The following is a 56511-nucleotide window of genomic DNA, read 5'->3' on the forward strand; positions in this document are numbered from 1 at the left end:
GTGCGGAATAAAGTGTTAGCCTGTGAGCGGGTAGGGTTCGAGAGCACCCTTATCCGCTATGAGGATGATATTACGGAAGCCGAGCTGTTGGCTAGGGTAGAAGCACTCAACCAGGACACTCGCATCGACGGCTTTATTGTGCAGCTGCCTTTGCCGCGCCATATCTCTGCCGAGAAGGTTATTGAAGCCATTCGGCCTGAGAAAGATGTGGATGGTTTTCACCCCATGAACATTGGCCGCATGGTAGCCGGGCTGCCGGCGTTGCTGCCAGCCACGCCTTCCGGCATTGTGGAGCTGTTGCGCCGCTACGAGCTTCCTACTGATGGTAAACACTGTGTTATCATCGGGCGTAGTAATATAGTAGGTACGCCTGTTAGTATATTGCTGGCTAAGAACTTAGACCCTGGTAACTGTACAGTTACTTTATGCCACTCGCACACCCAGAACCTGGCCGAAATTTCCCGAACAGCTGATATTCTGGTGGCTGCTCTGGGCCGGCCGGAGTTTGTACGAGCGGATATGGTTAAGCCCGGTGCTGTGGTTATTGATGTAGGTACTACGCGTGTAGAGGATGCAACCAAGAAATCAGGCTATGCTCTGAAAGGGGATGTCTGCTTTGAAGAGGTGGCACCCCTGACCTCTTATATCACACCGGTACCCGGTGGCGTAGGACCCATGACCATTGCTATGCTGCTACAGAATACCCTAAAAGCTGCCAAAGGCGAGGTGTACGCCCGGTAGAATCCAATTTTTCCGGTATTTTTGTGTTTTAATTGCCGCCGGATTCAGTTACTTTTCAGGTCGGGCTGCCGTCACGGAACCAATGCCGCTAGGTGCTGGTTCCGTGGCGGAAACCGACCTTTTTTCGTTTTGTACGCGTGTCTACTTCTTTGCTTTCCTCCCTGCCCATTCTTTCTTCGCTAAGCCCTGCCGTAGCGGCCCTGCCGCTCATGGAACAGTTTTATACTATTCAGGGCGAAGGCTATAACGCCGGCCGTGCCGCGTATTTCCTGCGTCTGGGTGGCTGTGATGTGGGCTGCGTATGGTGCGATGTGAAAGAGTCCTGGGATGCTGATCAGCATCCGCGCGTAGCCATTGCCGATATGGTAGCTGCTGCCACGGCACATGCCGGCCGCAATGTGGTCATAACCGGTGGTGAGCCGCTGATGTATGATTTGTCGGCTTTGACCGCTGCTTTAAAAGATGCTGGCTGCCAGAACTGGCTCGAAACCTCCGGCGCATATCCACTTAGCGGCGTCTGGGATTGGGTGTGTGTCTCGCCCAAGAAGTTTAAAGCCCCGCTGCCGGAAGTAATAGCACAGGCACATGAACTGAAAGTGGTGGTCTTCAACAAGAGTGACTTTGCCTGGGCCGAGCAGCATGCAGCCCTGGCCGGACCGCAAACACGCCTGTATCTGCAGCCGGAATGGAGCAAAGCTGAAACCATGACCCCGCTCATTATTGAGTATGTAAAGGAACACCCGCAGTGGCAGATTTCGCTGCAAACGCACAAATACCTCGATATTCCGTAACCACCTGTTATGCGTTGTTTTTGTCTGCTAGTGATTTTGAGTCTGCTCTGCTGGGGTGGCGCTTTGCCGCTCAATGCTCAGACCAGGCTTTCCTCCACCAATACGAAAGCCCGCAACCTGTTTGAAAAAGCACAAAGCCAGGCCAAAAACCGGGACTTTGCCAAGGCCATTGAAACCTTAACGCAGCTAAACCAGAAATTTCCCTCTCTGGGTGAGCCTTACATTGTGAAGGCGTCTCTGCAAAAGGCATTGGGTGATAACCGCGGGGCGTTTGAATCCTACCGCGCCGGGTTACAGATACTGCCCTTCAGCCCCATTCATTCCCTGGATTATTTTGCCTTAGGCGAGCTGGCGCTCAGCTATGGTGAGTATGCGGTGGCCACAGAGAATTACAACCGCTTCCTAAAAACCGCCACTAAGGGGCAGCGCAACATTGCCAAAGCACAGCGCCAGCTGCAGAACTGTGAATTTGCCCAGGTAGCCATATCCAAGCCTGTGGGTACGGCTCCACAGCGGATGCCGGAGCCTCTCAATACCTTCCGGTTTCAGTACTTTCCTTCCCTGACGGCTGATAACCGGTTCCTTCTGTTTACGGGGCGGCCCACAGCCCAGAGCGACGAAGACCTGTACCTGAGCCAGCAAGGCGCCGATGGCCGTATGGGCCAGCCGGTATCCATTTCCACTGCCATTAACACAGAGTTGAACGAAGGCGCCGGCACCATTTCCGGCGACGGAAAAACCTTGGTGTTTGCTTCCTGCGACCGGCCCGGCTCCGTAGGCAACTGCGACCTGTATATATCCCGGCGTACGGGCAATGCCTGGAGTACGCCCCGTAACCTGGGCCGGGCGGTAAACTCCTCTGGCTGGGACTCACAGCCGGCGCTGTCAGCCGATGGCCGCACGCTGTATTTCACCTCAGACCGCCGCGGTGGACAAGGGTTGGAGGATATCTACGTCACCTCCCTGCAGACCAATGGCACCTGGAGCCCTGCCCGCAATCTGGGCGCGCCCGTTAATACGGCTGGCAAAGACATGGCCCCGTTCATTCATGCCAGTGGCAGCACGCTGTATTACGTCACCGACGGACTGATTGGTATGGGGGGGCTTGATATCTACAAATGCTCCCTGGAGAATGGAAAATGGTCGGTACCCATGAATTTGGGCTACCCATTGAACACCCACGAGAACGAAGCCTCCCTATATATTGCCTCCGATAACCTAAGGGGTTTCTGTTCGCGCACTCGGCCGGCTGAGGCCGGTGTAATGGAGCGCGACCGGGCCGTGGATCTGTTTTCATTTGAGGTACCTAAGGAGGTACGCTCCCGCGAGGCCAGTACTTATACCCAGGGGCGGGTATTTGACGCCACTACCAAAAAACCTCTGCAGGCCGATGTGCAGCTCTACGACGTGGCTACCAACCAAATGGTACAGTACGTTACTTCCGACCCCGTAAATGGCGACTATACCGTTGTATTGAATGAGGGGCGGCAATACGCTATGTATGCCGCCGCCGATGGCTACCTGATGAAGAGCCTGAGCTTCGACTATACTAATAAGCACACCTTTGACCCTCTAACGCTGGACATGTACCTCGAGCCGGTTAAATCCGGCCGAACCATGGTCCTGAACAACTTGTTTTTTGATACCAACGAGTATAAGCTGAAGCCCACGTCGCGCACCGAGCTTGACCGCCTGATTCAGTTTATGCGTCAGTACAAGGATGTGCAGGTAGTAATTGCCGGCCATACGGATGATGTAGGGGCTGAGGCAGATAATGAGAAACTTTCATTGAACCGGGCCCGCTCTGTATACAACTACCTCGTGGCTAATGGCATTCCAGCCAGCCGCCTGCGCTTTAAAGGATACGGAGAAAATAAGCCCCTGCTGGCAAATGATTCTGAGACAAACCGGCAGCAAAACCGCAGGATTGAGTTCGAGATTCTATAAAAGAGGTTAAAGTATTTCTTTTTGTAGCCCTGGTAGTTGTCCTATCAGGGTTTTTTATTGACTTAAATAAAGAATATTCAATTCTACTAATGCTTTTTAAGTGCGTTATTAATTACTTGATAATTAGTAAATTAATATGTAAACCAAAAAGTGATACAATAGTATAATTATAAAAAATCTTTTTATTATTAAATATTATATTATATTTGTTTCGGCTGGTTCCTATAGAATCTGCTAAAACCGGAGACTTGCTCTGGTTCCTTTCTTTCACGCGTCTTGTTCATTTCTCTCCTCACCGTTCAACCTTTCCCCTCATGAAAAACCTTTTGATGTTTGCCTGTCTGTTGATGGGCTCCCAGGCGTTTGCTGCCAGTAATAGTGCAGCCGCGCCAGATCATGGTGCTGCTATCAGTGCGCGGGCCACTGCCCTCACCCGCACCATGGCTCAAACGGTGCAGCTAGACGAAGGACAGTACCTGAAGATAAAGCAGCTAAACACGCGCATGCTTACGGCTGTTGATGATTTGAAGGCCCGTTACTCTGCTGACCCCGAACTACTGGACCAGCATATGGCAGAGGCCCAGTTTCGTTATGAGATGGAGCTAACCGCTCTGCTGCGCCCGCGTCAGATAGCCGTCTATCATCAAGCCAGAGAAAACATGACAGCCCTAAGCATTACCCGCTAAAAACTACAACCACCGTCATAAAAAAAGCCCGCGTGCTGCGGGCTTTTTTTATGTCCTATTAATAGCTATTCAGACGCAAGTGAAATTCTTGATGTACACATGCAAGTTGATTAAGTAATATATTTGAAAACTCGTCTTTATTCTTATTTTTATAAAAAATATAACTGATGAAAATATCGTTTTGATGCTTTCAGTCAGTTGTATTCATGAAAGAAGTTCCTATCACTTTTCAGGCAAGATCATGAAACAAAAGCTACTAAGCATATTGTGGGCTGTAGGAATGTGTGTTTACCTCAGCAATTGCGTGGCACCGTCCACCCGGTCAACCTTGCCTGACTTTGCCACTACGCTCACCCGGCAAATGGCCGATAAAGCCCGCATGACGGAAGGACAGTATGATAGGGTCAGAAAGCTTCACATACAGCAGCTAACCGAAATAAAGCGCTTGCGTAAGCATTTGGCGCATCAGCCTGCAGTGCTCAAGAACAGGCTCCTGGAGGTGCAAAGCCAATATGAGTGGGAACTGGCTACTATCCTGTCATCAGAGCAACTGGCCCAACTAGAGCCCTATCAGGACACACTCAGTGCGCAACTGGTGAAAAGCACCATCAGCCAAACTGATACCCGCTTATAAATTAAAAAGCCGGCCTGTAATCAGGCCGGCTTTTTAATGCTTGGGAAAAACAATACTAGCGTTGGTCGATAGCCACGTAGTTACGCTCCGTTTCGCCGGTATAGATCTGACGCGGACGGCCAATAGGCTCCTTGTTCTCGCGCATCTCTTTCCACTGGGCAATCCAGCCGGGCAGGCGGCCCAAAGCAAACATTACCGTGAACATCTCGGTAGGAATACCGATAGCCCGGTAGATGATGCCCGAGTAGAAGTCAACGTTTGGATACAGCTTACGCTCAATGAAGTACTGATCGGTGAGTGCCGCCTGTTCCAGTTCCTGAGCAATCTTCAACAGCGGGTCATCAATGCCAAGAGCAGCCAGCACTTCGTCGGCAGCTTTCTTGATGATTTTGGCGCGCGGGTCGAAGTTCTTGTACACGCGGTGGCCAAAGCCCATCAGACGGAACGAGTCGTTCTTGTCTTTCGCCTTCGCAATGAACTTGCTGGTGTCGCCACCGTCTTTCTGAATGGCCTGCAGCATTTCCAGTACTTCCTGGTTGGCACCGCCGTGCAGCGGGCCCCACAGGGCGTTGATACCCGCCGAAACCGAGCCGTAGAGGGAAGCGTTGGCTGAGCCTACCAGGCGCACGGTAGAGGTAGAGCAGTTCTGCTCGTGGTCGGCGTGCAGGATGAGCAGCTTGTTGAGGGCACTAACAATCCGGGGGTCGATTTCATACTTCTCCGTGGGGAAGCTGAACATCATGTACAGGAAGTTAGAGCAGTAGTCGAGGTCGTTGCGCGGATAGTTCAGCGGGTGACCCATGTTGTTCTTATACGTCCAGGCCGCAATGGTCGAAATCTTGGCCATGAGACGAATTACGTTCAGGTCAATTTCTTCCTTGCTTAGGTCCGGGGCCACGCTTTCTGGGTAGAAAGCCGTGAGCGCGCAGATCAGGCTGCTCAGAATAGCCATGGGGTGCGCTGCCGATGGGAAGCCATCGAAAATCTTGCGCACATCCTCATGCACCAAGGTGTGCTTGGTAATCTGGTGGCTGAAATCCTCCAACTCGGCCCGGGTAGGCAGCTTGCCGTAAATCAGCAGGTAAGCAACCTCAATAAAGCTCGACTGCTCAGCCAGTTGCTCAATAGGATAGCCACGGTAGCGCAGAATACCTTCTTCGCCATCGAGAAACGTAATGGCACTTTTAGTGGCGCCGGTATTTTTATAGCCCGAGTCAAGGGTCACGTAACCGGTCAGGTCACGCAGTTTGGCGATATCAATTGCCTTTTCGTGCTCGGTGCCTTCAATAACGGGGAAAGGGTAGGATTTCCCGTCGAGGATAATCTCAGCAGACTCTGCCATAAGCGTGAATTAGGGTGGATGCGGGGCGAAACTAAAGAATTACCGGCAAGCCGGAAAGCCCGGTGGTCAGTTGCACGTTATACTACAAACCAGCCCGGCGGTTGTTCGGCGAAGGTTGCAAAAATATTCGCTATGCCGACAATTCAGTAATTGTTGAGCTGTTTCTGTGAATATTTCCGCAAATAGGCTAATGGGTACTACGCTATTTGCCAATGCAAAACTGCGTGAAAATGCTGGTTAGCAGGTCATCAGAGGATATTTCGCCGGTGATTTCTCCTAACGATGCCAGCGCCCGGCGCAGGTCAGCAGCCAGCAACTCTGTGCCCTGGTTATTGGCAAGGCCTTGGAGTACTGCATCCAGAGAATCCAAAGAGGCTTCCAGGCTGCGCGCGTGCCGCAAATTGGTAACAATGGTAGCCGTGCCGGTACGGTCCAGACCGGCGCCGCGTACTTTGTCCAGCAAGGCGGACCGTAGCTCATCCAGGCCGGCACCGGTAGCCGCCGCTATCGGCAGCACGTAGGGCAGGTGAGCAAAAGCGGCTATAGCGTCTGGGGAAGCAATATCAGCTTTGTTGGCCACAGCCAGCACCGGTATCCGCTCTTCAGGATTCAGGGCCGCCAGCTCGGCCGTAAGCTCCTCGGGCGTAGTAGTAGCCAGATCAAACAGATAAATCAACAAAGCGGCTTTCTGCACGCGCTGTAAAGTGCGTTCTACCCCAATAGATTCTACCACATCGGTGGTTTCGCGCAGACCGGCTGTATCCACAAACCGGAAACGGATACCTTCTATGCTTACTTCATCTTCGATAAAGTCGCGCGTAGTGCCCGGCACGGCTGAAACGATGGCGCGCTCCTCATTCAGCAGCGCATTGAGTAGGGTAGACTTGCCAGCGTTGGGCTTGCCCGCAATAACAGTGGTGACGCCGTTCTTAATCACGTTGCCGAGCTCAAAGGAGCGCAGCAGCTGCCGGATAATGGTTTGCAGCTCCTGCAGCAGGCGCAACATGCCGGTGCGGTCAGCAAACTCCACGTCTTCTTCGCCAAAATCCAGCTCCAGCTCCAGCAGAGCAGCAAACTGTACCAAGCGGGCCCGTAGCGCTTTCAACTCCTGGGAAAATCCGCCGCGCATTTGCTGCATGGCCACCTGATGTGAGAGGGCGGAATCAGCGGCAATCAGGTCAGCTACGGCTTCGGCCTGGGCCAGATCGAAGGCCCCATTCAGAAAGGCGCGCTTGGTAAACTCACCGGCTTCAGCCAGGCGGGCGCCATTGCGGGTAAGCAGAGCCAGCAGCTCCTGTACAATGTAATCGGAGCCGTGGCAGCTGATTTCTACTACATCCTCGCGGGTGTAGGAGTGTGGCGCCTGGAACAGGGAAACTACTACTTCATCCAGAATGCGGCCTTGGTCGCGCACGGTGCCAAAGTGCAGGGTGTGGGAAGGTTGGGCAGCCAGATTCTTGCCCGCAAACACCTCATTGGTCAGGGCAACTGCCTGAGGCCCGGAAAGGCGCACCAGCGCAATAGCACCTGCACCGGGTGGCGTAGACAGCGCTACAATGGTATCAGAAAGCGAAGGAGGCAACAAGCTGGCCACGGCAAAGAAAATAGGAAATCAATAGGCAAAGGTAGCAAAGCCAAGGTGGCGGCGCCGGCAATAAACCCAGCTGCTGCCACTTAACCTGCCACGTACAAATTACGGCTCACCTCAGCAGAAAGTAGCTGGATTGACGTATTATTTATCTTGATTTGCAGTGAGTTATCAAAGTGTATTTTATCTATCACTTCAAGATAACAACCCAGGCGCAAACCAATTTTATCCAGGTATTGCAGGAAGGGTACGGTAGTGTTACCCACGGCTACAACAGTGCCATGCTCGCCGGTGCGCAGGTCGGCTACCAGGCGGTGGCGTGGGTGATGTACGGAGCCGTCTTCGGCGGGTATAGGGTCGCCATGCGGATCAGTTTGCGGGAAGCCCAGGTACTCATCGAGGCGACGAATGAGCAAGGGCGACTGCAGGTGTTCCATCTCCTCGGCTACATCATGAACCTCATCCCAGGTAAAGCCTAGCTTCTCTACCAGGAATACCTCCCAGAGCCGGTGCTTGCGAATGGTGAGCAATGCCAGGCGCCGCCCTTCTTCGGAAAGGGAAACACCCCGGTAGCGCTGGTAGTGCAGCAGTCCCTTTTCGCCCAGGCGCCGAAGCATGTCTGTGACTGAAGCAGGCCGCGTCTGTAAAGATTCAGCAATGCTATTGGTGCTGACATCGGTGCCCGGGGCTGCTTCTGACAGCTTATAAATGGCCTTCAGATAATTTTCCTCGGTGAAGCTTGGCAAGTTCTTAAATATAGGAGTGGCGCTCAGGCGTAGACAAAGGTCTAAAAAAAAGCGAGGCAGGCGAAAACCACCTGCCTCGTCTCTGCATAAATAAATGCTTTCTGTTTTTGCAGCTGCCGGCTACCAGCGAATCAGGGCCGAAGCCCAGGTGAAGCCGGAGCCGAATGCTGCCATGCAGACCAGGTCACCACGCTTGATGCGGCCTTCCTGCACGGCCTCGCTCAGAGCAATTGGTACTGAGGCCGCAGTGGTGTTGCCGTAGCGCTGCACGTTGCTATACACCTTGTCATCGGATAAGCCCATTTTCTGCTGCACGTACTGTGTAATACGCAGGTTAGCCTGGTGCGGAATCAGCATGTCAATGTCGGAGGGCTGATACCCGTTCTGATCAAGGGCTTCTTTAATCACCTGCGGAAAGCGGACCACAGCGTGCTTAAACACGTTTTGGCCGTTCATGTAGGGATACATCTCCTCCGGATTGCTTATGGAACGCTGCACGCGGTTCTCGAAGTTGGAGCCGGGCTCACGAACAATCAGCTCCTCCGCAAACTCGCCCTGTGCGTGCAAGTGCGTGCTTAGAATGCCACGGCCGTCCTCCGTAGTGGGGCGCAGAACCACTGCGCCGGCACCATCGCCAAAGATGACTGAAACGGCACGCCCACGAGTGGATTTATCCAGACCAGAGGAATGAATCTCAGAGCCTACCACCAGCACGGTATCATACATGCCAGTTTTAATAAATTGATCCGCAACGGAAAGGGCATACACAAAACCAGAGCACTGGTTGCGTACATCCAGGGCCGGAATGTTAGCTTTTATACCTAGTTCCCGCTGCATCAGCACCCCCGAGCCGGGAAAAACATAGTCGGGAGAGAGGGTAGCAAATACAATCAGCTGGACATCATCAGGAGTGAGGCCAGCCATTTCCAGGGCTTTGCGTGAGGCGTTAGCCCCCATATTGGCCGTAGTGTCTTTGCCCTCCTCAAACCAGCGGCGCTCCCGGATACCGGTGCGCTCCTGAATCCACTCATCCGTGGTTTCCATGATTTGGGTGATGTCGGCATTGGTCACAACCCGGTCAGGCACGTAATGGCCTACGCCGGCAATTTCAGAATGTCGGAGAGTGTTCATAAAAGGGGGAGGGATTTGCGGAGCAGGAAGGGCGAAGCAATGAAACGAAATGTAAAGAAAGAATTCCGCCTATCTGCCCCGTAAACGGGGCGCAAAGGTCGGTAGTTACTTTATATCATCCACTATCGATAACAATTTAGCACCTTCGGCGGCCCAAAAAGAATCCGCGGGTACGCCCCACGGATAAAACTCCTGACGCAGCAGCTGGTCGCCTACCTCCCGGGTTGCCACAGTATCCGTAAAATTGACGACCAGGCCGGCCTGATGCTGCTCCACCAAAGTCCGCCAAAGCTGATTATTCGGAATAAGTACGGGCAGGCCCATTGCCATATATTCAAATAGCTTGGTAGGAATGCATCGCCAGGAACTAGGGTGAGGCTGGTACGGCAGCAAACCTAAGTGGACGTTGCTAATAGCTGCTACAATCTGGGAATGTGGTACAGGCACCGCACCGCCCAGTAAGGTGACAGCACCATTCGCCGTGGTGATTTCAGTGGCCAACCGCTGTAGCAGGTCCGGTTGCTGGCAGTACCCTATAATGGTGAGGTGGGCCTGGGGCCAGAATGTGCGCAGGCTTTTGGTAAAGGCTACCGCCTCCAATACGCCGTTGAGTTCCGAGATAGTCCCGGAGTACAAGAGCTCCAGTGGTTGGCCGGGCAAGAACTTAACGGGAGTTACGCGTGGCAGAACGTTGGCTACCGGCTGATACTTGTTTTCCAGCACCGTGACATGTTCAGGGCGGGTAAAAGGCAGTTCCTCAGCATAGCTGCGCTCCGCCAGAATAAGCCGGGAAGCAGAGCGGGCGGCCAGGGTTTCTAGGCCTCGTACAAGGGCCGCCAGCAGCCCCCGTAGCCAGGAGGGGTATACGGACTGCGTGCGGATATTTAGAGCGTAATTTTCCCGGATATCATAGAAGAAGTGCCGGTTTGGCCGCAGTACTTTCCAAAGGAGAGTGAGAGGCAAGAGCTCCGGTGCATGCACAATGCAGAGGTCCGGTTGCAGCTTCCGCAGTAGTTTCCAATAAGTAGCCTGGGCTGTTAACCGGGCCCAACTCAGCCGGGTACCGGCCTGCAACACATGAGTATGCAGATTGGCCGGCGCATCTGCCGGAACTGGGGTAGCCCGACCTGCTATGTGCACCTGTAGGCCGGGGCGCTGTGCCAGCGTGTGGCCAAACTTTTCATACATGCGCGTGTCGTCCAGTGGCTTTAGCACGGACGCCAGTAAAATCGTGCGGATTCGGCTGGGCATAAATGAAACAGGCGAGAAGAGAAGGAAACGGCTGACGAAAGTTGCCCCAATATCAGCCGGTAAGATACAGGAAAACCACCTTGCCCATCGGGCAAGGTGGTTTTCAGATGACTTTACAAAGGTGCGACTACTTCACCGTGATGTTGCCGCGAATTTCGCCGCTGGGGTTGTCAGAGGTGTGGAAGTTCACGTAGAAGTGGCCCGCCATCAGCTCAGCTGCATCTGCTTCTGAGAGTGTAGCCGTGCCCGTGATAGGAGAGGCAATGCTGGAGAACGGCACCACTACCGGGCCATTGGCGCCCGGAGCTGCCGCATGAATGTGACCAGCGCTGGGTGTGATACCCTGGTAGGTAACGTTGTACGTCAGCTTGTGGGTGTTCTTGTCGTAGGTGCCGGTGAAGTTGCCGGAGCCGGGAGACGTGACAGCCGGCACTTCCTGCTGACCATTAATAGCGGCTTGCAGGTTAGAAGTGGTAGGAGTTGCGTTATCATCATCCTTTTTGCAGCCAGTAAAGGCAACGGTACCCATTAGAAGAACTGCAAAGAGAGAAGTGGAAAGCTTTTTCATAAGTTGTAATAGGAGGAGGAAAAGAAAAAAAGTGAAAGAATTACTTGCTGAATTTGTCTTGGGTGCGCAGGGTAAAGTTGCGGTTTACATTGAAGCCGAAATACAGGTCTCCCTTGAAGAAATTGCCCTGGGTGTTGGCCACAAAGAACTTTTCAATCATGCCCTGCGAGTTAGTTACGTGCAGCTGAAACACGTGCCCCCCGGTTTCAATATCAAAGCCCACAGCCAGGGAATTGCGTACCTCACTGGGCTTGGTAGCGGGCACCAGGTAGTAGTATTCCAGGTTTAGCGAAGTACGCTTCGTCAGCTTCTGCCGACCGCCAAAACCTACAGCGTATACATCATGCGGGTCCTGATCCGTAGCCACCAGGTTGCGGTGAATAAGCGTAGGCATGAGCTGCAGTGAAAGGGCAGGGCTAAACTTGCGCGCAATCAATCCTTGGTAGGAATAGGTCATACGACGGGCCAGCGTATGTTCAACCTGGTCGTTATAGCGTAGCGTGGTCAGTGCGGAGCTGGCAAACAGAGTCACCGAGACCGGCATGGCATGGGCGCCAGTGCTTTGGCGTAGGGCTTTGTATTTCACAAAGCTGTCCAGGGTTTTTTCCAGGGAGCTGCGCCCCACGCCAACTGTAAGCCTATCCGTAAAGCCGTACTCTAAGCCCAGCCGAATGGTGGCCTGGTCTAGCCCAAAAAAATTATAAGGACCACTGTTGAGAGTGCCAAAGCGGTGCGAAATCAGAAACACCATGGTGCCCTTTCCGGGTGTTTGAATAGTGTGCCCATTTATCAGCCGGGAGCTTTTAAAGGTGGCATCCACAACGGAGGAGGTCGTAGAGGGCGGCGTTTGCTGCTCCAGTTCATTCAGAATATCATCCTGAGCTTGGGCAGGAGTAGCCAGCAGGCCACCAACTAAAAGCAGAAGCGCGCCCAAGGTGCCGGGCAGGCGAAAGTAGAGTTCACGCATAGCGTAAAAAATTAAGGTTGTGCAAGTGTGACTGGGGATACCGGGTCGCAGGCCATCGACACACGCACGGTAACTATTTTGGCAATATGCTCGCGCACCAGCAGGGGCACGTCAATGCCATAATCGGCGGGCGCTACACTGAACAGGGTATGTACCAGCAGTCGACCGCTGGCTACTTCCAGCGAGCCGGTGGTCTGCACCCGGCGTGTAATGCCGTGCAGCGTAAGGTCGCCTTCTACCGATACCCGCTGGGGCCCGCCTTTGTGCAGCAGGTCTACATTCAGGTTGGTCACGCGTCCTTTGAAAGTGGCTTTGGGGAAGCGGTCCGACTCCATGTAGTTCTCATTAAAGTGCTCCTGCATCAGGGTGCGCTTGAACTCGAACGTGCGGATGGGAATGGCAAAAGCCACCTGGGCCGTTTGCATGTCCAGTAAAGCGGCCGCTTGGTCGGTTTTTGCTTCAATATCTTCCATGATGCTCACGGAAAAGAAGCTCACCGAGCCGGTGCGCGTGGAATAGCGTTGGGCGGAGGCCGAAGAAGAAACCCCCAAAAGCAACGCCATGCACAGCCAGGAATAGCAGTGTTTCATGGGTGCGATGAAATGAGGAAAAGTTAGTTCTGGGGGGCGCCCGCATCCACCCATTTTTGCAGCAGAGCAATGTCGCAGGCAGAGAGTTTGGCGCCGTCCTTCGGCATCTGGGCAAAACCTGGAGCATGGGTCACCACGCCCATCAGCTGGCCGGTGGAGGCGCGCTGGTGTAGCTCGGTGTAGTCTTCCAGATTAACGTTACCGGTGCGCAGGGCGGCACTATGGCAGCTCAGGCAGTTGCGTGCCAGCAAGGGCTGAATGTTCTGTGAGTACGTGACCAGGGCCGGCGTGTCACAGGCTGGCTGCGGGTCGCTAATCTCATCAGCCACATCATAGGCACAGCCGGAAAGCAAAAAGATAAAGAGAATAAAGGGGTAGCGGTTCATTGCAAAGGCAGGGAGTGTAGGGCGCAGCAACCAGGATAATATCCTGTTCGCGCTACATACGCCGTGATTTTGGGGTTTGGATTTAGGAAATGAAAAATTTTGTAATAAAATTTTATGATAGGATTTTTTGCATCCTCATTATGTAAAAGATGTTGCTACATGATTTTGTTTCAATATATAATTAAATACTGTTTATAGAAGAATATTTATTTTTTTTTCGGTTTTAAGGATAGTTACCAGATATGCGTGCTGATGTTCCCGGCATAGGGGAGAACCTCGTAGATTTGCATCCTATCCACCATGATTGTTTTTTGCATGACTGATCTGCAAGCCACCATAGAAGCGGCCTGGAACGACCGGAGCCTGCTGCAACAGGCTGCCACGACTGAAACTATTAACCACGTTATTGAAGAGCTGGACAAAGGCCGCCTGCGCGTAGCCCAGCCCTTAGGCGACGATTGGCAAGTGAATGACTGGGTGAAGAAGGCCGTTATTCTCTATTTCCCCATTCGTCAGATGGAAACCATCGAAGTCGGCCCTTTTGAGTTCCGCGACAAAATGCGCCTCAAAACCAACTACGAGCAGCAGGGCGTGCGCGTGGTACCGCCTGCGGTAGCCCGCTATGGTGCTTACCTGGCGCCCGGCGTTATCCTGATGCCCAGCTACGTGAATATTGGTGCCTGGGTAGGCGAGGGGACGATGGTGGATACCTGGGCCACCGTTGGTTCCTGCGCTCAGATTGGCGCCGGCGTACACCTGAGCGGTGGCGTAGGTATTGGCGGCGTACTGGAGCCCGTGCAGGCTGCTCCGGTTATCATTGAAGATGGCGCCTTCATTGGCTCGCGCAGCATTTTGGTAGAAGGCTGCCGCGTAGGTAAAGAAGCCGTTATCGGGGCCGGCGTAACCATTACCGGCAGCACCCGCATTATTGATGTTACCGGTTCAGAGCCAAAGCAATACCGTGGCTATGTGCCCGCCCGGTCCGTTGTCATTCCCGGCACCTTGCCTAAGCAGTTTGCGGCCGGTGAATACCACGTGCCCTGTGCCCTTATTATTGGGCAGCGCAAGCCCAGCACAGATTTGAAGACGTCCTTGAATGATGCTTTGCGTGAGCATGGCGTAGCAGTATAAGCTAGGCTTCACTTACTTCTAAAAATCAGAAAAGCCCCGTACAATACGGGGCTTTTCTGATTTTTAGAGGCGCTAAAATAGGCCGCTTACGCCTTGAGCTTCTCGCCAAAAACAGCTTTTACCTTATCTACTTTTGGTTTCACCACAAACTGGCAATAGGGCTGGGAGCCGTTCAGGTTGAAGTAGTTCTGATGATAGTCCTCGGCGGGGTAGAACACCTTCAGCGGCTCAATTTCCGTTACAATGGGGTTTTCAAATGCATGGGCTTCATTCAGCTTCTGCTTGTAGGCCTCGGCCAGGTGCTTCTGCTCCTCGTTGTGATAGTAGATGCCGGAGCGGTACTGCGTGCCAACATCATTGCCCTGGCGGTTAAGGGTAGTGGGGTCGTGGGTTTTCCAGAAGACTTCCAGTAACTCCTCAAAGCTGATTTGGGCTGGGTCGTAGGTGATTTGCGCCACCTCATTATGACCCGTAAGGCCACTGCATACTTCCTTATAAGTGGGGTTTGGAATACGGCCGCCGGTGTAGCCGGAAACCACCTTTTCCACGCCCTTCAGGTTTTGAAAAACGGCTTCTACGCACCAGAAGCACCCGGCACCAAATGTTGCTTGTTCCATTCTATGTATAACTGACTGAGGTTGATAAGCAGGCTGAACAGTAGGACTGGTAGCTGAATGCAGCAACAAGTAGACAGCCTTTATGACTTAAACAGCCAAACTATACCGGAAGGTTTGCTCCGCCGGCCTGCTGGCAAAGCAAAAGGCCCCGTATAAACGGGGCCTAGTGTTATTTGATATGGAAAAATAGCGGCTTGCCTTAGCTTTTCCTGAACCGCTCAGCCAACACCAACTCTTTGGTACCATGTGTCCAGGAGTAGAAGCCTTCGCCCGACTTCGCGCCCAGGCGGCCGGCCATTACCATGTTCACCAGCAGGGGGCAGGGAGCATATTTGGGGTTGCCTAGTCCTTCGTGTAGCACCCGCAGAATAGCCAGGCACACATCCAGGCCAATAAAGTCGGCGAGCTGCAGTGGGCCCATTGGGTGCGCCATACCCAGCTTCATCACCGTATCAATTTCTTCCACGCCCGCTACGCCTTCAAATAAGGTGTAGATAGCCTCATTGATCATCGGCATCAGAATGCGGTTGGCCACAAAGCCAGGATAGTCGTTTACCTCCGTGGGCGTTTTACCCAACTGCCGAGACAGGTCCATCACCTTTTCTGTCACTGCATCGGAAGTAGCATAACCCCGGATAACCTCCACCAGCTTCATTACCGGCACGGGGTTCATGAAATGCATGCCTATCACCTGCTCGGGGCGCTTGGTAACGGCGGCAATCTTGGTAATGGAAATAGACGAAGTGTTGGAAGCCAGAATTGCGCCTTGCGGGGCGTGCTGATCCAGGTCGCGGAAGATCTGCAGCTTCAGGTCCATGTTTTCTGTGGCAGCTTCCACTACCAGCTCTACGTTGCGCACGCCATCAGCCACCGAGGTATAAGTAGTGATGTTACCTAGTGTAGTGGTTTTATCGGCCTCGCTCAGGGAGCCTTTCGCAACCTGACGGTCCAGGTTTTTGGAAATTGTACCTAGGGCCCGGTCCAGTGCGGCCTGGTTGATATCAATTAGCGCAACTGAAAAACCGTGCTGTGCAAACACGTGGGCAATGCCATTGCCCATAGTGCCGGAGCCAATAACGGCAACATTCATCATGGAGTAGGGTGGATTTTGGGTGGGAATCCGAAAGGAGGTGGCCCTTTCGGGTGTGCAAAGCTAACCCGAAATCCTGCTCACCCAACTCCTGAATTAACGGCAGACGTACTTCAGGTTAAAAAATGATTAAAGCTGAAAACTGGGGTAAATGCCTGCTTTTTAGGTTGTTTAAGAGATATATAGAATTATTGCTGAATATTTTTCCAACACAATTATATCCTTTTACCCATAGCCCCGTACAAAACCGCATATCATCCTTAAAGCACATTTTCATCCGGAAAAAGTGCCTAATGATGGTGGTTCTCTCCCTTCCACTTCCAACCACATTTTAACATCATGGGAAATCTCCTGTATATCATCGCGGTGATTCTGATCATCATCTGGGCCCTTGGCTTCCTTGGCTTCAATAGCTTCGGCATGGGCAACCTGATTCACATTCTGCTGGTTATTGCCATTATTGCTATAGTGCTGCGTTTGATTCGTGGCGGCACGGTATAACCAAAACAACCGCTTATACCGGCTTATCTTCGGGTAAGCCACCAACAAAAAGGGCCGCTCTACTGAGCGGCCCTTTTTGTTGGTATTGTTGAACGTATTATTTCAGATCAAACAGGAAGCTGAAGCGAATAACCGGTTGGCCGTAGATGTCATCCAGCCCATCATTAAAGTTATACAGCACCGAAATGTCTCCGGCAGCGCGGTTGCCAAACTGCTGGCGGTAGCCAACGCCCAGGAGGGGCGTGCTGATAGTTTTCTTCGCTGTAAATAACTTAACCTGGGTACTGGAATTATCCTGGTATAGCTGCTCGGCCCGGGTTACTTCATACTCGCCGTGCAGGAAAAACTCACGGAATACAATGAATTGGGCAAAGGCTTTCACGCCTATGTTATGTAGCTGAACGCTATTTGGGTAGCCCTGCTGCACAGCATAATCCGGAAATGAGTAATTATTGAAGCTATAGCTAATACCAGGACCCACGGCCAGCCGCTCCGTAACCCGGTACCCAATGGCAGGAGCCAGACTTAGGCTGAACTGACTACCCTCATATGGGTTGCTGCTGAAACCCAAACCAAAGTTGGAGTATAAGAAATACTTGCTCTTAGGCGCTTCAGCCGCCTTGGGCTGCGGCGGAAGTTCTAACCCGGAAGGACTATCCTTACTAGGCTGGGGATACTGCTCCGTTGGGGCCGGAACGGGCACCTGATGCTGGGGCTGCGGTTGTTGCGGCTGCGGCGCAGGCTTAGGAGCCGCCGGTGGGGCCGTATTTAGCTGGGGCTTTACGGTACGGGTGCTATCTGTTTGCGCCTGAACCGTGGGAGCCGCCAGCAGCACAAAGCCGCCGCACAAAGCCGTAAGCAGAAGATGTTTCATAACCGGATAACGGGCTTAGGATACAAGTTGATACATGCGCTGGCGCTGCACCTTGATGTTTTCATCGGCCAGGTACTCTTCGTAATGCATGCGGCGGTCGATGATGCCATCCGGCGTCAGCTCAATAATACGATTGGCTACGGTTTCCACTACCTGTAAGTCGTGCGAGGCGAAAATCAGCGAGCCATTGAATTCCTGCAGGGAGTTGTTCAGAGCTGTGATGCTTTCCAGGTCCAGGTGGTTGGTAGGGTCGTCCATCACCAGCACGTTGCCGCCTTCCATCATCATCTTGGAAAGCATGCAGCGCACTTTCTCACCCCCGCTCAGCACATTAGATTTCTTCTGCGACTCTTCACCCGAGAACAGCATGCGGCCCAGGAAGCCCCGGATAAAGGACTCGTCCTTCTCCACGCTGTACTGGCGCAGCCAGTCTACCAGGTTCAGGTCGGTATCGAAGAACTTCTCGTTTTCCTTGGGGAAGTAGCTGGGCGTGATGGTGGTGCCCCACTTAAAGGTGCCGGTAGCGGGCTTGGTCTGCTCAAACAGGATGTCGAACAGGAGGGAAGCGGCCCGGTCGTCGCGGCTGATGATGGCCACTTTATCCTTCTTATCGAGGGAGAAAGAAACGTTGCGGAAAATCGTCTGCCCGTCTACCGAAGCACTCAGGTTTTCTACCGTGAGCAGCTGGTTGCCGGCTTCCCGCTCGGGCTTGAAGGCTATGTAAGGGTACTTGCGCGAGGAAGGCTTAATTTCTTCCAGGGTAAGCTTCTGCAGCAATTTCTGGCGCGAAGTAGCCTGCTTGGATTTGGAAGCGTTGGCCGAGAAGCGGCGCACAAATTCTTCCAGTTCCTTGCGCTTGTCTTCGGTCTTCTTATTGATGTCCTGGCGCTGACGCAAAGCCAGCTGCGACGACTCGTACCAGAACGAGTAGTTGCCAGGGTACATGGTGATTTTAGAGAAGTCCAGGTCGGCCATGTAGTTACACACGGCATCCAGGAAGTGGCGGTCGTGGCTAACCACGATAACCGTGTTCTGGAACGAATCCAGGAAGTTTTCCAGCCAGAGCACCGTTTCCGCATCCAGGCCGTTGGTTGGTTCGTCCAGCAGGAGTACATCGGGGTTGCCGAACAGGGCCTGTGCCAGCAGCACCCGCACTTTATCGGAAGTTCCCAGGTCGCTCATCAGGGTGTGGTGCTTGTCTTCACCAATACCCAGACCGGAGAGCAGCTCGGCGGCTTCGTATTCGGCATTCCAGCCTTCCAGGTCGGCAAACTCGCCTTCCAGCACAGCCGCCCGCTCGCCGTCGGCGTCGGAGAAGTCGGCTTTGGCGTAGAGAGCATCTTTTTCCTCCATCACCTTCCACAGGCGCGTGTGGCCCATAATGACGGTCTGGAGAACGGGGAAGGCATCGTAGGCAAACTGATTCTGCTTCAGCACCGACAAGCGCGCCCCTTTGGGCATATCTACGGAGCCTGTGTTCGGCTCAATCTCACCCGAGAGTATCTTCAGAAAAGTAGACTTGCCGGCGCCGTTTGCCCCAATGAGGCCATACACGTTGCCGGGCATGAACTTGATGGTAACATCCTCAAACAATACGCGCTTTCCATAGCGCAAGCTCACATTGGTGGTACTGATCATATAAAGGAAAAGACTAAAAGCAGAAAAATGGTCCGCTGCGCCTGGTGGGGCTAAACGGCCCGCAAAGGTACGAAAAATTGGCCGCAGCCGAGCTAACAAGCCCAGCTTCAGGTGCTAAGAAACACTGCTTTTGCATTTTTCGCTCCCTCTTATCAATAGTTTATTGCTGAGCCTTGCTTACTGAGAACCAGGGCTTAAAATTCTGACACAGCAACACAACAACCACACACAGAAAGTAGTATAGTAAAAAGCCTTTATAGCCAACGCTTCGTTGCCGGGAATAGGTGAGGTACCGGTGGCAGGCGGGTTTTCTTGACGTTTCCATCCGTTTTCACTTTCCTGTTATGAGCGACGTTCGTATTACACCGGAAAACAATGGTGTTCGGTATGGGCTGTACACGGCCGCTGCCATGTTGATTTACTTCCTCATAGCCACGCTGTTGGGATATGCGTCTCATATTGAGCTTAGCTACCTGAATGCGCTGATTCTGGCTGTTGGTATTTGCGCGGCCATTGCCCGGTTTAAGCGGGCCCGCGACGGACGGATTGCCTATCTGCAAGGCTTTGGAACAGGTATTCTTACGGCCATTGTAGCCTCAATAGCCTTTGGCTTCTGCTTTATTATTTACGTCATCATCAATCCAGGCCTAATGGAAGAACTGCGGGCCAGCGACTTATTTGGGTTTGATTTGTCGGTCACCATTGCCTTCCTGGCCATCATCCTGCAAGGCGCCATGTCCGGGGTCATTATTTCCTTGATTGCCATGCAGTATTTTAAGAGCCCTGACCACATGCCAATGGAAGGAGTAGAGTAAGCTTTTTCAGCTTTTGTTGAAAAACCGCTTCCGGCTTCGGAAGCGGTTTTTTTATGGATTTGGGTAGAAGTCACTGTTGAGAATATAATATGAATAAATTTTGTTTTAATTATCCTTTGTTTATATATTTAGCTATCTGTTCAGCCACATCTTTTGGAAGTTTCTCTATCAGCTAACTCCTTTAGCTGCTAACTGCCCTTTCTAATTCCCCGCATTTTTTACCACCGTTATGAAAACCCTATTGTGTTTGCTGGCGCTGCTATGGGGCGCTACCGGGCATGTTGCGGCCCAATCCAGCGACCGGCTCGCTGAGCTGCCGACACCAGCCAACAACCGCATGCTGCACTTGCGGGCAATTATCTTAACCCGGGATATGAGCCGTACGCTACAGCTAAATGACACCCAGTATGAGCGGTTGCGGGTAATCAATCAAACGCGCCTGGCCCGGCAGGATGAGATTTTGTGGCTTTACCAAGATGACCCCGAGCAGCGGCGCGCCCGACTCTCGGAACTAGACCTATATTATGAGCAGCAATGCCGCCGCATCCTTACCCCCGCTCAGCTAGATCAGTTTATACAGGTACAACAACCCACCCAACAGGAAACCGACCCGCATGAAAATGGCCTCGGTTAAAAATTTAAAAGGCTGCTCTAAATCAGAGCAGCCTTTTTTGGCTAAGCAGGGATGAAAAGGACTACTTATTCGGGACTGAAGGAATGATTACTTCGGACACCCGACCCAGCGGATCGAAACGCAGGGTAAGCTGTGCGCTATTGGTGGCCGGGTGATTGGGGGCACACTGCGCCCCGGGCTGCACATAATAAAAATACACCTTCTCCGTTTGGGTTGAAAGCTCTAACCGGTCGGGCCGGCCCAGCAGCTGTTCCACGGCAGCGGTACGTGCCCCATAAAGCTTTTCACGACCCTTTTCCAGTGCCGCTAATTGGGCGCTTCGCTGGTTCTGACAGGCAAAAGCATCGTTGCGCCAGACAGCATCATTAAAACCGGCAATAGCCGAGATTTCATGTCCGCAGCTGGTAAGCAGGAGGCTGCCCAGCATTACAAAAGCTGAAACATATCGAAAGGCCATAGGGAACCAAGAACAGTTTCCCCGACGTTGGGGAGCCATGTGGCGCTAAAATACTATTTTTGTATTCCCTGCGTTGTGTTATAACCCTGACTTCCGAAGTTCTGCCGTTTATGCGCTCCATGCCCACCGTTTTTGCCAGCCTGTTTTTTTCACTGCTTACACTTTCTGCTCCTACTGCGGTTACCGCAACCGAAAAGGCTGCTGAAAGGCCCTCCCTTGGCGAAAAAGGCACCCTTAGCGACGCCCGGCGCATGCTTTATCTGGCCGCTTTCGAGCAGGATATGGTACGTAGCTATGCAGCCGCAGGCTTAACTGTAACAGGCTTACAGCCCGCTGTATACCGCAAAGCTTTGTTGGGATATTACAATTTAAATCAGCGGAATCCTTCTGCTGCGCTGCGCCCAATTCTTACAATTATTGATTTCAGCCGCCCCAGCACCGAAAAGCGCTTGTGGGTGATTGATCTGAGCCGCAACCGCCTGCTACATCACACATTGGTGGCGCACGGCAAGAATACCGGCGAAAACATGGCTCGTAGCTTTTCCAATCGGCCGGGCTCCGAGATGAGCAGCGTAGGCTTTTTCATCACCGGACAAACCTATACCGGCAAGCATGGACTTTCCTTGAAACTGCGCGGAATGGATGCTGCTTACAACTCCAATGTAATGGAGCGGGCCGTGGTAGTGCACGGCGCTGATTATGTAAGTGAGCAGTTTGTGCGGCAACATGGCCGCCTGGGCCGCAGCCAGGGCTGCCCGGCTTTACCAGCCGGCCAGTCATCAGCCATAATTCAGAATATTAAACGGGGAACTGTGGTATACGCCCACGCACCGGAGCAGGTATCCTATAGCTCCAACTGGCTCACCATTGACTCTGCCCTTTCCTTTTATGCCCAACAAAAAGGGCTGGCATCCGGCAATTAACGCTTAAGCCCTGTACCCCATACTAAAAAAGCTCCTGGCACATATGCCAGGAGCTTTTTTAGTATGGGGTACTTGTAAGTATGCTAGGCTCGGTCTCCGGTAGCTTTTACCAGGTTGATGCCAGCAAAGAAGAAGATCAGGCCAATTACAAAAGGAACGATGGAATTAAGCTTACCGAGGGATACTCCGGCAATCTGCAGGAAACCCAGTGCGCCGTAAATAATGCCCACAATTCCCAGAATTGTGAGAATAGCGCCAAATGTGCGTTTCTGGTTCATATGCTGTTGCGTGGTTATTTGAGAGAAGGAGTGAGAGAAAGTGCTCAGAGCAATAGGAGCACCAGGGTTTGCTTGATACGAAAGCAATAAAATTTTGGCTATATGAAAACCCTGAAAATGCACTGGAAGCCCGGGCAACCCTGTTGCAGGCTTCGCGTTACACAGGGCATAGCCGCATTCTATTCTTATGCGGCATCAACCTTTTACGACACTCACCACCATCCATTATGAGAGGAAGCTTTCGATATCTGATAGCCCTGGTAATTGCGGGGTTCTCATTTATTACCTACTACTGCAACCGACAAACCAACCCCGTAACGGGCGAGGAGCAGCATGTGAACCTGAGTACCGAAGATGAAATTGCGCTGGGTCTAAAGGCCGCGCCGGAAATGGCCCAGCAATATGGTGGGCTGCACCCTGATAAGCAGGCCCAGGAGGCGGTCAGCCGCATTGGGCAGGCAGTAGTGCAAGGGTCGCCGGCCTCCCGCTCGCCTTACAAGTTCAACTTTTACTTACTGGCCGATGAGCAAACCATTAATGCTTTTGCGCTGCCAGGCGGGCAGATTTTCCTGACGGCCGGACTGCTCAAAAATCTGAAGACCGAAGGACAGGTAGCTGGTGTGCTAGCGCACGAAGTGGGCCACGTTATTCAGCGCCATTCGGCTGAGCAGCTGGCTAAAACCCAACTAACCCAGGGACTGGCCGGTGCTGCCGGTATTGCAGCCTATGACCCCGACCGCCCCGGCGGCTCTATTGCCAATGCCGCCATTGCCGCGGCTATTGCCAAAGTAGTTTCCCTTCGCTTTAGCCGGGAAGACGAGCTGGAGGCCGACCGGGTAGGCGTAGACTACGTCAGCGACGCCGGCTATGACCCCCGCGCCATGCTGCAGGTAATGCAAGTGCTGGAACAAGCCGGTGGCGGCGGCAGCGGCCCTGAGTTCATGCAAACGCACCCTAACCCCGGCAACCGCGAACAGGAAATTCAACAGGAAATTCAGGAGCACTTTCCCAGTGGTATACCTGCTGGCCTGAAGCCCTAAAAACACCCCTCAAACCACAGCGGCCGACCTTCTGGGTTGGCCGTTTTGGTTTGAGGGTATAAGCTGCTTTAGTACTTTTCTTCCTATACTTTTTAGTTAATTTCCCGTGCTATTCAAGTCCGTACTGTTTGTGCTCAACCCCATTTCCGGGGATATTGAAAAGGAGGGACTCGAGCAGAGAATTACGACCTACTGTACGGAACATGGCCGTGCCGCCAGTTTCTTCCATACCACTGGCCAGAACGACCTGCTCTTGCTACGCCAATATCTGCAGCAGCACCAGCCGGAAGCGGTATTTGCAGCCGGGGGCGATGGTACCGTAAGCCTGGTAGCTGAAGCCCTGACTGGTACTGAAACCCCGCTGGGAATTCTGCCCCTGGGTTCGGGAAACGGCCTTTCTAAGGACTTGCAGATTCCGCAAGACCCAAATGAGGCTTTACGTCTGATTTGGGAGCATGAAGTGCGCGTAATAGATACGCTGAGCGTGGGAGGGCATTTCTCGGCTCATCTGGCGGACCTGGGATTTAATGCGCTGGTAGTGGAGCGTTTTGCCAGCGGCGAAACCCGTGGTCCCGGTGCCTACGTGCGCATTGCTATGCAGGAATATCTTAGCTATGAGCCTGCAGAATTTCGAATAGAAACCGACCTGGAATCATTTGAAGGGCCGGCTTTTATGCTGACTGTGGCCAATGCCAATACCTTCGGCAGTAATGTGGTTATTAACCCCGACAGCCGCATGGATGATGGGCAGTTTGAAATATGTGTGATTGAACCCTTCCCAGCGGCCGCAGCCCCGGGCATTCTCTACCGCCTCTATACCGATGGGTTTGATGACTCCGTATACACCAAGCGCCTGCCTTGCCGCTGGGCGAAGGTGTGGATGCCCGGGCAAACGGAGGTGCTGGTACAGATTGATGGCGAGCCGCTTAACCTGCCTACCCCCGTGGAAATAAATATTATTCCGCGGAGCCTACACGTACTGACACCGGTGTTGGGGGCGTCATCTTAGGCACAGTCCTGGCAGCTACCAACTGCCAGCGGAAGGGCTCTGGTGCTGCAGCCGGGCCGGTTAAGGAAATACCCGGCTCCAGCGTACGAAGCCACACTTCACCGTTGGCATAATACTCCAACGCAAAAAAGCCTTTTTGCTCGTGCGTAAAGGCCGCCTGCCCACCAGCCTGTACAAAGGCCGTTTTGCTGCCTGAGCCACTAACCAGATAGTGGCTTCCGTCCCGCTTGAAATACTGCAGATTGTGGTCGTGGCCGGCGGCGTATACCAGGTTGGGAAACTGCTTTAAGACACGCAGTAAGCGCCGGCGCATATGCCGGTAACGGGGATGCGCCATGTCTTCTTCGGCGCCTATTAAGGTACGGTAGAGTGGGAATAAGGAGCCCAGGATGGGAAGGGGAATGTAGGCTTTCTTATGAATGGCCGTAAGTGGGAACATATGCTGGCGGGTGGTAAAATTACCGCCGTGCATGGCATTGGAATACAAAGGGTGATGTCCGGCTACCAGGATGCGTTGCTGCTGGTTGTCTCGTAGAATCTGTAGGAGTTGCTGAAAGGGAGTGCGTCCGTCATCAGGCGGGCATCCATCCAACTCGCCCTGCGGGCGCCGGCCGTGCTGCACCCACCATTGCGTGTTTAAAACGACTAGTAGTAGCCCCGGGGCTAATTGGAGGGTAACCGGCCCCGGGCACCCGCGAGGTGGTAAATACTGCGCCTGTGGCAGCCAATGGGCTACTAACTCTTCCTGCCTTAGTAAATACTCATAGCCATCAGGGCGGCCTTTGTTCCAGTCGTGGTTGCCGCTGAGATACACCACCTGGCCAGTATAGTTCTGAAATACTTCCAACTGGCTTGCCAGGCGGCGCTCTGCCGCCGCCCGACCCGGTGTTTGTTGGGGCGGGATACCGGTAGGATAAACGTTGTCGCCGAGGACGACTACGGCGCTGGCTGTGCCGGCGGTTTGTACCCAGTTCCGGAGCAGTTGCAATACAGGGTCGGTGCCATCGGTAGCCACGGCGCCTAAGTCCCCAACCAGGGCCACGCGGTAAACTGGCTCCACCGTAGGCAGCTGCTGCTCCTGCCATTGGCGGAATTCTGCGCCTACATAGGGCCGTCGGCGAAACCGGCGCTCCATGCGGAAGCGCAGTAACAGCCATACCAGCAGCAGCGTGAGAATAGCCAGAAAAACATAAGCAGCAACGGAGGGCACGGCAGGTTGGAGTAATTTCTATGGCTATACGCAGCCCACCGGCCCAAAGGCCGGGAGTGGGTATAGCAGTTTAAAAATTTGGGGGCGTCAGATTCTTGAAATGCCCATTGAGCTTTACCCGCTCCTTCAGCCGTTCGGTTTCCAGCACAATGGGCACAATCTGTTCCAGATGTTCCAGCAGCATCTCTTGCCGCTCATGCTCACTGGTAGCGCTCAGGAGCTGATATTCCTGCTCAGTACTGAAGCCTACATGGTGCCCGATATCATAGGTGCGATACGCGGAGGGTAGATCCAAAAACATCCGGTGTAGACCCAAGGCATGGTATAGTTGCTTGATGTAAGCAGTGATGCGCTTCTTCAGGAATGCATCGGGTTCAGGGTCATCTACCAGGTCTTCCACTTTGCCGGCGGCGTAGAGCTTACCCGGAGCCTGCCGGTAAAATTCCCGCACACGAAACAGGCCCAGCGCCTGGGTACGGATATCCATTTCCCCATTGGGATATACTTTCTCTACATCCAGTAGCCGCATTTCAGTGCCTAGTTCCTGCACCTCGGTTCCCAGATACGGCGGGATACCGAACGTGAGGTTTTCCTGCAGGCAGTCGTGCACCAACTCCCGGTAACGGGGCTCGAAGATGTGCAGGTTGAGCTTTTCACCCGGAAAAACGACCAGGTTCAGCGGAAAAAGCGGGAGCAGGCGAGGCATAGAGAAACGGCAGAGAGCAGAAACAGGAAAGTACGAAAAGCTGCAGTGGGTCCGGTAAATGCGTTAATTTCGCCGCTGGGGTACTTTGTGTGCCGGAGAATAGTAAACCGACGGATCTTGACTGAGTTTTCAAAAAAATGGCGGCAAGCCGTGCGCATCGGCTTACAGGTGGTGGCTTCTGTACTGCTGACAACGGTGGTATGGGTACTTCTTTACCGGTGGGTGGCGCCTCCTGCCACCTGGCTGATGCTGGAGCGCCGGGCACACCGCCCCGAGGGAAGCTACCAAGGTCTGGTAGATGAGCGGAATATCCGCTATTCGTTTGTTTCTATGGAGGAAGTGTCGCCACAGGTGCCGCTGGCCCTGGTAGCAGCTGAGGATCAGCGCTTTTTGCAGCATCATGGCTTTGATGTGGATGCCATTGCCAAAGCCGCCAAGCGCAACCGGGGAAACGGTACGCGCCTGGTGGGCGGCAGCACCATCAGCCAGCAGGTTGCCAAAAATGTATTTCTGTGGAATGGCCGCAGTTACCTGCGCAAAGGGGCCGAAGCGTACTTCACGGTGCTGATAGAGTTGCTCTGGAACAAGCGCCGCATTCTGGAAATGTACCTGAACGTAGCTGAAATGGGCGACTGCACTTTTGGGGTAGAAGCAGCTGCGCAGCGCTATTTTCATAAACCGGCGGCCAGTTTGAGTAAAGCGGAAGCAGCCCTGCTGGCGGGGATTCTTCCTAACCCTTTGCGTTTTCGGGCCAGCAGCCCCGGCCCGGCTGCCCGGGCTAAGCAATACCGTGTGATGCGCAATATGACTCGCTTGGGTGGGACACGATTTGTGCAGCAGGTGCTGGAGGAGTAACGGGGAATTTATAGGCAGACTATGATTAGTTTGTTTGCCTTTGCGCGAAAGTGCCCAACTCCTTTTAATACTTCTCCTACACTGTGAATTGCAGCTTGATTTCCAGCGTTAACGATTGCCCCCAGAATCTGCTCAGATGAAGAACCGATTACTCGTATTTGCCTTAAGTGCCCTGCTTACCTCCGCTTGCGCCGTCAGCCGCCCTGCCGCCATGCGTCAGGATATTGGCAGGGTGCTGAGCACCCAAACTGCCGCCTGGAACCGTGGGGACGTAGCCGGCTTTATGCAGGGCTACTGGCAGTCTGACTCCCTGGTTTTCATCGGTAAAAAAGGGCTAACCTATGGCTGGCAGCCCACGCTGGACAACTACCGCCGCAGCTACCCCGATGCGGCTGCTATGGGCCAACTGACTTTTTCGAACCTACATATCCAGCCCCTTAGCAGCACTGCCGCCCAGGTCATCGGCAAATGGCACTTGGCCCGCCCCAATCTGGGTGACCTGGAAGGCCATTTTCTATTGGTGATGCGCCGCCTGAATGGTCATTGGGTAATCGTAGCCGACCATTCCAGTTAGCCCTTTTCCACAGTAGGTGCCGGTTTGGTACCGCCTTGTTCCTGGGCTTCGGTTGGGTCTTCGGAAGTAGCCTGGTCCTTTTCCTTCTCCTCCTGAACTGCTGCAATAGTTTCCGTGAAGATGAGGCCGGCGCTGGCGGCATGCTTGGCGGCCTGTACGGTATCCTTAACCAGCAGCATTTCCACCTTATCGCCCCGCAATTCCTCCGATACTTTCTCAACCAGGGCCGCCCGGTCAGGGCGTTGCACGTCTCGGATGTAAATGGCCAGAATACGGCCCGGATACCGGCGTACTACTTCCCGGTAAATATTGGCATCCTCCTGCCCACTGTCGCCCACCAGCACAAAGGGCAGGGTAGGATAGGTTAGCAGCAGGTTTTCAATCTCCCGCAGCTTATGGCCGTGGTGCGTAGATGCCTCTCCGGGCTGTTTGCCTGCCAGGGCCATATCGCGCAGCAAGATGGGGCCGGCCGGAATTTCATTGAGCTCCAGAAAGTCTTCCAAGAGGTCGTATAAGTTCCAGGGGCTGCTGCTTACGTAGAAAAACGGGTTGTTGCGCTTACCATTGCGCCCTAGTTGCAGGGCGCGATAAAACTCTGCTACGCCCTCAAACGGCATGCGCGAGCGGGCATTGCGCAGCAACACAATGCGCGCCATGCGTAGTAGATCGGTAGCGGAGGTCTGAATTACGGTATCATCCAGGTCGCTGATAATGCCATATTCAGCGTCGGGTGGGGGGATGAGGACGCGGGCAGTGGCGCTAAGGCCGGCTACCGGCGCAGAGATGCGCGCAGGTGGGGCCATCAGCCGAACATCCACCGGGTACCATAAATAATTTTCCGGCTCCCGCAGGCTTTTAGGTGCCAGGTTAAGCGAGAAATACCCTTCCTCATCGGTTACAATGGTGTGCGAAGTACCGTCGCCGGGCTCAATACTGAGTTGGGCACCGGGAATTTCGGTGCTTTCAAAACGCTGATACATATTCACCAGGTTCTGCCACCGCGAGTCCGTATCGGCTGGTTCTGCCAAAGACTTATCTGCCAGCAATCTGCCTTTCACATAGAGTCGCTCCTTAGTGCCGTAGCTGCGGTAGGGCACCAACTGTAACGGGTCCAGCAGGCCCAGCCGAATGCGCGCCGTCAAAGCCAGGTCGTCGATGTGTTCTGCCAGGTTGCCAATGCGGTTAAAGAAAGAAGCCATTCGATGAATATTCAGGAGAAACGATACAGGGGATACGCGGAGTTATAAAGGCGGGGTTGCAAAAAAAAGACTGGCGGGCTGCGTCATGCAGTCCGCCAGTCTTTTACAGTTTGGCTAAAGAGAAGTCAGGCAGTCTTACAGGATGCGTTTCAACTCTTCAAAGTTATTGTTGTCTACGGTGCGGCCTTTGCAGTTCAGCTCATTGGCTTTGGCTTCAATAGCTTCAATGCGGCTGCCGGGGTCGGGGTGGGTGCTCAGGAACTCAGGCTGGCTGGCCGTGCCTTCGGCCTGCGCCTTAATGAAGAAACCAGCAGCACCGTCGCAGGCATAAGTGGTTTTGTTGAGGTACACGACAGAGTATTCATCCGCTTCCCGCTCGTAGTCGCGGCTGAATTTGAGCTGACCCAGGCCGGCGGCAATTTCAGCCAGCTGATTTGGGTTCTCGCCCAGCACCAGGCTCAGCAGCACCGAAATGCCATACTGTTGTTGCAGCGCCTTGGAGGTGTGGCGGCGGTCGGCGTGGGCAATTTCGTGACCCAACACACCCGCCAGCTGGCTTTCATTGTCCAGAAACTTAATCAGACCGGTATACACATAAATGTGGCCGCCAGGCGTAGCAAAGGCATTCTGGATGTTGTCATCTTTAATGATTTTGACATCCCAGGGAAACTCGTTGCGGTAGGTCAGTCCACCTGAGTTCAGTACCCGGTTTACTACGCCATCCAGCAGCTGGTAGGCACGCTGGTTTTTGGTGTCAGTACGCAATAGCAGCTGGCCTTTTGCCGCATAGGTGGAGTCCGTTTCGTGAGCTACTTTCTCGCCCAGCGCCTTATCATCTTCCACGGAGAAAAACAGCCGGTCGCCGTTGGCATCCTTGGTGCAGGACGAGGCGCCCATAGAAAACACCAGGGCCAGCAACAAGTAAGGGGTACGCAATATTCTAAGCATGATACAATAGGAAAAAGGAGAAACAAAGGAGCAATTGGGGGCGCAGATGAAAAAACGGTGCCAGAAACAACGGCCTTCGATACGGCCTGGTATAGCATCCTGTTGCCAAAAACATCTTTTTATGGACTCCGGCGGCGCATTAGGCTGATTCTCCGGGTGCTAAATTTTATATCCAAGCAATGCAGTAGCTGCATTCCAGCGCTTTTCAGAAAACAATAGCAGCCCAAAACCAGGGCTACTTCAGCATGCCGTTACTTTTCACCTGTGCCTGCGTACAGCCTAGGCCGTGTCTGTATTTTGCGCGACCGGTTTTACCCTGTGCTTATGCCTATTACTGCTCAGCCCCGGCTGAAAATCAGAAAGAAATTCCTCACTGCCGAGGAAGAAGCCCACGTACTCTATAAAAACCCGGCTCGGCAGGCCGAATTAGCCGGGCTGCGCTACTATAACGATACACACCCCGGCCTTACCCGCCGTAGCACCCGGGCAGGCAACTTTACCTACCACGATGCGAAGGGAAGCAAGATTACCGACGAGAAAACCCTGGCCCGCATCCACGGCTTCGTAATCCCTCCGGCCTGGACCGATGTTTGGATAGCGCCCACCGCTACTGCCCACCTGCAGGTAACTGGGCGCGATGCCAAAGGCCGCAAGCAGTATATCTATCATCCAGCCTGGGACCAGGCCCGTAGCTTCACGAAGTTTAGCCGGTTGCAGGCTTTTGGCGAGAAGCTTGCCGAACTACGCCACCAGTTGCAGAAAGACCTGGCCCGGCCGCAGCTGGATAAGCGCAAGGTGGTTGCCCTGGTGCTGTCACTCATGGATCAGTCTTTTATCAGAATAGGCAGTCGCGAGTATGCCCGCAAAAACAAAAGCTATGGCTTAACCACTCTGCGTGACCGGCACGTGCAGGTGGCCGGCGCCGATGTGCGCTTTCAATTTGTGGGTAAAAAAGGAGTTGCGCACGATGTGCTGATACACGACCGGAAGCTGGCCCGCCTGGTGCAGAAGTGCAAGGAAATTCCCGGCCAACACCTGTTTCAATATTATGATGGCGAAGGCAACCACGTAGAAATTGAGTCCGGCGATGTGAATGATTATTTAAAGGAGGTAACCGGCCTGAGCCTCTCTGCCAAGGACTTCCGCACCTGGGGCGGTACCGTTAAAATGGTGGAGTGCCTGGAAGCCGTGCTAAACGAGCATCCGGAGTTTCCTAAGCCCAAAACCCTGAAGCATGCCGTGAAAGAAGTTGCTGTGAACCTGGGTAACACGCCCACAGTTTGCTCTAAATACTACATTCACCCGCAGGTGGTAGAGCTGTTTAATACTGATAAGCTACTGGATTACCTGCGTCGCCATGATGCTGACCCTGCCCAAAACGACTTGCTGACGCCCACTGAGCACATGATTCTGGACATGCTGCAGGCACTAGGCCCACCCGCTCCCGAAGCTAAGTAAGACGTATAGAAAGGAGGGAGGCTGTTGCTTAAGAGCCTTCCCGATCATAGGCGTGCATTTTTACGCCTTTGGTGGTCTTGTCCCGGGTGCTGGGGCCTTTAATTAGCTCATTATCCCGGTTGGTATCGTAATAAAAGGTTTTATTCCCCAAACCCCGCACCCTGGACTTATCGATAACTACATCAGGTTTAGGTCCACCATAAATATCTACCCGAATGCCTTGGCGTACATCACCGCTGAGTTCAAAAATATCCTGTCCACCCAGGCCGTGCAGTGTCAGGCGGCGGGTTTCATCGGTGCGGAAAGTGCGCTGGTAGCAAAGGCTGTCGGCGCGGTATTTATCGTCTTTCTCCGTAATGCGGTACATGCTCACGCGGGTGGTAGAATCCGTCAGCCGTTCTACCAGGAAGCGTTCTGCCTTATCAGTGCCCGGGATGGTGACGTGGCGGGCCAGCAAATGATAGAATGTGTTGGCGGCCTGGGTCAAAGCCGCCCGGCGGGCTTGCAGGGCCTGCCGGGTACGGGCACCTTCCTGGGCAAATACCGCCGCGGGAAAGCGGAGCAGGGCGGCATCAATTACGGAGTCGGTCAGTTGCCGCTGCAAAAGGCTGGCTTGCTGCTGAAACTGGGACCTGGAAATTTCATGCAACGCTCGGGCATCAATAAACCGGGCATTTTTAACCAGGCCTTCTATGTCTTCGTAGCGGGGCTTAAATGTGCGAAACTTACGAATGGCCCAACGCCGGCTGGCCAGCCAGGGCAGCAAACCATCATTGAAGCGGTAAAACACCTGGTCCCGATCTTTGGGTACTGCCTGGTAGCGCGTGCGGCCGTTCTGCTCATACACCGCCCACTGCCACTGACCCTCGTGCCGGTCCCAGTCCCCCAGCCAGATATCAAAGAGGCGGGCGCGGGCAAACATAACTTCATCTATCTGATGCGTGGGGTCTGCATACCGTTGTTCCAGCATGTCTTCTGAACCCACAATATTGGTGGCTTTTCCAAAAGCCGGCGTGAGGTTCTCTTTGCCAGACTGCTTTTCCTCCAGTAGCGTTACCTTCCCCTGAAACCGCTTCGAAAATGGCCCCAAGGTGGAATCAGTGCCGGCTACATAGAAAGGACGGGGGGTGGTATGCAGCAGCCCGGCGGCTTGTGCCAACGGGGGCACCACAAAAGCCGCGTATGGGTTGCCTGCTGATGTCTGGTCGCGCACCAGCGTGAGCAGGAAGGTTTTCCGCATTACTTTAGGTAAGGTCTTAAATGGATCCTTATCTAAGGTGCGCAGCACATAGCTGCGCCCATCGGCCGCATCCAGCGTGAGGCTGGTGGTCTGAAAGCCACCACCCATTTTTCCTGGTGTGAGCACAGTGCCTGGTACCGCCGTGCGCAAGCTAAGCACAGGCAAAGCTACCGGCGTGGCCCAAACCTGGCGGTAGTGCTTGCCCAGCAGTGCATTATGTAACCACCCCCGTTGGTAGTGCCGGCCAGCCGTTACCCAGGTACTATCTGCGCCGGTGGGGCGGAGGCCGGCAGGATCAGGTACCCGCGCATCCGGCTGAAAATAGGGCTGACGGGCACAGCCCATCAAAACCAAAAAAGCAAATAGGGAAGCACGGTAGGAATAGGGCATAGCACGCAAAAACGCAGTTGCTATCCTCTAACGCAAGTTTCACTGAAAGGTAAACCTCCACAGTATCCACAACCGTCAGGGCCCGCTTACGGTATACTCTTAGTGGCATTTCGCGCTGCTACGTTCCTCGCTTCAATTCCGCAACTGTGTTTGCCACTACTACAGGGCTTCGGCCCTTTATCAATTGCCTGTTTTTCCTGGCTTTGCCCTTGGCGGCGTGTACTTCCCCTGTCGCCTCGGCGCCGATACTGCCAGCTATTCCTGCGGATTCTGTTGTTACTATAGCTGCCGGGCCACAATATGCGCGCGGAGCCGTTCATCAGTTTTTTTGGGGGCGGCATTACCGCAAAGTATGGGCGCAACCCATCCGGGTGCCCGTTATTAGCCTGCATAATGTGGTACCCGGTGGGCTCACGCCGTTACTGGCTGGTGGCAGCTTTCAAACCAAAAACCTGCGCTTGGTAGATGCGGGGGGGAAAGAGTATGTGCTGCGCTCCGTGGATAAGGATGCCACCAAAGCTTTGCCTGCGCGCCTGCAGAAAGGGCCGGTAGGGCGCCTCATGAAAGATCAGACCAGCGTCATTCACCCTTATGGCGCCTACATTGTGCCAGCGCTGGCCCAGGCAGCCGGCGTATTTCATACTAACCCTCGCTTAGTGTACGTGGGTGATGACCCGGCGCTGGGTATTTTCCGGAAGGAATACGCCAATGCGCTCTACCTGTTGGAGGAACGCCCGGAAGGGGACCAGAGTACAGTGGCCAGCTTTGGCCGCTCAGCTAAAGTAGAAAGCTCGCGCAAAGTATTCACGCAGATGCTGTTGCATGCAAACCACCGTGTTGCGGCGCGGCAGTACCTGCGAGCCCGGCTTTTCGATATGTATCTGGGCGACTGGAGCCGGCGCGAAGACCAATGGCGCTGGGCCAGCTTTCCCACCGCTGAGGGCGGAATGCGCTATGAGGCCATTCCGCGCGACCGGGACCATGCCTTTTTTAAGTTTGATGATGGTCTGCTGACGCACATCGTAGCCTGGATCAAGAGCAACTACCAGAGCTTTCATGAAGACATTCGCTTGTCGGATGTGGCAGGCCTGAATAAAGCAGCCCTGCCCATGGACAAGTCACTGCTCGTGTATCTGAGCCGCCGGGATTTTCAGGAAGTGGCCGACTCCATGCGGGTAAACCTGAACAATGTGGTGATTGACCGGGCTATTGCCCAATGGCCGCCGGAAATTCTGGCGTTGTCACAGGACGAATTTAGGCGCAAGCTGCGCCACCGACGTGACCAGCTGCCGGCCGTAGCCAATAAATTTTATGAGTTGCTGGCCCTGGAGGTAGAAGTGCCCGGTACCGACGAGCCGGAACGCTTTGTGCTGGAACCCGCCGGCACTGGCCAAATACAGCTGAGCGTATACCGGAGCCAGGCCAGGGCAGCAGCCGATAGTCTGATTGGTCGGCGCACTTTCCGGGCAAGTGAAACCCAGGCCCTACGGTTGTTTGGGTTAGGCGGAAATGATGTTTTGGAGGTGCGCGGAATACCCGATTTTGACGAGCCAGTTAGTTTTTATGATGGAGCCGGGCAGGATCAGCTGCAAACACCAGCAGAAACCGCTGCCCTGGCCAAAACCCGTATTACGGTGTATGACAGCGGTGATGGTAATGGGTTTGCTGCCCCTAAAGGCGTGAAAGTAATGGAGTACAAGCCTGCTGCCCAAGAGTTTGATGCTGCCGGATGGCTACTGCGTCATCGACTGTATTAGGCCGTAGTGAAAACTAGTTTACCCGGCGCAAACCCAGCGTACCGCTTCCCCTTCATCAATAAATAACTGCAGGCGGTAGGGCTGCGCGGTACCCTGAGCCAGAATAACAGCTTCCTTTAACTCCGGATCCGTCCGAATGGCCTCATTACGCGCCGGGGCTAAAAGATAAGCTACCTGCAACGTATCAGGCAGCTCAGCCGCTACAGTAGGCAGTAATTGGTTGGCAACCCAGGTAGAAGGAATGGCATCCAGTTCCAGACGCCGACGCACATCAACCAGCCAGCGCATAGCCCCCGCTGTTCGGGCCGCTTCGCGGGCCGCCTGAAAACCGGTTTGCAGCTCACTCATAGTCACATCGCGCAGCCACCGCAAAGTGAGAAGCTGCAAATCCGGACGATAGGCAATAGTAAGATAGTCTGAATGAAAACCGGGAGCGGAAGCCGTAGGCATTGAAAAGAAGAAGCTGGATGCCCGGGGAAAGTGAAAAGGTACTAGGAGCCGTAAGCAAACTTAAAGGCTTGGGCGGTTTTCCGACAGCACGGGAGTGGGAGTGGCAACGGCCAATGACAAGGGCTGCCCCGGAATAAGCTGGCCACCCATAATCCACTGGCGGGCAGCGGCCCGGCTGGCAAAATAGCCGGTGCTAAGCGGTGCCAGCGTTCCGGCGCGCTCCAGCAGTTCAATAACCCCCGTGCGTATTACCTGGCTTCTAGATTCCACTATAGCCATATGCGTAATGTCAAGCTCAACAAACTGCATTAACCACTCTGTCCGTACCCAGGCTTCATCATCAGGGCTGATGCCCGGCATGCGGCGCAGGTTGCTGATCCAGCCCCGGACGTGATACTCGCGGGCCAGCACCAGGCCAGTCTGCAAACCCAGACGTAGTTCCTCGCTGGTGGGCCGGCGCAACCACTCAGATTCCAGCGTGTGCGCAAATCCGTCGTAATAAATGCGCAGATACGGTGTGTTGTAAAGAGCCAACATAACCAGAGCAGTTAGGTGTTTGGGCCAACCAAGCCATAGTAGGCTCAGGAAGATACAGATTTTTTAGACGGACCAAAATTCTGCCATCAAAACACACCAAGGATGCCATAAGGATAAGGAAGGTTGCTTTACCGATTGATTAATAAATCTTTATCGGAACACCTTCACCTTGTCTTTATGCTTGGTTCGCAGATACTGCCGGATTATCTGCTGCACGTCCTTATTATCGTTGTACCGGGTAATAGCCAGCTTAAAGTCATCAAGCCGGCGGGCCGTGAAAGTGTCATCCACATAGCCAAACCCCAGATAACGGCCGTTTTCTACCACCACCAGGCTTTTCTCGCTTTCGTGCCGTCCCTGTCCCATTACCACAAACGAGCCGTGCTCATACGTGAACGACTCAATGGCTTCCTCCACGCGCTGGTTGTATTCTTCCGGCGGTTCCAGGCCCAGGCAGGCGCCCTTGCAGCGGTGCACCTGGTAGTCGAAGCAGGAACCCTGGGTTTTATATAAGTCGCAGAGCTTCTGGCAGAGGTTGAACTTAGCTACTTTGTGGAATAGAAAACCTTTGGCTTTGTACTGGTTTCCCAGCGCAATAAGCGGGTGAGACTCCGCGTGGTCATCGGCGCGGCCATAGTACAGGTGCTTGTAGCCCTGCTCATCGGTCCGCAGGAAAATACCCGCCGGAAACACGGAGCGTCGTTGCTGCCGGTTATACAAGGGTTTCATGCGCTTGATTTCATGCGACTCATACAGCAGCGCCACCAGCTCCGAGCCCGTCAACTCCCAGGTAATGTCCGATATCGAATTTTTGAACTCAATGCTCTTGCGCGACTTATAGTCGACGGCAAAGTGTTGCTGAATGCGCTTGTAGATATTGATGCTCTTGCCCACATAAATCACCTCGCCCTGCTCATTGTGGAAGTAATACACCCCCGCAGACTGGGGTAGCTCGGCTACCTTCTGCGGGGTTATGTTGGGCGGAAGCAGTGCCGTTTTGATGGCATCCTGCACAGCCTTCACTTTGCGGGGCGAAGGCTGCTTGGCGGCGGGGCGGTTGCCGGCCGGGGCGGATATATCCAGGGCCGCCAGGGTATCGGCGGGGCTGATGGCTGGGTTGGTGAGGGCTTCTTCCTGCTGCGTAATCTTCAACAGCCGGTCAAAGAGAATAGCTGTGGCAGCGGCGTCGCCGGCGGCACGGTGGCGGCCATTAAGCGGAATGCCAATGTTCTGACAAAGTTTTCCCAGACTGTAGCTGGGCTGCCCCGGTATCAGGGAGCGGCTCAGGCGCACAGTGCATAGCGTTTTGCGGGAGTAGTTAAACCCTAAATCCGCAAACTCCTTTTTCATGAAGGAGTAGTCAAAGCGCACGTTGTGCGCCACAAACACGCAGCCTTCGGTCATTTCCACCACCTTGCGCGCTACTTCATGAAACTTGGGCGCGTCCCGCACCATATCATCGGTAATGCCCGTGAGTTGGGAAATGAAGAAGGGGATAGGCCGCCCGGGGTTCAGCAGGGTATCGAACTGATCCACCACTTTCTCGCCATCATGGATAAAGATGGCTATTTCCGTAATCCGGTCCTGGGCAGGTTGTCCGCCGGTGGTTTCAAGGTCAATAATAGCGTACAAAAGCGGCGCGGTAACGGGTAGTGAACAATGCTAAGCAGATTGGTAACAAAGATAACCTATCCAAAGGTTGCAGCCATTTTTGCGCGCCGTTTTAGGGCGCTGTAGAAATGAGCAATACGCAAAAAAGCCTGCCCTTGCAGGCAGGCTTTTCTAAGCAATAATTTAACAGGTTAGCTGACGCGGCCTTTTTGCTGGGTTACCCAGTTTTTGGCCGAAAGTATATCGCCGTGTTGCTTTTGAATCACGCTACGGGCTTCTACGGGCAGCTCACTGGAGCGTAGCGCCGTCTCGTAGGCCTGTAGAGCAGTGGCATCACCGGTTTCGCACTCACCCAGAATAGCCGAGTCGTTGTGCCCGGTTACAGCCGATTTAATATTGATCCAGCCCCGGTGTAGCGCAGCGGCGGCGTCTGTCAGGGCACCTTCTACGGTGCCTTCATTACGGGTATTTACACCCCACTGGCGGGCTTTCTGCTCCAGTTCCGAAGCAAACTGTGCCCGCTGCTGGCTGAGCTTGCTCAGCTCAGTGCGCAACTGGGGGTTGGTTACCCCTTCAGCAGCTTCCTGGTATCCTTTTGTAGCTGTTTTATTGATTTCGACCAGGTCATTTAAGGCCCGGGCGGCAGGTTCAGTGAAAGCAGACATAATGATAACATTTAAGTGATGGGATAAAAAAGCACGCCCGGCAGGAAAATCCTGTCCGAACATGCTTTCTTATACTGCTTGAAATCAGGCCGGGTTACGATTCTTCCCCTTTCACACGTAGCCAGAGCCGTCGGAAAAAACCCGGTTCCCCGGCCGCTACACTTTTTATATTGTCTTCTCCTTCAGCAGTATCGCCCAGCAAAAAGCCCCAGGGTTCGGTTATTTTGCTGGCGTCCAGTATCACCTTCACTACGGCAATCAGCGGAATGCTCAGTATCATGCCGGGGGTGCCCCACAGCTCAGCCCCCAGCACCAGGGCAATAATGGCGGCCATAGGATTTATACTTACCTGCGAGCCGGTTATCATGGGAGTAATAAAATTGCCTTCCAGAAATTGCACAAAGGCAAATACGCCCACCACGCCCGCCGCGTGCAGCGGGGAGCCGGTTTCTACCAGCGTAATAATAGCGGGCACGCTGGCCCCAATCATAATGCCGATGTAGGGAATAACCGCCAGCACTGAGGCAAAAATGGCAAAGAAGATGGCAAACTTCACCTGCAAAGCCAGCAGCCCGATTCCGTTCAGAATAGCTACTACCACAATCACTTTAAACAGCCCGGAAATGTAGGCCTGCACCACCGTCTGGATGTTATCCACGGTGTTCAGCACCGTCGTGCGCTTGTCCGGCGATACAAAGCGGAACATAAACTGGCGCAAATGGTCCCGGTAATACAGAAAGCAGAAGATGTAGATAGGCACCTGCAGCAGGTTGCTGACTACCGCCGAGGTAGTCTTAAACGTAGTGTTGAGGTAGCTGCCGCTGTCCTTTTTCAGGGACTTCATGGTGGATTGCTTCAGCTCCTCATCCGAAATTGGGTCGATGCCGAATCGCTGGCTGGCCCAGTCCTGGAACTGGTGGAAAACCTGAAAGAGCTTTTCCTGCAGCTTGGGCAGCTCACTCTTAAATTGGGTAAGCTGCGAGGCAAAACCCATAATAATGCCGGCAAACAGTAGGGCCATCAACAGCAGGCACAGAATAATGGCCAGAATGCGGGGCACCCCGCGACCCTCAAGCCACCGACTGATGGGCAGCAGCAAAAGCGTAAATAGAGCCGAAAACAGCAGGGGCAGCAGTACATCATCCAGTACTTTAAGCGAATAAACCGTGAGCACAGCGGCTATCAGCAGAAAAGCATACTGCACAATGGGAGTCTGCCTTACCTCCGAAGTAGGCTTATGCCCAGTGCTGGGTAAGCGGGGTTGGGTAGAGGGAGGAAGCATTTGCTAAATTTATTGGTATGACAAAAGAAGGTTTGAGAACAGTTTAGAGCTTATTTTGCCCTTTATGGTGGAACTTTTACTAAAAAAGCGAAGTTCGAAAGAGTTGAATTTGCTAAAAAATATAGCTTGCATGAAACGCGGAAAAACTCAATTTTCTGCGTTATTTTACCTCAAATTTGAATTCTGATTACCACATGGCAGCCGAAGAACTCACTCTCAGCACTACTCCCGACCACGGCTACAATGAGGATAGTATCCGCTCCCTGGACTGGCGCGAGCATATCCGTCTGCGGCCCGGCATGTACATTGGCAAGCTCGGCGACGGGTCCGCGTACGACGATGGCATCTACGTGCTGGTAAAGGAAGTGATTGATAACTCGATAGATGAGCACGTGATGGGTCACGGCCGCACTATCGATATCAAGATTTCCGACCACCGGGTGCAGGTGCGCGACTACGGCCGGGGCATTCCGCTGGGTAAGGTAGTAGATGTAGTCAGCAAGATTAACACGGGCGGTAAGTACGACAGCAAAGTCTTTCAGAAATCTGTGGGCTTGAACGGCGTGGGTACCAAAGCGGTTAACGCCCTGAGCAATTATTTTCTGGTGCAGAGCGTCCGTGAGGGCGTGATGAAGTCGGCGGAGTTTACCCAGGGCCAGCTGGTGCAGGACCCCAAGCCGCAGAAAACCAGCCAACGCAACGGCACGCAAATCACCTTCCAGCCCGACGATACCATTTTCCGCAACTACCGCTTTATCCCGGAGTTTCTGGAAAGCCAGATCTGGAACTACGTTTACCTAAACGCGGGCCTCACCATCAACTTCAACGGCCAGAAGTTTTACTCCGAAAACGGCCTGCTGGACCTGCTGGCCCGTAAAGCCGACCCGGAGAGCCTGCGCTACCCCATTATTCACCTGAAGGGCGAAGACATTGAACTGGCCCTCACGCACGGCAACGACTACGGCGAGGAGTATTACAGCTTTGTAAACGGCCAGTACACCACCCAGGGCGGTACGCACTTGGCTGCCTTCCGCGAGGCGGTGGTAAAAACCATCCGGGAGTTCTATAAAAAGGAGTTTGACGCCGCCGACATTCGCGGTTCCATTGTAGCGGCCATTTCGGTGCGCGTGCAGGAGCCGGTGTTTGAAAGCCAGACCAAAACCAAACTGGGCTCCATGAACATGGGACCTGATGGTCCCACAGTGCGTGGCTTCATTCTGGACTACGTTAAGGAACACCTCGACAACTACCTGCACAAAAACCCGGCAACCGCCGAGGCCCTGCTTAAGCGCATTATGCAGAGCGAGCGGGAACGGAAGGACATGGCCGGTGTGAAAAAGCTGGCCAACCAGCGCGCCAAAAAAGCCAACCTGCACAACCGCAAGCTGCGCGACTGCCGCTTTCACCTGGGCGAAGGCAAACCCGAGCAGGGCGAGCATACCACCTTGTTCATCACGGAGGGTGACTCGGCCTCAGGCTCCATCACCAAAAGCCGGAACGTAGAGACCGAGGCCGTTTTCTCCCTGCGCGGTAAGCCCCTGAACTGCTTCGGGCTGAAGAAGAAGATTGTGTACGAAAACGAGGAGCTGAACCTGCTGCAGCACGCCCTCAACATCGAAGAAGGCATTGAAGGCCTGCGCTACAACCGCGTGGTTATTGCTACTGATGCCGACGTGGATGGCATGCACATTCGTCTGTTGCTGCTCACGTTCTTCCTGCAGTTCTTCCCGGATCTGGTCCGCAACGGCCACGTGTATATTCTGGAAACGCCGCTGTTCCGGGTACGCAACAAGAAAACCACCATTTATTGCTACAACGAGCAGGAAAAGCAGCAGGCCATGCGCCAGCTGGGCCGTAACCCCGAAATCACCCGCTTTAAAGGGCTGGGCGAAATCTCTCCTGATGAATTCGGTAAATTCATTGGCGAGAATATTCGCCTGGAACCCGTCATCTTGCAGTCGGAACGCAGCATTCACCAGGTGCTCACCTACTACATGGGCAAAAACACTCCCGACCGTCAGAACTTCATCATCGACAACCTGCGCCTGGAAAAAGACCTCGTGACTTCCGATGTGCTGCCGGTGGAGGAAGTGTTGGAGGCCGATTTAGCGTAGCTTTTTAACCTTCCGCCAGCCAGTAAATCTGGGAAGCAGGAGAGAAGTACAAGATGTAAGCACAAACTCACCTTAGGCTCGGACAGTCCTTATATGTGCTGCCGGTCCGTTTTCTGCTCCGCCATGTTTCCTTTACTGGATTTACTACGGCGCGGCGCTTTGCACCGCACGCGGGTTGAGGCCTTCTCTGATGGTGTTTTTGCCATTGTAGTGACCCTGCTGATTCTGGAAGTAAGGGTACCGCATTTAGAGCATGGCACCGTGGCTGAGCTAAAGCATGGCTTGCATGAGGTAGTCCCTAAAGTATTAAGCTGGGCAATCAGCTTTATTGTAGTCTGTAAATTTTGGATCAACCATTCCTACATCTTCAGTCTGGCTCGCCACAGCAGCTACGCCCTGATGTGGATCAATGCGTTGTTTCTGATGGCGCAGGCCTTCATTCCCTTTCCCACGGCTCTGTTAGGGGAGTATCCTTACAATCCATTAGCTGTGAGTTTCTTTGGCGTGGTGCTGCTGGTCAACACACTTCTGTTTGTCTGGATGCATTATTACATCAATGCTTATCTGCTACACGCGCATATGCATCGGGTGTCGCGGCGCACGTTGCTGAGTCGCTCCATGGTGGGGCCGGCTTGCTATGCATTAGGTGCTGGGCTGGCCTGGGTCAGTGTGTGGGCTGCCTTTGCGGTATACCTACTCACACCGCTGTTTTTTATCGTGCCTCTCCAACCCGACCATGGGCTGGCCGTGGCCGAAGGCCTGTTGGAAGAACCCTCCACAACTCCCAAACCTTACCCAGGCCACAGCTCGGTGTCGGTCTGAATTCAATAATTTAATTTGGCAGTGGCAGTCCGCCACACATCTTTGTTCCTGTGCTACACGAAACGAATCCCCCAGACCCAACTTCTTCTCCTGATCAGCAACCGGCTTTATTTGGTGCCGGCGATACGCTTGATTTTGATGCCTCCGCTGCGGAAGAAGTGGTAAAATTGGATGATGATTCCCTAACCGGCCTCTCAGAAGATGACCTATCCGGCGAAGAAGAGGAAATAAGCTCTTCGGAAACCGAACTGGAAACCTTGGAAGAAGGGGTGGAAGAAACCAAGTTTGCGCCCGGCGAGGCCGTGCACGATATGTCTTCCGTGCGCGGCATGTACCAGAACTGGTTTCTGGACTACGCCAGCTACGTAATTCTGGAGCGGGCCGTGCCCGCCATTGAAGATGGCCTGAAGCCGGTGCAGCGCCGGATTCTGCATGCCATGAAGGAAATGGACGATGGCCGCTTCAACAAAGTAGCCAACGTCATCGGCCAGACCATGCAGTACCACCCCCACGGCGACGCCTCCATCGGCGACGCCATGGTGAACCTGGGCCAGAAAGACCTGCTGATTGAAACCCAGGGTAACTGGGGCGACATCCGCACCGGCGACGGCGCGGCCGCTCCCCGTTACATTGAAGCCCGCCTGAGCAAGTTTGCCCTGGATGTGGTCTTCAACCCCGATACCACGGAGTGGCAGATGAGCTACGACGGCCGCAAGCGCGAGCCGACCACGCTGCCCGTGAAGTTTCCGCTGCTGCTGGCGCAGGGCGTGGAAGGCATTGCCGTGGGCCTAAGCACCAAGATCATGCCCCACAACTTCCGCGAGCTGTGCAAAGCCAGCATCGATGTGCTGAAGGGCCGTGATATTCAGCTGTTCCCCGACTTCCCGACGGGCGGTTTGTGTGACGTCACCAACTACAATGGGGGCCTGCGCGGGGCGAAAATCCGCCTGCGCGCCACCATTGAGAAGGCCGACAAGACTATGCTCATCATTCGCGACATTCCCTACGGCACCACCACCACGGCGCTGATGGAAAGCATCGTGAAGGCCTCGGAAGCGAATAAAATCAAGATCAAAAAGGTCGTCGATAACACGGCGGCCGAAGTGGAAATCCAGGTGCACCTGCCCACGGGCGTGTCGCCGGATCTGACCATGGATGCGCTCTACGCCTTCACCGACTGCGAAATCAGCATCTCGCCCAACACCTGCGTTATCATCGAGGACAAGCCCCGCTTTGTGGGCGTGGAGGATATGCTGCGCCTGAGCACCCAGAAAACGGTGCGGCTGCTGGAGCGGGAGCTGGAAATCAGGGAAGATGAGCTGCAGGAAAAGTGGCACTCAGCTTCACTGGAGAAGATTTTCATCGAGAACCGCATCTACCGCAAAATTGAGGAGTGCGAGACCTGGGCCGAAATTCTGGAGACCATTGACAAGGGCCTGAAGAAGTTTGTGCGCGTGCAGGGAGAGAAGGTGAAAGCCGACGACCAGCGCATTGTGCTGCGCCGCGCCATCACGGAAGACGACCTCACCCGCCTCACGGAAATCCGCATCAAGCGCATTTCCAAGTTCGATGGGTTTAAGGCCGATGAGTACATCCAGCGCCTGGAAGCGGAGCTGGCAGAAGTAGCCGACCACATGGCCAACCTCACCCGCTACGCCATCAACTACTTCGAGGGCCTACTGAAGAAGTACGGCACAGGCCGCGAGCGGAAAACCCAACTCCGCACCTTCGACGTGGTTACGGCCCAGAAAGTAGCCGTAGCCAACCAGAAACTCTACGTGAACCGCAAGGACGGCTTTGTGGGCTACGGCCTCAAAAAGGACGAACTGGTAGAATACATCTGCGACTGTTCCGACCTGGACGACATCATTGCCATCAAGCGCGACGGTACGTTCGTGGTGACGCGCATCGCCGAAAAGACCTTTGTAGGCAAGGATATTCTGCACGCCGGGGTCTACAACAAGAACGACGACCGGCTGGTGTACAACATGATTTATCAGGATGGTGCCTCCGGCATCAGCTTCGCCAAGCGCTTCCTGGTAACAGGCATCACCCGCGACAAATCCTACGACCTGACCAAAGGCACCAAGGGCACCAAAACGCTGTATCTCACCGCCAACCCCAACTCGGAGTCGGAAATTGTGAGTGTGCAGCTTTCGGATAAAGCCCCGGCCCGTGTGAAGCAGTTTGATTTTGATTTTGCCGAGCTGGCCATCAAAGGTAAAGGCTCTATGGGCAACATCGTCACCAAGCAGCCCATCAAGAAAATCACCCAGAAGTCCCTCGGCGACTCCACGCTGGGTGGCCGTGAAGTGTTCTTTGATAGTGTGGTAGGTCGCCTGAACACCGCCGGCCACGGCCGCTACCTCGGCACCTTCGATACCGACAATACGGTGCTGGTGGTGTACAAGGATGGCAGCTACGAGTTGAAGTCACCCGACCCGGCACTCCACTTTGATGTGCCCAACATCGTGTTGCTGCGCAAGCTGGAGCCCGATACGGTGCTTAGCGCGGTTTACATGGATGGCGAGACGAAAATCCATTACGTGAAGCGGTTTAAAATTGAAACCAGCACGTTGGAGAAGCGCTTTGTCTTCATCTCGGAAACCAAAGGCTCCAAGCTGCTGGCCGTAACTGCTAATCCCGAGCCCGCAGTAGAGTTGAAGCTGCAGCGCGACAAAAAAGCAGATAAAGAGGCCGAAACCATCCGTCTGCACGAGTTTATTGACGTGAAAGGATGGAAGGCCATGGGCAACAAGCTCAACTACTTCAAAGTGCACGGCGTCACACTGCTCACCGACGAAGGCCCTGAGCCCGAGCGCCGCGAAGTAGCTAAAAAGCGCGGCCCGGCTACGCTGCCACGCCCGCAGGGTGGTATGGGTGCCGCCGAAGCTCCTTTAGCCGAAAACAACGGACCGGTTGATATTTCCGCAGAAGACATAGCACAGGCCCAGGCCGTGTTACGTCGGCCCAAGTCACAGCTAAAACTGTTTTAAGCCTTCCTCTGCTTGAAAAGCCTTGATCTTCCGGATCAGGGCTTTTTTGTTGCCTCATGATTACAAGGCCAGCCACTGCAAACCGGCTGATGCAAAGTTTCTCCTACCAGGGTTCGCTACGAAGCGCGGAAAAACGCAGCTTTGCGTTAAGCTTTTACTGCCCTATGTACTTGCGGCTATTTTTAATGGGGTTATGGCTGGCTATGGCCCTAGGGTGCATGCCGCTGGCTTCCTATGCCCAGATAGCAGCACCAGCAACTGATGAAAAGCTTGCCCCCAAGCCCAGTATTAAAAAACTGTTGGCTGATGCCCGTAGCCTGCAGCGCCAGTACCGCGACTCCGAAGCCCTGGCTAAATATGAGGAAGTCATCTGGCGCGACGGAAAGAATGTGGAAGCCTTATGGCAAGCGGCTCTGATGAGCGTGCGCATCGGCTCTCGCTACACCGATGAAACTCGCAAGAGCCTATACTTCACCGCGGCACGTGGCTATGCTGAACGTTCCTGGGCGCTCCAGCCGGAAGCTGCTGAGCCGAACTACGCCGTGGCCCTGGTATTGGCTAATCAGGCCCTGCTGCTGCACGCCAAAGGGCGCCTGCAAACCTACCGAGACATGAAGCCTTATGTATTTAAGGCGGTGGCCCGCCGCCCTACCTGGTCGGAGGCCTGGCAATTGCTAGGCCGTTGGCACTACCGCGTAGACCACTATACTTTGTTAGAACGCCTGTTTAGCAGCCTTTTTCTGGGTGGGGCACCCAGTGGGGCCAGCAGCCGTCAGGCTATTGATGCCTTGCTGAAAGCGCAACAGCTGGATCCAAAGCGCATCCAGGTCTATTATGATCTGGCACGGGTATACGACACGCAAAAGCAGGATGAAAAAGCCATTCAGGTGCTGCAGGAAGCTGCTTTACTTACCCCTATTACCACCGAAGAGTTGGAAATAAGCCGGCGGTGCCGCATTCTGCTTACCCGGCTGGAGCGCAAGCACCCTGCCAAAGCGGCCGGTACCCCTGGATAGGTAGGTGCCGTCAAATGCCCATAGTAGGAGCGGTCCTGCGTATCTTTGTCCTATGTTCTGGCGCCCACAGTACTTTTTCCTGGTTCCATCCTTGGCTTTGGCACTTTCAGCTTGTGGCAGCTCCGCTAAGGAACAGCCCGATATGATGGTGAACCTGGCCACTGTGCAAAGTGGCCCGGCCATTCAGGCGCATGACTTGGAAGGGGCAATTGCCCGCCAACCCCGCAACGCCAGCTTATATGCACGCCGGGCCGCTTTTCGGTTAGATGCCGGCCAGCCAGCGCAAGCGTTGCAGGATATCGAAGAAGCGCTCCGGCTGGACGATACGCCGGGCGAGTATTACTTCCTGCAAGCCCGGGCCCGGCGTGGGCTGGGCCAGTTACAAAGCACTCTGAAAGCGGCAGAGGCTGCTTCCCGCCATGGTTTTGCCTCCCCGCAACTTAGCTTGCTGGTAGGTGAAACCTATCTGGCTGCCCGCCGCTACCAGGATGCGCTGGACCACCTGGACCGTACCCTGCAGCAGGAGCCCGAAAACGCGGCAGCGCTTTTCTATAAAGGTCTGGCCTATGTGAATCTGCAGGATACTACTCAGGCTTTCGACTTTCTGCGCGCCAGTCTGGCTCGCGACCCGCGACAACCTGAAATTCTGCATCAGCTGGCTTTTCTTAGCAATGCTACCCGCAAGCCCGGTGATGCTGCCGTATTCGCCTCCCGTGGTTTAGCGGTGGCGCCCACCTACGGCCCACTTTGGTATGACAACGGACGCCAGCATGATTTGCTGGGGCGCCCCGACAGTGCCCGGCAAAATTACCTGCGCGCCCTGCGCTATGACACCACACTTTACCGAGCTGACTACCGCCTGGGTGTGGCTTATGTAAAGGAGCGTCGCCCGGCCGAGGCTCTACCGCATTTGCAGCGCGCCCTACGCCGCTCTACAATGCTCCCCAATGCCCGTCAGCTGCTGGCCGAGAGCTACGAGGCGTTAGGCCGAGCACAGGAAGCTGCTGCACAGTATCAGCTGCTGGTAAAGGAAAACCCGGGAAATAAGCACTGGAGCTACATGGCCTGGAAAGCTGCAGCTAAAGCCCGCGGCGAGTCTACGGACACCGTAATGCGCCGCCGGGAAGCACCGGTAGAACCTATCCAGCAACGGGAGCCTGAGGCGCTGCCCTTTTAAGAAGCTTTAGCTTTCCTAGACGTGCAGGATATGTCCTGAATTAAGAGGCAAGCCTAGATTTCGGGTGATAAGAGGCTGGGTTGAATAATGCTTCTGGCTCCGGTAGGTTCCTTTTTCGGGCCTTTCCCGCTAACTTGCGGCCTCACGGCTGTTTGTATAGCCATTATCAACTTAATCCATGATTGATATCACCCTCCCCGACGGTTCGGTGCGCCAGTTTGTAGATGGCGCCACGGGCTACGATGTAGCTGCCAGCATTAGCGAAGGCCTCGCCCGCAATGCCCTCGGTGTGCGCGTCAACGGCGAAGTGCGCGACCTGCACCGCCCCATTGAGCAAAATGCCAACATCGAAATCCTGACCTGGAATGATCAGGCCGGCAAAGCCACCTTCTGGCACTCATCGGCTCACTTGATGGCTGAAGCGCTGGAGGCTCTGTATCCCGGCGTAAAGCTGGGCATTGGCCCCAGTATTGAGAATGGTTTTTATTACGATGTAGACTTCGGCGAAGGCCGCAGCATCTCGTCAGATGATTTCGTCAACGTCGAGAAAAAGATGCTGGAGCTGGCTAAAAATAAAAGTCAGTATGTGCGCCGGGAGGTGCCCAAAGCGGAAGCCATTACCTATTTCGAGGAAAAAGGCGACCCCTACAAGCTGGACCTGCTGCAGGGCCTGGAAGATGGCACCATTACCTTCTACACGCAGGGTGGCTTCACAGACCTGTGCCGCGGACCCCATATTCCTGATACCAGCCCCATTAAAGCAGTAAAGCTGATGAACGTGGCCGGGGCCTACTGGCGCGGCGACGAGAAGAGCAAGCAGCTGACACGCATTTACGGCATCACCTTCCCCAAAGCCAAAGAGCTTTCAGAATATCTGGAGCGGCTGGAAGAAGCCAAGCGCCGGGACCACCGCAAGCTGGGCAAGGAGCTGGAGCTATTCGCTTTTTCCGATAAAGTAGGAGCGGGGCTGCCCTTATGGCTGCCCAAAGGCACGGCCCTGCGCGAGCGACTGGAGCAATTCCTGCGCCGCGCCCAGGTAAAAGCGGGCTATCTGCCCGTTGTTACGCCCCATATCGGCTCTAAAGAACTGTACGTAACCAGCGGCCACTACGAAAAGTATGGTGCCGACTCGTTCCAGCCCATCAAAACGCCAAACCCGGGCGAGGAATTCTTCCTCAAGCCCATGAACTGCCCGCACCACTGCGAAATCTATAAAACCAAGCCCCGCTCGTACCGCGACCTGCCCTTACGCCTGGCCGAGTTCGGTACCGTGTATCGCTATGAGCAGAGCGGCGAGCTGCATGGCCTGACGCGCGTCCGTGGCTTTACGCAGGATGATGCGCACATCTTCTGCCGCCCTGATCAGGTGAAGGAAGAGTTCCTGAAGGTAATCGACATTGTGCTCTACGTACTGAAGGCACTGGATTTTCCCGACTTCACAGCGCAGATTTCCCTTCGCGACCCGGAGAACAAGACCAAGTATATTGGGTCTGATGAAAACTGGGCCCGTGCTGAAGCCGCCATTCAGGAAGCTGCGCAGGAAAAAGGCCTCAAAACGGTAACTGAACTGGGTGAGGCGGCATTCTACGGCCCTAAGCTGGACTTCATGGTGCGCGACGCCATTGGCCGCAAGTGGCAGCTAGGCACCATTCAGGTAGACTATAACTTACCTGAGCGCTTCGACCTGGAATACGTGGCGTCGGATAACTCCCGGCAGCGCCCAGTTATGATTCACCGGGCGCCATTTGGCTCCTTGGAGCGCTTCGTAGCCGTGCTGATTGAGCACTGCGGAGGCAACTTCCCGCTCTGGCTCTCGCCAGAACAGTTCGCCGTTCTGCCTATTTCGGAGAAATATCAGGACTACGCTCAGCAGGTTTATGACCGTCTGATGCAGGCCGAACTGCGTGGTTCTCTGGATAGCCGCGATGAAAAAATCGGTCGGAAAATCCGGGATGCGGAAATGGCGAAAGTGCCCTATATGTTGATTGTAGGGGAGAAGGAGCAGGAAAATGGCATTGTTTCCGTTCGCCGCCATGGCGAAGGCGACATGGGCAGCATGCCCATTGATGCCTTCATCCGAAACTTCCAGGATCAGGTAAATGAAATGACGCAAGCCATTTAGATAGCCCACCGGAAGCTTCTATTCTGCCCGTTTCTTTTTTAGAATTGAAAAAAAACCGGATATTTGCCAGCTGATGACGCCCGCCCGGCTTTCCCGGACGGGCGTCATCATCGCCAACAAGCCATATCTCTCACTTAGTAAGGAGGACCAACTCATAGCTACCCCAAATCGCCGCTACGTACCCCGCCAGCAGGTGGAGGAGCCGTTCAAAATCAACCAGAAAATTACTGCCCGCGAAGTGCGCCTGGTAGGCGAGAATGTGGAAGTAGGTATCTACCCGATTGAACAAGCTCGTCGCTTCGCGCAGGAGCAGAATCTGGATCTGGTGGAAATTTCGCCCACGGCCGTTCCGCCCGTGTGCCGTGTTATCGACTACTCCAAGTTCAAGTACGAGCAGAAGAAGCGTACCCGCGAGCTGAAAGCCAAAGCCACGAAAGTGGTGGTGAAGGAAATTCGTTTCGGTCCTAACACCGATGACCACGACTTTGCCTTTAAGCTGAAGCACGCGCAGGAATTCCTGAAGGAAGGCGCCAAAATCAAAGCATATGTGCATTTCGTGGGTCGCTCCATTGTATTTAAGGAGCGCGGCGAGATTCTACTGCTGAAGTTTGCGCAGGCCCTGGAAGACCTGGCCAAAGTTGAGCAACTGCCCAAGCTGGAAGGCAAGCGTATGTTCCTGTACCTGGCTCCAAAAGTGGTAGTAAAGCCCAAGACGGCCGCTCCGGCCCCGGCCGCTAAGCCAGCCGGTGCGAAAGAGAATGGAGCAAAAGAAGCTGCTCCTAAGGCATCTGCTCCCAAAGAAGCAACTGAATAAGCAGGCTTCCTGCTGACTGATTTTTCCAGGCGAACCGGCCATAGGCAGCCGGCCGCCGCAGTTTTTACCTTTTTAAACCCCGCACAATGCCGAAAATGAAAACCAAATCCGCTGCCAAAAAGCGTTTCACGCTCACCGGCACCGGTAAAATCAAGCGTAAGCACGCCTTCAAATCGCACATCCTGACCAAGAAAACCACCAAGCAGAAGCGTAACCTCACGCATGCTACCCTGGTTAGCTCGGCAGACATGAACCGCGTAAAGGACATGCTGAATCTCTAATTGATTTTTTCGGTTCTAATTACTAGGTATCTGCCGAAGGGCTTTTAACCAAGGCGAGGAACTACAAAAATCAAGACCAAACATTCACCCGGTATCCGGTACATAAGCTGAACTTTGAGCAGCACCGGCCACCAAAAACAAAGTAGGTTATGCCAAGAAGTGTAAACCACGTGGCTTCACGCCACCGTCGGAAAAAAGTAATGCGTTTAGCGAAAGGCTATTTCGGCCGTCGCAAAAACGTATGGACCGTAGCTAAAAACGCCGTAGAAAAAGGTCTGCTGTATGCATACCGTGACCGTAAAACCAAGAAGCGCGAGTTCCGTGCCCTCTGGATTCAGCGTATCAACGCTGGTGCTCGTCAGTACGGCATGTCATACTCCCAGTTGATGGGCGGCCTGAAAAAGGCTGGCATCGAGCTGAACCGTAAGGTTCTGGCTGATCTGGCTCTGAACCACCCCGAGGCTTTCAAAGGCATTGTGGAGAAAATCAAGTAAGCTTCCTGCTTACTGTTCAACGAAAAAGCCTGACCGCACTGGTCAGGCTTTTTTATTGCTTAAAATAGCCTTATCGGCCATTTAGAAGAGAAAAAGGGATATTCTTATTCGGGAAGAGAGGTGGCCTCCTGTAGCCACTGACGGGCTTGCTGAATATCCTGAAAAAGGTGCATTTCAAATCGGTTGCCTACGCGCTATTGCATTTCCTCAGCTGGTGCTTGCCCAAAAATGCCGGGCGCTACCACGTGAGCAAAGCGGGTGAGGCCGGCTGCCAGTACCTGTGGCATACATTCCTGCTCAATCCAGTCGTTGGCTTGGCTCCAGGAGCCCCCACTACGGCACAGTTGTCATTCAGAATGTGGGGGCACTTGGTTTTCTTGAGTTCCTCTAATACTCCCAAACAGCCCTGAATAACGGCATGAGTAGATAATAGCCCCCGCCACTCATTGTATATCTACTGGTTGTGGGTATCGTGGTGTACGGTCAGAAAGACCTTGCCAAACGAGTTGGTAAATTGTTGCATTGGGGCCCTAGGGAAGAGGCGGGAAATGTTCCGTGGTCATTTCAATAAAAAAACCGCATCAGCAAGGAGCTAATGCGGTTTTTCTAAGTAGCGGGGACGAGAGTTGAACTCGTGACCTCAGGGTTATGAATCCTGTGCTCTAACCAACTGAGCTACCCCGCCGGGTTTTTGGTGGGGCAAAGGTAGGCACAAGATTTGTCGCGGCGCAACCCTTGGTGCAAAAAAAAACCACTGTATCTTGCCGGAGCCTGATGGACGTCTTTTGTTGCTGAGGCCTATGGTTCCGTTTTTCACAAGCTTATGCCCCTATCTGCTACTCGCTCCAAGCACCGTTTCACGGTAGAATATCCGGTTAATGCCTCGCCCAAGATCCTCTATCCATACTTAGCCTCCGCCACGGGGCTCAGTCAGTGGTTCTGCCAGCGCGTCCGCACCATTGATAATCACCAGTTCATTTTTACCTGGGATAACCAGGACCACTTTGCTGAGATGAACTCGCACCGGACCAACCGCTCGGTTCGGTTTGTGTTTCTGGATAAAAACCGCCGCCATATGCCGGATGCTAACTATCTGGATTTTACCCTAGACTCTTCGGAGTTGACCCAGGAAGTATTTCTGCGTATTGTGGACTATTCAGAAGAAACCGATGAGATTGAGCTGCAGGAAATGTGGGATAGTCTGATTCAGAATCTGCGCGAACAGGTAGGCGGCTAGCCAACCTCTTTTTTGCCCCGGGAGGGAAAGCCACACGAATAGTACCTTCGTGTAGCTTTCCCTCTTTTGCTTACTCAGGCAGCCTTGCCTAATTGCTTTATGAAGAAACTGGATAAACTGATTTTACGGGCGTTTGTAGGGCCTTTTGTACTCACCTTCGCCGTGGTAGAATTTATCCTGCTCACGCAATACATGCTGAAGTATCTGGATGATATTATCGGCAAGGATTTGGGTGCAGGCGTTCTTCTTCAGTTGCTGTTCTATTTCAGCGTACTGATTGTACCTATTTCCCTGCCGCTGGCCGTGCTACTCTCGGCCTTGATGACCTATGGCAATCTGGGCGAACATCAGGAGCTCACGGCCATAAAAACCTCCGGCATTTCGCTAACGCGCATTCTGCGTCCCGTATTTCTGGTGAGTGCTGTACTGTCGGGCCTGGCTTTCTGGTTCAATAACAATATTGTACCCACGGCCAATCTAGAGGCGTTTAGCCTGCTCTGGGATGTGCGCCAGCAAAAGCTAGCGCTGGATATCAGAGAAGGTATTTTCTACAACGGCATTCCAGGTTACACCATTAAAGTAGACAAGAAGGAGGGAGAGAATGGCGACCTGCTGAAAGGCGTCATGATTTACGACCACACCCGCAACAATGGCAGCTCGGCTGTTATTCTGGCCGATTCCGGGCGCATGTTCACCCGCTACGGTGGTCAGTACCTGAGTCTGGAGCTTTTCCGCGGCACCATGTACCTGGAGCAGCCGGAAGCCCGGGACCGGAACGAAACCGGCTTTGCCCGCCAGAGCTTCCATAAAAACACCATTACGTTTTCCCTCGCATCTTTTTCCCTTGACCGCACCAAAAAAGAGCTGTTTTCTGAAAACAAGATGATGAAGAACATTCCGCAGCTGCACGCCTACACCGATTCGCTGCATGATCAGCTCAATCTGCAGCGTACCCGCCTAAGCCGCGAGCTGAGTGTGTACTACACCTATCTTCGCTTTGATACGGTAGGTCAGAAATCCCGGCAGCGGGTGGCTAACTGGAAGCCCATTGCGACGAAAGTATTGCCTCCGCCTTCCGAGAGCCTGATGATGAATGCCGCCGACCGGGCCCGCAATGTGCGCTCCTTCGCCGCCAGCTCCGCCGAAAGCCTGACCAACCTACAGCGCGACACCAACAACTACCGCATTGAGATTTTCCGGAAATACACCCAGTCCATAGCCGTGCTGATTATGTTTCTGATAGGGGCACCACTGGGGGCCATTATCAAGAAAGGCGGGCTAGGGGTACCCGTGCTTATTTCTATCCTTTTCTTCATTGTGTACTATGTACTGTCCATCATTGGGGAAAAATATGGACGGGAAGATGTACTGCCGGTAGGAGCCGGCATGTGGATGGCAAATGCTGTGTTGTTGCCCATAGGGCTGTTTTTTCTCTATCAGGCCCGCCATGACTCCGGCTTGCTGGATGTAGAGTTCTGGCGGCGGCTTCCGGCAAAAATTCGTTGGCCCTTTCGTGGCTATAAGAAAGCACTGTAAGTAGGAAAGAGCCGCAATAAAGGGGAGCAAGTAGCCTGCCGGCGCCTTCTCCAATTCTTCGGGCTTTTTCCTGTGAATCCCAATCAAAAAAGCTTACCTTTGCGGCCACCCCGAGGTGCGGGGTGAAATTTTCTTTCTCACTTTTAATCCAAGACGGGGAAACCTATCTGCCGATGAAACTTACTACCGAAGCAAAACAGGCCATCTTTGAAAAGAACAGCCTGCAAAAAGTAGCCACCGATACCGGTTCTGCTGAAGCCCAAATTGCGCTGTTCACGCACCGCATCAACCACCTGACCGAGCACCTGAAGGTGAACAAGAAGGACTTCTCGACCCGCCTGGGTCTGCTGAAGCTGGTTGGTAAGCGTCGTCGCATGCTGGATTATCTGCAGCACCGCGAAATCAACCGCTACCGCGCTATTATCAAGGAGCTGGGTATCCGCAAGTAACCCGCCCCGCCGGAGCAGGGAGCCTTTCAACGAAGGTTCCCTGCTCTTTTTTTGTGCAGCCCGGTCACTTTTTAAGCGTCTCGGGCTGTTAGCTTTCCAAAGAAGATTCCCTAGAGCAAATCAGAGCTACTGCTAGCCTTGATTTTACGGCTGCTCGCCCGCTGTCGCTTTTTCAAGCAAACCCACACGATGCCCAACTACAACGCGGTTACCAAACACATTACCCTGCCCGATGGTCGGCAGATTTCCATTGAAACTGGCAAGCTGGCCAAATTCGCTGATGGCGCCGTAGTGGTGCGCCTGGGTGATGCCATGCTGTTGGCTACGGTTGTTTCCCAGCCCAGCCAGCGCGAAGGCGTGGATTTCCTGCCCCTGTCGGTAGATTACCAGGAGAAATTCGGCGGTGCCGGCAACATTCCCGGCTCATTCCAGCGTCGTGAAGGCCGCCTGTCGGACCAGGAAATCCTGGTTTGCCGCCTTGTAGACCGCATCCTGCGCCCCATGTTCCCCAAGGACTATCACTACGAGGTGCAGGTGATGATTACGCTGATTTCAGCTGATAAAACCGTTCAGCCAGATGCTCTGGCTGCGCTGGCTGCTTCAGCTGCTCTGTCGATTTCCGATATTCCCTTCGCTGGTCCGATTTCGGAAGTACGCGTAGCCCGTATCGACGGCAAGCTGCAGATTAACCCCCTCACCGCTGACATTGCTCGCGCCGACATCGACCTGATTGTGGGTGCTACCGCTGACTCGGTGGCCATGGTGGAAGGTGAAATGGACGAAGTGAGCGAAGAGGAAATGGTAGAAGCCATTGCTTACGCCCACGAAGCCATTAAAGAGCAGGTCCGCGTGCAGCAGGAGCTGGCCGCCGCCGTGGAAAAATCCCACGTGAAGCGCGAGTATCCGAAGTACGATGAAAACGAAGACCTGAAGCAGCGCATTCATGAAGGGGTATACCAGCACGCCTATAGAATCGCGCAGTCGGGCAACACCAGCAAAGCCGGCCGTAAGGAGGCTTTTGGTGAGGTGAAGAAGTCTTTGAGCGAGAAAATCCTCGAAGATCAGCCAGAACTGGACATGAAGATGTTCGGCCGCTACTATTCTTCTGCCGAGAAGAAAGCCATCCGCGACATGATGATTAAGGAGCGCACCCGCCTTGATGGCCGCGCGCTGACTGAAATTCGCCCTATCTGGAGCGAGGTGAACTACCTGCCCGGTGCGCACGGCTCGGCCCTGTTCACCCGCGGCGAAACCCAGTCGCTGACCACGGTTGCCCTCGGCACCAAGCTCGATGAGCAAATCATCGACACGGCCATGACTTCAGGTTACAGCAAGTTCATGCTGCACTACAACTTCCCCGCTTTCTCTACGGGTGAAGTGAAGCCTAACCGCGGCCCCGGCCGTCGGGAAATTGGCCACGGCAACCTGGCTATGCGCTCTTTGAAGAAGGTTTTACCTTCGGATGATGAGAATCCTTACACCATCCGTATCGTGTCGGACATCCTGGAGTCGAACGGCTCCTCGTCGATGGCGACGGTATGCGCTGGCTCTATGGCCTTGATGGACGCGGGCATTAAAGTGCGCGCCGCCGTTTCGGGTATTGCCATGGGCCTGGTTCAGGACAAAGAAACCGGCGAATACGCCGTGCTTTCCGACATCCTGGGAGATGAGGACCACCTCGGCGACATGGACTTTAAAGTAACCGGCACCGAGAAAGGTATCGTGGCTTGCCAGATGGACATCAAAATCCAAGGGCTGAGCGCCGAAATCATGACGGCTGCCTTGCACCAGGCCCGCGAAGGCCGCCTGCACATCCTGCGTGAGATGGCCAAGACCATAAGCGAGCCAGCAGCTGAGTTGAAGCCTCACACGCCTCGCTCGCACAAGATGCTCATCGATAAAGAGTATATCGGTGCGGTTATCGGACCTGGCGGCAAGGTTATTCAGCAAATCCAGAAGGACACCAACGCCACGGTTATCATCGAGGAGAAGGACGAGAAAGGCCACGTAAGCATCTACGCTTCCAATCAGGAAGATATGCAGGCGGCTATCGACCGGATCCGGGCTATTGCTGCCACGCCAGAAGTAGGCGAAACCTATAAAGGCAAAGTTCGCAGCATCCAGCCGTACGGTGCTTTCGTAGAAATCATGCCGGGTAAGGATGGTCTGCTGCACATTTCGGAAGTAGCCCATGAG

At 54.0% G+C, this 56511-nt stretch carries 53 protein-coding genes, 1 tRNA gene and 1 pseudogene (2 of these 55 only partly in view); 29 read left to right on the forward strand and 26 right to left on the reverse strand.

What is annotated here, in order from left to right; translation table 11 throughout:
• The 5 genes from Q4G72_RS10835 to Q4G72_RS10855 form a co-directional block, all read left to right on the forward strand.
• Window positions 1–741, forward strand: partial view of a bifunctional 5,10-methylenetetrahydrofolate dehydrogenase/5,10-methenyltetrahydrofolate cyclohydrolase gene (locus tag Q4G72_RS10835; protein ID WP_303311445.1) — the 3' portion only. The gene continues 171 nt to the left of window position 1, outside the view; 741 of the gene's 912 nt are visible here — the last part of the coding sequence; the start codon falls outside the window, past its left edge; it ends in the stop codon at window positions 739–741.
• Between the two features lie 209 nt (window positions 742–950).
• Window positions 951–1532, forward strand: a complete 582-nt coding sequence (locus Q4G72_RS10840) for a 7-carboxy-7-deazaguanine synthase QueE (protein ID WP_303311778.1) — start codon at window positions 951–953, stop codon at window positions 1530–1532.
• Window positions 1533–1562: 30 nt separating this feature from the next.
• Window positions 1563–3479, forward strand: a complete 1917-nt coding sequence (locus tag Q4G72_RS10845; RefSeq protein WP_502213678.1) for an OmpA family protein — start codon at window positions 1563–1565, stop codon at window positions 3477–3479.
• A gap of 314 nt (window positions 3480–3793) precedes the next feature.
• Window positions 3794–4165 carry a hypothetical protein gene (locus tag Q4G72_RS10850; RefSeq protein WP_303311447.1) on the forward strand — a complete coding sequence of 124 codons (372 nt, stop codon included), beginning with the start codon at window positions 3794–3796 and terminating at the stop codon, window positions 4163–4165.
• A gap of 328 nt (window positions 4166–4493) precedes the next feature.
• The gene (locus Q4G72_RS10855) at window positions 4494–4799 is read left to right on the forward strand and encodes a hypothetical protein (protein WP_303311448.1); all 306 of its coding nucleotides are present in this window, start codon (window positions 4494–4496) and stop codon (window positions 4797–4799) included.
• 55 nt (window positions 4800–4854) lie between these two features.
• On the opposite strand, the gene Q4G72_RS10860 is transcribed toward Q4G72_RS10855, so the two are convergent.
• The 9 genes from Q4G72_RS10860 to Q4G72_RS10900 form a co-directional block, all read right to left on the reverse strand.
• The gene (locus tag Q4G72_RS10860) at window positions 4855–6141 is read right to left on the reverse strand and encodes a citrate synthase (RefSeq protein ID WP_303311449.1); all 1287 of its coding nucleotides are present in this window, start codon (window positions 6139–6141) and stop codon (window positions 4855–4857) included.
• Window positions 6142–6343: 202 nt separating this feature from the next.
• Window positions 6344–7735 carry a tRNA uridine-5-carboxymethylaminomethyl(34) synthesis GTPase MnmE gene (mnmE, locus tag Q4G72_RS10865; RefSeq protein ID WP_303311450.1) on the reverse strand — a complete coding sequence of 464 codons (1392 nt, stop codon included), beginning with the start codon at window positions 7733–7735 and terminating at the stop codon, window positions 6344–6346.
• Window positions 7736–7815: 80 nt separating this feature from the next.
• Complete coding sequence (locus Q4G72_RS10870; protein ID WP_303311451.1) at window positions 7816–8475, reverse strand: metal-dependent transcriptional regulator; 660 nt, start codon at window positions 8473–8475, stop codon at window positions 7816–7818.
• A 120-nt stretch (window positions 8476–8595) separates the two neighbouring features.
• Window positions 8596–9606 (reverse strand): 3-oxoacyl-ACP synthase III family protein, encoded by a 1011-nt coding sequence (locus tag Q4G72_RS10875; RefSeq protein WP_303311452.1) that lies wholly within the window; start codon window positions 9604–9606, stop codon window positions 8596–8598.
• A gap of 105 nt (window positions 9607–9711) precedes the next feature.
• On the reverse strand, window positions 9712–10857 hold the full coding sequence (locus Q4G72_RS10880) for a glycosyltransferase (RefSeq protein ID WP_303311453.1): 1146 nt from the start codon (window positions 10855–10857) through the stop codon (window positions 9712–9714).
• Between the two features lie 127 nt (window positions 10858–10984).
• Window positions 10985–11386, reverse strand: coding sequence for a CHRD domain-containing protein (locus Q4G72_RS10885; protein WP_303311454.1), 402 nt, complete (start codon window positions 11384–11386; stop codon window positions 10985–10987).
• A gap of 79 nt (window positions 11387–11465) precedes the next feature.
• Window positions 11466–12392, reverse strand: a complete 927-nt coding sequence (locus Q4G72_RS10890; RefSeq protein WP_303311455.1) for a DUF5777 family beta-barrel protein — start codon at window positions 12390–12392, stop codon at window positions 11466–11468.
• Window positions 12393–12403: 11 nt separating this feature from the next.
• Complete coding sequence (locus Q4G72_RS10895; RefSeq protein ID WP_303311456.1) at window positions 12404–12982, reverse strand: YceI family protein; 579 nt, start codon at window positions 12980–12982, stop codon at window positions 12404–12406.
• Between the two features lie 23 nt (window positions 12983–13005).
• A complete protein-coding gene (locus Q4G72_RS10900; RefSeq protein WP_303311457.1) occupies window positions 13006–13368 on the reverse strand; it encodes a hypothetical protein in 363 nt (120 codons plus the stop codon).
• Between the two features lie 315 nt (window positions 13369–13683).
• Between Q4G72_RS10900 and Q4G72_RS10905 the strand changes: the two genes are divergently transcribed.
• Window positions 13684–14499 carry a 2,3,4,5-tetrahydropyridine-2,6-dicarboxylate N-succinyltransferase gene (locus Q4G72_RS10905; protein WP_303311458.1) on the forward strand — a complete coding sequence of 272 codons (816 nt, stop codon included), beginning with the start codon at window positions 13684–13686 and terminating at the stop codon, window positions 14497–14499.
• Between the two features lie 86 nt (window positions 14500–14585).
• Here the strand turns inward: Q4G72_RS10905 and msrA are convergent, their stop codons facing one another.
• Both msrA and Q4G72_RS10915 read right to left on the reverse strand, forming a co-directional pair.
• The gene (gene msrA, locus Q4G72_RS10910) at window positions 14586–15116 is read right to left on the reverse strand and encodes a peptide-methionine (S)-S-oxide reductase MsrA (RefSeq protein ID WP_303311459.1); all 531 of its coding nucleotides are present in this window, start codon (window positions 15114–15116) and stop codon (window positions 14586–14588) included.
• A gap of 199 nt (window positions 15117–15315) precedes the next feature.
• Complete coding sequence (locus Q4G72_RS10915; protein WP_303311460.1) at window positions 15316–16209, reverse strand: 3-hydroxybutyryl-CoA dehydrogenase; 894 nt, start codon at window positions 16207–16209, stop codon at window positions 15316–15318.
• A 336-nt stretch (window positions 16210–16545) separates the two neighbouring features.
• On the opposite strand from Q4G72_RS10915, the gene Q4G72_RS10920 reads away from it, so the two are divergent.
• Window positions 16546–16707: a lmo0937 family membrane protein gene (locus Q4G72_RS10920; RefSeq protein ID WP_121237170.1), complete on the forward strand. Its 162-nt coding sequence runs from the start codon at window positions 16546–16548 to the stop codon at window positions 16705–16707.
• Window positions 16708–16804: 97 nt separating this feature from the next.
• Here Q4G72_RS10920 and Q4G72_RS10925 read toward each other — a convergent pair whose 3' ends face one another.
• Window positions 16805–17581 (reverse strand): hypothetical protein, encoded by a 777-nt coding sequence (locus Q4G72_RS10925; RefSeq protein WP_303311461.1) that lies wholly within the window; start codon window positions 17579–17581, stop codon window positions 16805–16807.
• Between the two features lie 15 nt (window positions 17582–17596).
• Window positions 17597–19219, reverse strand: a complete 1623-nt coding sequence (locus tag Q4G72_RS10930; RefSeq protein WP_303311462.1) for an ABC-F family ATP-binding cassette domain-containing protein — start codon at window positions 19217–19219, stop codon at window positions 17597–17599.
• Between the two features lie 344 nt (window positions 19220–19563).
• Here Q4G72_RS10930 and Q4G72_RS10935 point away from each other — a divergent pair, with 344 nt between their 5' ends.
• Both Q4G72_RS10935 and Q4G72_RS10940 read left to right on the forward strand, forming a co-directional pair.
• On the forward strand, window positions 19564–20034 hold the full coding sequence (locus Q4G72_RS10935) for a DUF4199 domain-containing protein (protein ID WP_303311463.1): 471 nt from the start codon (window positions 19564–19566) through the stop codon (window positions 20032–20034).
• Between the two features lie 229 nt (window positions 20035–20263).
• Window positions 20264–20668, forward strand: coding sequence for a hypothetical protein (locus Q4G72_RS10940; RefSeq protein WP_303311464.1), 405 nt, complete (start codon window positions 20264–20266; stop codon window positions 20666–20668).
• Window positions 20669–20729: 61 nt separating this feature from the next.
• On the opposite strand, the gene Q4G72_RS10945 is transcribed toward Q4G72_RS10940, so the two are convergent.
• Window positions 20730–21125: a hypothetical protein gene (locus tag Q4G72_RS10945; RefSeq protein ID WP_303311465.1), complete on the reverse strand. Its 396-nt coding sequence runs from the start codon at window positions 21123–21125 to the stop codon at window positions 20730–20732.
• Between the two features lie 119 nt (window positions 21126–21244).
• Here Q4G72_RS10945 and Q4G72_RS10950 point away from each other — a divergent pair, with 119 nt between their 5' ends.
• Window positions 21245–22048, forward strand: a complete 804-nt coding sequence (locus Q4G72_RS10950; protein ID WP_303311466.1) for a murein L,D-transpeptidase catalytic domain family protein — start codon at window positions 21245–21247, stop codon at window positions 22046–22048.
• 83 nt (window positions 22049–22131) lie between these two features.
• Here the strand turns inward: Q4G72_RS10950 and Q4G72_RS10955 are convergent, their stop codons facing one another.
• Window positions 22132–22326, reverse strand: a complete 195-nt coding sequence (locus Q4G72_RS10955; protein WP_303311467.1) for a hypothetical protein — start codon at window positions 22324–22326, stop codon at window positions 22132–22134.
• A 227-nt stretch (window positions 22327–22553) separates the two neighbouring features.
• On the opposite strand from Q4G72_RS10955, the gene Q4G72_RS10960 reads away from it, so the two are divergent.
• The gene (locus Q4G72_RS10960; RefSeq protein WP_303311468.1) at window positions 22554–23366 is read left to right on the forward strand and encodes a M48 family metalloprotease; all 813 of its coding nucleotides are present in this window, start codon (window positions 22554–22556) and stop codon (window positions 23364–23366) included.
• Between the two features lie 106 nt (window positions 23367–23472).
• A complete protein-coding gene (locus tag Q4G72_RS10965) occupies window positions 23473–24375 on the forward strand; it encodes a diacylglycerol/lipid kinase family protein (protein WP_303311469.1) in 903 nt (300 codons plus the stop codon).
• Here Q4G72_RS10965 and Q4G72_RS10970 read toward each other — a convergent pair.
• Window positions 24323–25585 (reverse strand): metallophosphoesterase, encoded by a 1263-nt coding sequence (locus tag Q4G72_RS10970; RefSeq protein ID WP_303311470.1) that lies wholly within the window; start codon window positions 25583–25585, stop codon window positions 24323–24325. The two genes, Q4G72_RS10965 and Q4G72_RS10970, sit on opposite strands and share 53 nt — an antisense overlap.
• 70 nt (window positions 25586–25655) lie before the next feature.
• Window positions 25656–26291, reverse strand: coding sequence for an LON peptidase substrate-binding domain-containing protein (locus Q4G72_RS10975; protein ID WP_303311471.1), 636 nt, complete (start codon window positions 26289–26291; stop codon window positions 25656–25658).
• Between the two features lie 117 nt (window positions 26292–26408).
• Between Q4G72_RS10975 and mtgA the strand changes: the two genes are divergently transcribed.
• Window positions 26409–27146: a monofunctional biosynthetic peptidoglycan transglycosylase gene (gene mtgA, locus Q4G72_RS10980; protein ID WP_303311472.1), complete on the forward strand. Its 738-nt coding sequence runs from the start codon at window positions 26409–26411 to the stop codon at window positions 27144–27146.
• A gap of 136 nt (window positions 27147–27282) precedes the next feature.
• Window positions 27283–27720, forward strand: coding sequence for a YybH family protein (locus Q4G72_RS10985; RefSeq protein WP_303311473.1), 438 nt, complete (start codon window positions 27283–27285; stop codon window positions 27718–27720).
• On the opposite strand, the gene Q4G72_RS10990 is transcribed toward Q4G72_RS10985, so the two are convergent.
• The gene (locus Q4G72_RS10990) at window positions 27717–28919 is read right to left on the reverse strand and encodes an App1 family protein phosphatidate phosphatase (protein WP_303311474.1); all 1203 of its coding nucleotides are present in this window, start codon (window positions 28917–28919) and stop codon (window positions 27717–27719) included. The genes Q4G72_RS10985 and Q4G72_RS10990 overlap by 4 nt on opposite strands.
• A gap of 135 nt (window positions 28920–29054) precedes the next feature.
• The gene (locus Q4G72_RS10995; protein ID WP_303311475.1) at window positions 29055–29867 is read right to left on the reverse strand and encodes a M48 family metalloprotease; all 813 of its coding nucleotides are present in this window, start codon (window positions 29865–29867) and stop codon (window positions 29055–29057) included.
• Window positions 29868–30191: 324 nt separating this feature from the next.
• On the opposite strand from Q4G72_RS10995, the gene Q4G72_RS11000 reads away from it, so the two are divergent.
• Entirely contained in the window at window positions 30192–31325 is a 1134-nt protein-coding gene (locus Q4G72_RS11000; protein WP_303311476.1) for a DNA topoisomerase IB, read from the forward strand.
• A gap of 28 nt (window positions 31326–31353) precedes the next feature.
• On the opposite strand, the gene Q4G72_RS11005 is transcribed toward Q4G72_RS11000, so the two are convergent.
• Window positions 31354–32955, reverse strand: coding sequence for a hypothetical protein (locus Q4G72_RS11005; protein WP_303311477.1), 1602 nt, complete (start codon window positions 32953–32955; stop codon window positions 31354–31356).
• A 146-nt stretch (window positions 32956–33101) separates the two neighbouring features.
• Between Q4G72_RS11005 and Q4G72_RS11010 the strand changes: the two genes are divergently transcribed.
• On the forward strand, window positions 33102–34712 hold the full coding sequence (locus tag Q4G72_RS11010; protein ID WP_303311478.1) for a hypothetical protein: 1611 nt from the start codon (window positions 33102–33104) through the stop codon (window positions 34710–34712).
• An 18-nt stretch (window positions 34713–34730) separates the two neighbouring features.
• Here the strand turns inward: Q4G72_RS11010 and Q4G72_RS11015 are convergent, their stop codons facing one another.
• From Q4G72_RS11015 to Q4G72_RS11035, 5 genes are all read right to left on the reverse strand, one after another.
• Window positions 34731–35162: a hypothetical protein gene (locus tag Q4G72_RS11015; protein WP_303311479.1), complete on the reverse strand. Its 432-nt coding sequence runs from the start codon at window positions 35160–35162 to the stop codon at window positions 34731–34733.
• 60 nt (window positions 35163–35222) lie between these two features.
• Window positions 35223–35699 carry a hypothetical protein gene (locus Q4G72_RS11020; RefSeq protein ID WP_303311480.1) on the reverse strand — a complete coding sequence of 159 codons (477 nt, stop codon included), beginning with the start codon at window positions 35697–35699 and terminating at the stop codon, window positions 35223–35225.
• A 150-nt stretch (window positions 35700–35849) separates the two neighbouring features.
• Window positions 35850–37331: an exonuclease domain-containing protein gene (locus tag Q4G72_RS11025; RefSeq protein ID WP_303311481.1), complete on the reverse strand. Its 1482-nt coding sequence runs from the start codon at window positions 37329–37331 to the stop codon at window positions 35850–35852.
• Window positions 37332–37501: 170 nt separating this feature from the next.
• Window positions 37502–37975, reverse strand: a complete 474-nt coding sequence (locus Q4G72_RS11030) for a PA2169 family four-helix-bundle protein (RefSeq protein WP_303311482.1) — start codon at window positions 37973–37975, stop codon at window positions 37502–37504.
• Between the two features lie 94 nt (window positions 37976–38069).
• Window positions 38070–39257 (reverse strand): AI-2E family transporter, encoded by a 1188-nt coding sequence (locus tag Q4G72_RS11035; protein ID WP_303311483.1) that lies wholly within the window; start codon window positions 39255–39257, stop codon window positions 38070–38072.
• A gap of 194 nt (window positions 39258–39451) precedes the next feature.
• Here Q4G72_RS11035 and Q4G72_RS11040 point away from each other — a divergent pair, with 194 nt between their 5' ends.
• The 9 genes and pseudogenes from Q4G72_RS11040 to rplT all read left to right on the forward strand — a co-directional run bounded on the left by Q4G72_RS11040 (window position 39452) and on the right by rplT (window position 51093).
• A complete protein-coding gene (locus Q4G72_RS11040; RefSeq protein ID WP_303311484.1) occupies window positions 39452–41371 on the forward strand; it encodes a DNA topoisomerase IV subunit B in 1920 nt (639 codons plus the stop codon).
• A gap of 123 nt (window positions 41372–41494) precedes the next feature.
• A complete protein-coding gene (locus tag Q4G72_RS11045; protein ID WP_303311485.1) occupies window positions 41495–42193 on the forward strand; it encodes a TMEM175 family protein in 699 nt (232 codons plus the stop codon).
• Window positions 42194–42420: 227 nt separating this feature from the next.
• Window positions 42421–45189: a DNA gyrase/topoisomerase IV subunit A gene (locus Q4G72_RS11050; protein ID WP_502213679.1), complete on the forward strand. Its 2769-nt coding sequence runs from the start codon at window positions 42421–42423 to the stop codon at window positions 45187–45189.
• 164 nt (window positions 45190–45353) lie between these two features.
• Window positions 45354–46205: a tetratricopeptide repeat protein gene (locus Q4G72_RS11055; RefSeq protein ID WP_303311486.1), complete on the forward strand. Its 852-nt coding sequence runs from the start codon at window positions 45354–45356 to the stop codon at window positions 46203–46205.
• Between the two features lie 97 nt (window positions 46206–46302).
• Complete coding sequence (locus Q4G72_RS11060; RefSeq protein WP_303311487.1) at window positions 46303–47382, forward strand: tetratricopeptide repeat protein; 1080 nt, start codon at window positions 46303–46305, stop codon at window positions 47380–47382.
• A gap of 178 nt (window positions 47383–47560) precedes the next feature.
• Window positions 47561–49504 carry a threonine--tRNA ligase gene (gene thrS / locus Q4G72_RS11065; protein WP_303311488.1) on the forward strand — a complete coding sequence of 648 codons (1944 nt, stop codon included), beginning with the start codon at window positions 47561–47563 and terminating at the stop codon, window positions 49502–49504.
• A 154-nt stretch (window positions 49505–49658) separates the two neighbouring features.
• Window positions 49659–50216, forward strand: a pseudogene (gene infC, locus Q4G72_RS11070) (translation initiation factor IF-3); the annotation flags it as partial.
• 188 nt (window positions 50217–50404) lie between these two features.
• Window positions 50405–50599: a 50S ribosomal protein L35 gene (gene rpmI, locus Q4G72_RS11075; protein WP_303311489.1), complete on the forward strand. Its 195-nt coding sequence runs from the start codon at window positions 50405–50407 to the stop codon at window positions 50597–50599.
• Window positions 50600–50748: 149 nt separating this feature from the next.
• A complete protein-coding gene (gene rplT, locus Q4G72_RS11080) occupies window positions 50749–51093 on the forward strand; it encodes a 50S ribosomal protein L20 (protein ID WP_044513576.1) in 345 nt (114 codons plus the stop codon).
• Between the two features lie 611 nt (window positions 51094–51704).
• On the opposite strand, the gene Q4G72_RS11085 is transcribed toward rplT, so the two are convergent.
• A tRNA-Met gene (locus tag Q4G72_RS11085) sits at window positions 51705–51778 on the reverse strand.
• 138 nt (window positions 51779–51916) lie between these two features.
• On the opposite strand from Q4G72_RS11085, the gene Q4G72_RS11090 reads away from it, so the two are divergent.
• From Q4G72_RS11090 to pnp, 4 genes are all read left to right on the forward strand, one after another.
• The gene (locus tag Q4G72_RS11090; protein ID WP_303311490.1) at window positions 51917–52330 is read left to right on the forward strand and encodes an START-like domain-containing protein; all 414 of its coding nucleotides are present in this window, start codon (window positions 51917–51919) and stop codon (window positions 52328–52330) included.
• A 99-nt stretch (window positions 52331–52429) separates the two neighbouring features.
• On the forward strand, window positions 52430–53866 hold the full coding sequence (locus Q4G72_RS11095; protein ID WP_303311491.1) for an LptF/LptG family permease: 1437 nt from the start codon (window positions 52430–52432) through the stop codon (window positions 53864–53866).
• A gap of 173 nt (window positions 53867–54039) precedes the next feature.
• Window positions 54040–54315 (forward strand): 30S ribosomal protein S15, encoded by a 276-nt coding sequence (rpsO, locus tag Q4G72_RS11100; protein ID WP_303311492.1) that lies wholly within the window; start codon window positions 54040–54042, stop codon window positions 54313–54315.
• A gap of 189 nt (window positions 54316–54504) precedes the next feature.
• On the forward strand, window positions 54505–56511 hold the 5' portion of the coding sequence (gene pnp / locus Q4G72_RS11105; RefSeq protein ID WP_303311493.1) for a polyribonucleotide nucleotidyltransferase. It continues 162 nt past the right edge of the window; only the first 2007 of its 2169 coding nucleotides appear in the window; its start codon is at window positions 54505–54507; its stop codon lies beyond the right edge, outside the window.

The organism is Hymenobacter sp. BT730 (genome assembly GCF_030542105.1).
In the GTDB taxonomy this organism is placed as follows: domain Bacteria; phylum Bacteroidota; class Bacteroidia; order Cytophagales; family Hymenobacteraceae; genus Hymenobacter.

What these genes read in the sequence shown, in the direction of transcription:
- rpsO (WP_303311492.1), top strand. Translation starts at nt 54,040, where the DNA reads ATGAAACTTACTACCGAAGCAAAACAGGCCATCTTTGAAAAGAACAGC.
- Q4G72_RS11000 (WP_303311476.1), top strand. Translation starts at nt 30,192, where the DNA reads ATGCCTATTACTGCTCAGCCCCGGCTGAAAATCAGAAAGAAATTCCTC.
- Q4G72_RS10950 (WP_303311466.1), top strand. Translation starts at nt 21,245, where the DNA reads ATGCCCACCGTTTTTGCCAGCCTGTTTTTTTCACTGCTTACACTTTCT.
- Q4G72_RS10940 (WP_303311464.1), top strand. Translation starts at nt 20,264, where the DNA reads ATGAAAACCCTATTGTGTTTGCTGGCGCTGCTATGGGGCGCTACCGGG.
- msrA (WP_303311459.1), bottom strand. Translation starts at nt 15,116, where the DNA reads ATGGAACAAGCAACATTTGGTGCCGGGTGCTTCTGGTGCGTAGAAGCC.
- Q4G72_RS11015 (WP_303311479.1), bottom strand. Translation starts at nt 35,162, where the DNA reads ATGCCTACGGCTTCCGCTCCCGGTTTTCATTCAGACTATCTTACTATT.
- Q4G72_RS10890 (WP_303311455.1), bottom strand. Translation starts at nt 12,392, where the DNA reads ATGCGTGAACTCTACTTTCGCCTGCCCGGCACCTTGGGCGCGCTTCTG.
- Q4G72_RS10895 (WP_303311456.1), bottom strand. Translation starts at nt 12,982, where the DNA reads ATGAAACACTGCTATTCCTGGCTGTGCATGGCGTTGCTTTTGGGGGTT.
- Q4G72_RS10880 (WP_303311453.1), bottom strand. Translation starts at nt 10,857, where the DNA reads ATGCCCAGCCGAATCCGCACGATTTTACTGGCGTCCGTGCTAAAGCCA.
- Q4G72_RS10860 (WP_303311449.1), bottom strand. Translation starts at nt 6,141, where the DNA reads ATGGCAGAGTCTGCTGAGATTATCCTCGACGGGAAATCCTACCCTTTC.
- Q4G72_RS10920 (WP_121237170.1), top strand. Translation starts at nt 16,546, where the DNA reads ATGGGAAATCTCCTGTATATCATCGCGGTGATTCTGATCATCATCTGG.
- Q4G72_RS11005 (WP_303311477.1), bottom strand. Translation starts at nt 32,955, where the DNA reads ATGCCCTATTCCTACCGTGCTTCCCTATTTGCTTTTTTGGTTTTGATG.
- Q4G72_RS11020 (WP_303311480.1), bottom strand. Translation starts at nt 35,699, where the DNA reads ATGTTGGCTCTTTACAACACACCGTATCTGCGCATTTATTACGACGGA.
- Q4G72_RS10995 (WP_303311475.1), bottom strand. Translation starts at nt 29,867, where the DNA reads ATGCTTAGAATATTGCGTACCCCTTACTTGTTGCTGGCCCTGGTGTTT.
- Q4G72_RS11045 (WP_303311485.1), top strand. Translation starts at nt 41,495, where the DNA reads ATGTTTCCTTTACTGGATTTACTACGGCGCGGCGCTTTGCACCGCACG.
- Q4G72_RS10935 (WP_303311463.1), top strand. Translation starts at nt 19,564, where the DNA reads ATGAGCGACGTTCGTATTACACCGGAAAACAATGGTGTTCGGTATGGG.
- Q4G72_RS10990 (WP_303311474.1), bottom strand. Translation starts at nt 28,919, where the DNA reads ATGGCTTCTTTCTTTAACCGCATTGGCAACCTGGCAGAACACATCGAC.
- rpmI (WP_303311489.1), top strand. Translation starts at nt 50,405, where the DNA reads ATGCCGAAAATGAAAACCAAATCCGCTGCCAAAAAGCGTTTCACGCTC.
- Q4G72_RS10975 (WP_303311471.1), bottom strand. Translation starts at nt 26,291, where the DNA reads ATGCCTCGCCTGCTCCCGCTTTTTCCGCTGAACCTGGTCGTTTTTCCG.
- Q4G72_RS10955 (WP_303311467.1), bottom strand. Translation starts at nt 22,326, where the DNA reads ATGAACCAGAAACGCACATTTGGCGCTATTCTCACAATTCTGGGAATT.
- Q4G72_RS10985 (WP_303311473.1), top strand. Translation starts at nt 27,283, where the DNA reads ATGAAGAACCGATTACTCGTATTTGCCTTAAGTGCCCTGCTTACCTCC.
- thrS (WP_303311488.1), top strand. Translation starts at nt 47,561, where the DNA reads ATGATTGATATCACCCTCCCCGACGGTTCGGTGCGCCAGTTTGTAGAT.
- Q4G72_RS10900 (WP_303311457.1), bottom strand. Translation starts at nt 13,368, where the DNA reads ATGAACCGCTACCCCTTTATTCTCTTTATCTTTTTGCTTTCCGGCTGT.
- rplT (WP_044513576.1), top strand. Translation starts at nt 50,749, where the DNA reads ATGCCAAGAAGTGTAAACCACGTGGCTTCACGCCACCGTCGGAAAAAA.
- Q4G72_RS10905 (WP_303311458.1), top strand. Translation starts at nt 13,684, where the DNA reads ATGACTGATCTGCAAGCCACCATAGAAGCGGCCTGGAACGACCGGAGC.
- Q4G72_RS10840 (WP_303311778.1), top strand. Translation starts at nt 951, where the DNA reads ATGGAACAGTTTTATACTATTCAGGGCGAAGGCTATAACGCCGGCCGT.
- Q4G72_RS11090 (WP_303311490.1), top strand. Translation starts at nt 51,917, where the DNA reads ATGCCCCTATCTGCTACTCGCTCCAAGCACCGTTTCACGGTAGAATAT.
- Q4G72_RS11055 (WP_303311486.1), top strand. Translation starts at nt 45,354, where the DNA reads ATGTACTTGCGGCTATTTTTAATGGGGTTATGGCTGGCTATGGCCCTA.
- Q4G72_RS10875 (WP_303311452.1), bottom strand. Translation starts at nt 9,606, where the DNA reads ATGAACACTCTCCGACATTCTGAAATTGCCGGCGTAGGCCATTACGTG.
- Q4G72_RS11035 (WP_303311483.1), bottom strand. Translation starts at nt 39,257, where the DNA reads ATGCTTCCTCCCTCTACCCAACCCCGCTTACCCAGCACTGGGCATAAG.
- Q4G72_RS11040 (WP_303311484.1), top strand. Translation starts at nt 39,452, where the DNA reads ATGGCAGCCGAAGAACTCACTCTCAGCACTACTCCCGACCACGGCTAC.
- Q4G72_RS10930 (WP_303311462.1), bottom strand. Translation starts at nt 19,219, where the DNA reads ATGATCAGTACCACCAATGTGAGCTTGCGCTATGGAAAGCGCGTATTG.
- Q4G72_RS10850 (WP_303311447.1), top strand. Translation starts at nt 3,794, where the DNA reads ATGAAAAACCTTTTGATGTTTGCCTGTCTGTTGATGGGCTCCCAGGCG.
- Q4G72_RS11030 (WP_303311482.1), bottom strand. Translation starts at nt 37,975, where the DNA reads ATGTCTGCTTTCACTGAACCTGCCGCCCGGGCCTTAAATGACCTGGTC.
- Q4G72_RS10915 (WP_303311460.1), bottom strand. Translation starts at nt 16,209, where the DNA reads ATGATGAATGTTGCCGTTATTGGCTCCGGCACTATGGGCAATGGCATT.
- Q4G72_RS11095 (WP_303311491.1), top strand. Translation starts at nt 52,430, where the DNA reads ATGAAGAAACTGGATAAACTGATTTTACGGGCGTTTGTAGGGCCTTTT.
- Q4G72_RS10885 (WP_303311454.1), bottom strand. Translation starts at nt 11,386, where the DNA reads ATGGGTACCGTTGCCTTTACTGGCTGCAAAAAGGATGATGATAACGCA.
- Q4G72_RS10945 (WP_303311465.1), bottom strand. Translation starts at nt 21,125, where the DNA reads ATGGCCTTTCGATATGTTTCAGCTTTTGTAATGCTGGGCAGCCTCCTG.
- Q4G72_RS10925 (WP_303311461.1), bottom strand. Translation starts at nt 17,581, where the DNA reads ATGAAACATCTTCTGCTTACGGCTTTGTGCGGCGGCTTTGTGCTGCTG.
- Q4G72_RS10960 (WP_303311468.1), top strand. Translation starts at nt 22,554, where the DNA reads ATGAGAGGAAGCTTTCGATATCTGATAGCCCTGGTAATTGCGGGGTTC.